50 protein-coding genes, 4 pseudogenes and 1 riboswitch (1 of these 55 cut by a window edge) are annotated in these 57,671 nt (G+C 39.0%); of the genes and pseudogenes, 9 read left to right on the top strand and 45 right to left on the bottom strand.

Annotated elements, in window-relative coordinates; all coding sequences use genetic code 11:
- The 7 genes from ACQKFG_RS08830 to ACQKFG_RS08800 all read right to left on the bottom strand — a co-directional run.
- Positions 1–847: the 5' portion of a LacI family DNA-binding transcriptional regulator gene (locus ACQKFG_RS08830; protein WP_349728316.1), read on the bottom strand. It extends 155 nt beyond the left edge of the window; 847 of the gene's 1,002 nt are visible here — the first part of the coding sequence; the start codon lies at positions 845–847; the stop codon falls past the left edge of the window.
- A 185-nt stretch (positions 848–1,032) separates the two neighbouring features.
- Complete coding sequence (locus ACQKFG_RS08825; RefSeq protein WP_427557961.1) at positions 1,033–1,869, bottom strand: SDR family oxidoreductase; 837 nt, start codon at positions 1,867–1,869, stop codon at positions 1,033–1,035.
- Entirely contained in the window at positions 1,866–2,942 is a 1,077-nt protein-coding gene (gene uxuA / locus ACQKFG_RS08820) for a mannonate dehydratase (RefSeq protein ID WP_427557959.1), read from the bottom strand. The genes ACQKFG_RS08825 and uxuA overlap by 4 nt, the downstream gene beginning before the upstream one ends.
- Positions 2,943–2,954: 12 nt before the next feature.
- Complete coding sequence (locus ACQKFG_RS08815; RefSeq protein WP_342613951.1) at positions 2,955–3,575, bottom strand: bifunctional 2-keto-4-hydroxyglutarate aldolase/2-keto-3-deoxy-6-phosphogluconate aldolase; 621 nt, start codon at positions 3,573–3,575, stop codon at positions 2,955–2,957.
- Positions 3,576–3,588: 13 nt separating this feature from the next.
- Positions 3,589–4,608, bottom strand: coding sequence for a zinc-binding alcohol dehydrogenase family protein (locus ACQKFG_RS08810; protein ID WP_192205002.1), 1,020 nt, complete (start codon positions 4,606–4,608; stop codon positions 3,589–3,591).
- An 8-nt stretch (positions 4,609–4,616) separates the two neighbouring features.
- Entirely contained in the window at positions 4,617–5,627 is a 1,011-nt protein-coding gene (gene allD, locus ACQKFG_RS08805; protein WP_427557954.1) for an ureidoglycolate dehydrogenase, read from the bottom strand.
- Between the two features lie 26 nt (positions 5,628–5,653).
- Positions 5,654–6,610 carry a sugar kinase gene (locus ACQKFG_RS08800; protein ID WP_427557951.1) on the bottom strand — a complete coding sequence of 319 codons (957 nt, stop codon included), beginning with the start codon at positions 6,608–6,610 and terminating at the stop codon, positions 5,654–5,656.
- Between the two features lie 379 nt (positions 6,611–6,989).
- Here ACQKFG_RS08800 and ACQKFG_RS08795 point away from each other — a divergent pair, with 379 nt between their 5' ends.
- Positions 6,990–7,907, top strand: coding sequence for a DMT family transporter (locus ACQKFG_RS08795; protein WP_387599073.1), 918 nt, complete (start codon positions 6,990–6,992; stop codon positions 7,905–7,907).
- A 386-nt stretch (positions 7,908–8,293) separates the two neighbouring features.
- Here the strand turns inward: ACQKFG_RS08795 and ACQKFG_RS08790 are convergent, their stop codons facing one another.
- The 23 genes from ACQKFG_RS08790 to ACQKFG_RS08680 all read right to left on the bottom strand — a co-directional run bounded on the left by ACQKFG_RS08790 (position 8,294) and on the right by ACQKFG_RS08680 (position 30,879).
- On the bottom strand, positions 8,294–8,932 hold the full coding sequence (locus ACQKFG_RS08790) for an urease accessory protein UreH (RefSeq protein WP_427557948.1): 639 nt from the start codon (positions 8,930–8,932) through the stop codon (positions 8,294–8,296).
- Positions 8,929–9,405: a nickel insertion protein gene (gene larC / locus ACQKFG_RS08785; RefSeq protein ID WP_286182195.1), complete on the bottom strand. Its 477-nt coding sequence runs from the start codon at positions 9,403–9,405 to the stop codon at positions 8,929–8,931. The genes ACQKFG_RS08790 and larC overlap by 4 nt, the downstream gene beginning before the upstream one ends.
- Positions 9,402–10,238, bottom strand: a complete 837-nt coding sequence (locus tag ACQKFG_RS08780) for a LarC family nickel insertion protein (protein WP_427557945.1) — start codon at positions 10,236–10,238, stop codon at positions 9,402–9,404. The genes larC and ACQKFG_RS08780 overlap by 4 nt, the downstream gene beginning before the upstream one ends.
- A gap of 16 nt (positions 10,239–10,254) precedes the next feature.
- A complete protein-coding gene (gene larB, locus ACQKFG_RS08775) occupies positions 10,255–10,989 on the bottom strand; it encodes a nickel pincer cofactor biosynthesis protein LarB (RefSeq protein ID WP_260287563.1) in 735 nt (244 codons plus the stop codon).
- Entirely contained in the window at positions 10,986–11,801 is an 816-nt protein-coding gene (larE, locus tag ACQKFG_RS08770) for an ATP-dependent sacrificial sulfur transferase LarE (protein ID WP_192205009.1), read from the bottom strand. The genes larB and larE overlap by 4 nt, the downstream gene beginning before the upstream one ends.
- Before the next feature lie 183 nt (positions 11,802–11,984).
- Positions 11,985–12,617 (bottom strand): bifunctional 4-hydroxy-2-oxoglutarate aldolase/2-dehydro-3-deoxy-phosphogluconate aldolase, encoded by a 633-nt coding sequence (locus tag ACQKFG_RS08765; RefSeq protein WP_427557941.1) that lies wholly within the window; start codon positions 12,615–12,617, stop codon positions 11,985–11,987.
- 13 nt (positions 12,618–12,630) lie between these two features.
- A complete protein-coding gene (locus ACQKFG_RS08760; RefSeq protein ID WP_192205011.1) occupies positions 12,631–13,587 on the bottom strand; it encodes a sugar kinase in 957 nt (318 codons plus the stop codon).
- Positions 13,588–13,608: 21 nt separating this feature from the next.
- Positions 13,609–14,472, bottom strand: a complete 864-nt coding sequence (locus ACQKFG_RS08755; RefSeq protein WP_427557937.1) for a fumarylacetoacetate hydrolase family protein — start codon at positions 14,470–14,472, stop codon at positions 13,609–13,611.
- A 15-nt stretch (positions 14,473–14,487) separates the two neighbouring features.
- Positions 14,488–15,447, bottom strand: coding sequence for a C-terminal binding protein (locus ACQKFG_RS08750; RefSeq protein ID WP_427557934.1), 960 nt, complete (start codon positions 15,445–15,447; stop codon positions 14,488–14,490).
- 66 nt (positions 15,448–15,513) lie between these two features.
- A complete protein-coding gene (locus tag ACQKFG_RS08745; RefSeq protein WP_427557931.1) occupies positions 15,514–16,461 on the bottom strand; it encodes a U32 family peptidase in 948 nt (315 codons plus the stop codon).
- Positions 16,458–17,369, bottom strand: a complete 912-nt coding sequence (locus tag ACQKFG_RS08740; protein ID WP_427557928.1) for a dihydrodipicolinate synthase family protein — start codon at positions 17,367–17,369, stop codon at positions 16,458–16,460. Before ACQKFG_RS08740 ends, ACQKFG_RS08745 begins: the two co-directional genes overlap by 4 nt.
- Positions 17,370–17,386: 17 nt before the next feature.
- Positions 17,387–18,535 carry a galactonate dehydratase gene (gene dgoD, locus ACQKFG_RS08735; RefSeq protein ID WP_349728309.1) on the bottom strand — a complete coding sequence of 383 codons (1,149 nt, stop codon included), beginning with the start codon at positions 18,533–18,535 and terminating at the stop codon, positions 17,387–17,389.
- A gap of 68 nt (positions 18,536–18,603) precedes the next feature.
- Positions 18,604–20,070: an alpha-ketoglutaric semialdehyde dehydrogenase GucD gene (gene gucD, locus ACQKFG_RS08730; RefSeq protein ID WP_427558245.1), complete on the bottom strand. Its 1,467-nt coding sequence runs from the start codon at positions 20,068–20,070 to the stop codon at positions 18,604–18,606.
- A 25-nt stretch (positions 20,071–20,095) separates the two neighbouring features.
- Entirely contained in the window at positions 20,096–21,253 is a 1,158-nt protein-coding gene (locus tag ACQKFG_RS08725; protein ID WP_342615840.1) for a UxaA family hydrolase, read from the bottom strand.
- 4 nt (positions 21,254–21,257) lie between these two features.
- The gene (locus ACQKFG_RS08720) at positions 21,258–21,557 is read right to left on the bottom strand and encodes a UxaA family hydrolase (RefSeq protein WP_342613960.1); all 300 of its coding nucleotides are present in this window, start codon (positions 21,555–21,557) and stop codon (positions 21,258–21,260) included.
- Between the two features lie 10 nt (positions 21,558–21,567).
- Positions 21,568–22,455 carry a fumarylacetoacetate hydrolase family protein gene (locus ACQKFG_RS08715; RefSeq protein ID WP_427557925.1) on the bottom strand — a complete coding sequence of 296 codons (888 nt, stop codon included), beginning with the start codon at positions 22,453–22,455 and terminating at the stop codon, positions 21,568–21,570.
- Between the two features lie 31 nt (positions 22,456–22,486).
- Complete coding sequence (locus tag ACQKFG_RS08710; RefSeq protein WP_427557922.1) at positions 22,487–23,254, bottom strand: IclR family transcriptional regulator; 768 nt, start codon at positions 23,252–23,254, stop codon at positions 22,487–22,489.
- A 63-nt stretch (positions 23,255–23,317) separates the two neighbouring features.
- Positions 23,318–25,522, bottom strand: a complete 2,205-nt coding sequence (locus ACQKFG_RS08705) for a dihydroxy-acid dehydratase (protein ID WP_427557920.1) — start codon at positions 25,520–25,522, stop codon at positions 23,318–23,320.
- Between the two features lie 64 nt (positions 25,523–25,586).
- The gene (locus ACQKFG_RS08700; protein WP_427557917.1) at positions 25,587–26,837 is read right to left on the bottom strand and encodes a lactate racemase domain-containing protein; all 1,251 of its coding nucleotides are present in this window, start codon (positions 26,835–26,837) and stop codon (positions 25,587–25,589) included.
- Positions 26,838–26,861: 24 nt separating this feature from the next.
- The gene (locus ACQKFG_RS08695; protein WP_427557914.1) at positions 26,862–27,908 is read right to left on the bottom strand and encodes a TRAP transporter substrate-binding protein; all 1,047 of its coding nucleotides are present in this window, start codon (positions 27,906–27,908) and stop codon (positions 26,862–26,864) included.
- Positions 27,909–27,967: 59 nt separating this feature from the next.
- Positions 27,968–29,245, bottom strand: a complete 1,278-nt coding sequence (locus ACQKFG_RS08690) for a TRAP transporter large permease (protein WP_427557911.1) — start codon at positions 29,243–29,245, stop codon at positions 27,968–27,970.
- The gene (locus tag ACQKFG_RS08685) at positions 29,242–29,814 is read right to left on the bottom strand and encodes a TRAP transporter small permease (RefSeq protein WP_427557908.1); all 573 of its coding nucleotides are present in this window, start codon (positions 29,812–29,814) and stop codon (positions 29,242–29,244) included. The genes ACQKFG_RS08690 and ACQKFG_RS08685 overlap by 4 nt, the downstream gene beginning before the upstream one ends.
- A gap of 36 nt (positions 29,815–29,850) precedes the next feature.
- Positions 29,851–30,879, bottom strand: coding sequence for a DctP family TRAP transporter solute-binding subunit (locus tag ACQKFG_RS08680; RefSeq protein ID WP_427557905.1), 1,029 nt, complete (start codon positions 30,877–30,879; stop codon positions 29,851–29,853).
- Between the two features lie 726 nt (positions 30,880–31,605).
- Here ACQKFG_RS08680 and ACQKFG_RS08675 point away from each other — a divergent pair.
- On the top strand, positions 31,606–33,342 hold the full coding sequence (locus tag ACQKFG_RS08675) for a methyl-accepting chemotaxis protein (protein ID WP_427557902.1): 1,737 nt from the start codon (positions 31,606–31,608) through the stop codon (positions 33,340–33,342).
- Between the two features lie 71 nt (positions 33,343–33,413).
- Here the strand turns inward: ACQKFG_RS08675 and ACQKFG_RS08670 are convergent.
- The 7 genes and pseudogenes from ACQKFG_RS08670 to ACQKFG_RS08640 form a co-directional block, all read right to left on the bottom strand.
- Positions 33,414–34,373 (bottom strand): annotated as a pseudogene (locus ACQKFG_RS08670) (DUF4822 domain-containing protein).
- A gap of 81 nt (positions 34,374–34,454) precedes the next feature.
- Positions 34,455–35,120 carry an ankyrin repeat domain-containing protein gene (locus tag ACQKFG_RS08665; RefSeq protein WP_427557899.1) on the bottom strand — a complete coding sequence of 222 codons (666 nt, stop codon included), beginning with the start codon at positions 35,118–35,120 and terminating at the stop codon, positions 34,455–34,457.
- Positions 35,121–35,298: 178 nt separating this feature from the next.
- Entirely contained in the window at positions 35,299–35,985 is a 687-nt protein-coding gene (locus ACQKFG_RS08660; protein WP_349728298.1) for a response regulator transcription factor, read from the bottom strand.
- A complete protein-coding gene (locus ACQKFG_RS08655) occupies positions 35,982–37,430 on the bottom strand; it encodes an ATP-binding protein (RefSeq protein WP_427557896.1) in 1,449 nt (482 codons plus the stop codon). Before ACQKFG_RS08655 ends, ACQKFG_RS08660 begins: the two co-directional genes overlap by 4 nt.
- A 564-nt stretch (positions 37,431–37,994) precedes the next feature.
- The gene (locus tag ACQKFG_RS08650; RefSeq protein ID WP_349728296.1) at positions 37,995–38,870 is read right to left on the bottom strand and encodes an alpha/beta hydrolase; all 876 of its coding nucleotides are present in this window, start codon (positions 38,868–38,870) and stop codon (positions 37,995–37,997) included.
- 51 nt (positions 38,871–38,921) lie between these two features.
- Positions 38,922–39,545 (bottom strand): annotated as a pseudogene (locus tag ACQKFG_RS08645) (IS1595 family transposase); the annotation flags it as partial.
- 124 nt (positions 39,546–39,669) lie between these two features.
- A complete protein-coding gene (locus ACQKFG_RS08640; RefSeq protein ID WP_427557892.1) occupies positions 39,670–41,931 on the bottom strand; it encodes a metallophosphoesterase in 2,262 nt (753 codons plus the stop codon).
- A 305-nt stretch (positions 41,932–42,236) separates the two neighbouring features.
- Between ACQKFG_RS08640 and ACQKFG_RS08635 the strand changes: the two are divergent.
- Positions 42,237–42,552: pseudogene (locus ACQKFG_RS08635) on the top strand (MFS transporter); the annotation flags it as partial.
- Between the two features lie 391 nt (positions 42,553–42,943).
- Positions 42,944–43,122: riboswitch (Lysine riboswitch) on the top strand.
- A gap of 134 nt (positions 43,123–43,256) precedes the next feature.
- On the top strand, positions 43,257–44,153 hold the full coding sequence (gene dapA / locus ACQKFG_RS08630; protein ID WP_427557889.1) for a 4-hydroxy-tetrahydrodipicolinate synthase: 897 nt from the start codon (positions 43,257–43,259) through the stop codon (positions 44,151–44,153).
- Between the two features lie 626 nt (positions 44,154–44,779).
- Here the strand turns inward: dapA and ACQKFG_RS08625 are convergent.
- Positions 44,780–45,250, bottom strand: coding sequence for an Lrp/AsnC family transcriptional regulator (locus ACQKFG_RS08625; protein ID WP_192205029.1), 471 nt, complete (start codon positions 45,248–45,250; stop codon positions 44,780–44,782).
- A 253-nt stretch (positions 45,251–45,503) separates the two neighbouring features.
- On the opposite strand from ACQKFG_RS08625, the gene ACQKFG_RS08620 reads away from it, so the two are divergent.
- Entirely contained in the window at positions 45,504–46,418 is a 915-nt protein-coding gene (locus ACQKFG_RS08620) for a DMT family transporter (protein WP_427557885.1), read from the top strand.
- Positions 46,419–46,591: 173 nt separating this feature from the next.
- Here the strand turns inward: ACQKFG_RS08620 and ACQKFG_RS08615 are convergent, their stop codons facing one another.
- From ACQKFG_RS08615 to ACQKFG_RS08595, 5 genes and pseudogenes are all read right to left on the bottom strand, one after another.
- Positions 46,592–46,816 (bottom strand): hypothetical protein, encoded by a 225-nt coding sequence (locus tag ACQKFG_RS08615; RefSeq protein ID WP_427557882.1) that lies wholly within the window; start codon positions 46,814–46,816, stop codon positions 46,592–46,594.
- Positions 46,817–47,103: 287 nt separating this feature from the next.
- Positions 47,104–47,667: an HPP family protein gene (locus tag ACQKFG_RS08610; RefSeq protein ID WP_228467425.1), complete on the bottom strand. Its 564-nt coding sequence runs from the start codon at positions 47,665–47,667 to the stop codon at positions 47,104–47,106.
- A gap of 167 nt (positions 47,668–47,834) precedes the next feature.
- Positions 47,835–48,371: a GNAT family N-acetyltransferase gene (locus ACQKFG_RS08605; protein ID WP_427557879.1), complete on the bottom strand. Its 537-nt coding sequence runs from the start codon at positions 48,369–48,371 to the stop codon at positions 47,835–47,837.
- Between the two features lie 33 nt (positions 48,372–48,404).
- A pseudogene (locus ACQKFG_RS08600) lies at positions 48,405–48,717 on the bottom strand (NAD(P)-dependent alcohol dehydrogenase); the annotation flags it as partial.
- 250 nt (positions 48,718–48,967) lie between these two features.
- Positions 48,968–49,306 carry a DUF1360 domain-containing protein gene (locus ACQKFG_RS08595; protein WP_427557876.1) on the bottom strand — a complete coding sequence of 113 codons (339 nt, stop codon included), beginning with the start codon at positions 49,304–49,306 and terminating at the stop codon, positions 48,968–48,970.
- A 178-nt stretch (positions 49,307–49,484) separates the two neighbouring features.
- Here ACQKFG_RS08595 and ACQKFG_RS08590 point away from each other — a divergent pair, with 178 nt between their 5' ends.
- From ACQKFG_RS08590 to ACQKFG_RS08580, 3 genes are all read left to right on the top strand, one after another.
- On the top strand, positions 49,485–50,627 hold the full coding sequence (locus tag ACQKFG_RS08590; RefSeq protein ID WP_427557873.1) for a hypothetical protein: 1,143 nt from the start codon (positions 49,485–49,487) through the stop codon (positions 50,625–50,627).
- A 188-nt stretch (positions 50,628–50,815) separates the two neighbouring features.
- Positions 50,816–50,965, top strand: coding sequence for a hypothetical protein (locus ACQKFG_RS08585; protein WP_427557871.1), 150 nt, complete (start codon positions 50,816–50,818; stop codon positions 50,963–50,965).
- Positions 50,949–51,383, top strand: coding sequence for a Mov34/MPN/PAD-1 family protein (locus tag ACQKFG_RS08580; RefSeq protein ID WP_427557868.1), 435 nt, complete (start codon positions 50,949–50,951; stop codon positions 51,381–51,383). Before ACQKFG_RS08585 ends, ACQKFG_RS08580 begins: the two co-directional genes overlap by 17 nt.
- 123 nt (positions 51,384–51,506) lie before the next feature.
- Here the strand turns inward: ACQKFG_RS08580 and ACQKFG_RS08575 are convergent, their stop codons facing one another.
- Together ACQKFG_RS08575 and ACQKFG_RS08570 are read right to left on the bottom strand one after the other, a co-directional pair.
- Positions 51,507–52,235: a GT-D fold domain-containing glycosyltransferase gene (locus ACQKFG_RS08575; protein ID WP_427557865.1), complete on the bottom strand. Its 729-nt coding sequence runs from the start codon at positions 52,233–52,235 to the stop codon at positions 51,507–51,509.
- A 43-nt stretch (positions 52,236–52,278) separates the two neighbouring features.
- The gene (locus ACQKFG_RS08570) at positions 52,279–53,520 is read right to left on the bottom strand and encodes a hypothetical protein (protein ID WP_427557862.1); all 1,242 of its coding nucleotides are present in this window, start codon (positions 53,518–53,520) and stop codon (positions 52,279–52,281) included.
- Between the two features lie 596 nt (positions 53,521–54,116).
- Here ACQKFG_RS08570 and ACQKFG_RS08565 point away from each other — a divergent pair.
- Positions 54,117–57,671: hypothetical protein (locus ACQKFG_RS08565; RefSeq protein WP_427557859.1), on the top strand; the 3,555-nt coding region annotated here is incomplete at its 3' end.

The following is a 57,671-nucleotide window of genomic DNA, read 5'->3' as shown; positions in this document are numbered from 1 at the left end:
AACTGGCATAGGGTACATCATCGATCCCTATGACCGCCATGTCATCAGGTATTTTTATTTCGTGCTGTTTCATATAACGCAACACTTCATTAAGTACGATATCATTTCCTGCCAATATGGCTTGAGGCGGCTTTTCCAATTCAAAAAATTCTGAAAGTGCAACCGGAATTTCATCTGCGTTCACTGTTTTAATATAGTCTGAATTGAATGGAATCCCATGTGACGCGAGGGAATCCTTGTACCCTTGGATCCGTTCGATACGAGGACTGATATCGCGTATGATTGAAGTGGTTATGATTGCAATGGTTTCATAACCCTTTTCAATAAACCTGTCGATCGCTAACTTGGAAGCAAGATGATTATCGAGCATGACAGTTGCAATATCCAATTCTTCGATCGTCCTATCCATGAAAACAATCGGGAAATGATCACTCTTCATACGTTGATATAAATCCAGATTGTCCCCTGTGGGGAAAATGATGATCCCATCCACTTGTTTAGCTCTTAGCATTTCAATATAATTCTTTTCCTTTTCAGGATTGTCATCTGCATTGCATACGATAATATGGAACCCTTGTTCATAAAAGTAGTTTTCAATAGCTCTAATAACTTGCGTTGAAAACGTATGAAGGATATTGGCAACCACTACCCCGACGGTAAAAGTGGATTTTTGTTTTAAACTGCGTGCTATTATATTAGGCTGATAGTTTAACTCTTCTATTGTTGCTTCAATCTTTTTCCTGGTTTTTTCACTCATATATTCGTAACGTTTGTTAAGGTATTGGGAAACTGTGCTTTTTGATACTTTAGCGTGATTGGCGACATCAGTAATTGTAATGGTTTTCATTTCATTCATTCCTGTCGTATGGTTTCAAATCTCTAATACCAAAATGGCTTAGATATATAAGGAATATTCTATTATAATTAGGAACGCTTTACAATCACCTTCTGATGCAGTAAAAAAGTCAATTTCCCATACCGTGGAACTAATTTAATCACGGTCACTTGTTTGCCTTTTTATTGGACCTGCATTCAGACACCTGAGTATGCCATGAAGCCGCCATCAACTGGTACCGTAATTCCTGTGACAAAGCCCGAATAGGATTCATCAACGAGCCAAAGCAATGTACCAAGTAAATCTTCGGGCTGCCCAAAGCGCTTCATGGGTGTTGATGTAATGATTTTATTAGATCTTGCCGTCAGGCTGCCATCTACATTAAGCAGAAGATCCCGATTTTGCTTCGTCAAAAAGAATCCTGGAGCAATGGCATTCACCCGTAAACCTTCCTCGGCAAAATGAACAGCCATCCACATCGTAAAATTATTTATCGATGCTTTGGCAGCACTATATGCTGGTACTTTAGTCATTGGAGCGTAGGCGCTCATGGATGATACATTTACGATAACAGGTGCTTCCACTTGCAATAACTCTTTCCCAAAAACCTGACTCGCCAAAAATGTACCGGTGAAATTACTGGCAAAAACCTGGGAGAAACCATTTTCATCCAAATCAAAGAAGGATTTTCCTTCTGCTTCTTCCCCATATTTCTCTGGAGCGGTAATGGCATCAGGATGATTGCCTCCCGCTCCATTTATTAATAGATCCACTCTTCCGAACGATTCTATTATTTTCCCTTTTGCATTTTCCAATGAGGCCCTATCCAAAACGTCTGCCGCGATGGATATCGCAGTCCCCCCAGTTTGTTCAATGAGTTCGACCACTTCTTGCCCTTTTTCCGCCGTTCTGTTCAATATAGCTATCTTGACACCATGGCGGGCCAATTCCACCGCCATTTTGGAACATAAAACACCGCTGCCTCCAGTGATCACTGCCACCCTGTTGGATAAGTTTTCATGAATGGGAATCATGATTTTTCACCTAATTTAGTAGCTTCATATGCATCCCATAATCCGAGCAAATACATGATTCCCAATGCTCGGTCATATAAACCGTAACCTGGGCGGCAAACTTCACCCCATATATGGCGGCCATGATCCGGTCTGACATAACCAGTATAATTTTGCTTATTCAATTCTTCCACAACGCCCTGTATATTGATCGATCCATCCTGAGTATGATGGGATGTTTCCACAAAGTCACCGTTTTCATAGATCTTCACATTGCGTATATGGGAGAAAGGGGAACGGTTAGCATACTTTTTAGCCACCTGGACCATATCATTTTCAGGGTTTGCCCCCATCGATCCTGTACACAAGGTAAACGCATTCGCTGGTGAATCTGAAATCGAAATCAGTTTTTCATAGCTCGACTCTCCGGTGATGATTCTTGGCAGGCCAAAAATGGACCATGGCGGATCATCCGGGTGTATTGCCATTTTTATACCGCAAGCCTCGGCAACAGGTAATATTTCTTTTAGGAATATTTCAAGATTCGCCCATAGCTGCTCTTCGTCCACAGTTTTGTAAGATTCGAACAATTCAGAAATTCGATCCATCTTTTCTGGTTCCCAACCGGGTAAAGTTAAATCTGAAGCTTCCGTTACAGTACGTATTAAATCTTGCGGATCTAACGTATCCACTTTCGCCTTTTCATAAAACAGGGCAGTTGAGCCATCTTCCAAAGGATGGAACATTTCCGTCCGAGTCCAATCAAAGATCGGCATGAAGTTATAACAAATGACTTTCACTCCAGCTTCCGAAAGATTCCGGATCGTCTCTTTGTATTTCTCTATATAAATCATGCGGTATTCGTTACCCAATTTAATCGATTCATGGACATTTACACTTTCTACGACATCTGTGTGAAAACCAAATGATTGGATAAACTCAATTTCTGCTTGGATTTCTTCCTTTTCCCAAACCTCACCAACAGGTTTTTGGTGAAGTGCCCAAACAATCCCTTTCACTCCAGGAATTTGTTTAATGTGCTCCAACGTAACCGTATCATTGTCTTTCCCGTACCATCTAAATGTAATGTTCATCATGCACCTCCATTATTCTGCAATTTTTTGCATGTATTTTCGGCTTAATTCCACTGCGGCTTCATAGCCGCCATTTTGATAGGCTTTGTTCAAGTCACTGCCGATTCCGATTGCTACCGCGCCTGCATTCAGCCAGTCCTTCATGTTATCCAAATTAATTCCGCCGGTTGGCATGATCCTTACTTTGGGCAATGGACCATTAACCGACTTGATGAAAGAAGGTTCAAAATGGTTTGCCGGAAATAACTTCAAAACATCACAACCGGCTTCCAATGATGTAGCCATTTCTCTAATTGTCATGCATCCAGGCATATAGGGAATACCGTATCGATTACAAAGTTCGGCTACGCCATTGACAAAATAGGGGCTGACGATAAAATTGGCGCCAGCTAAAATCGCATGCCGAGCCGTTTCAGAATCTAGTACAGAGCCTGCTCCTAATAGTGCATCCGTATTTTGCAATTCTTTGAAAGCTTCTTCAATTCCCGGTGTTGTATAAGTCAATTCAATTGCCTGAATACCGCCTTCCACAGCTGCTTTAGAAAGTTGTGCCGCCTCCTTTGCATCCTGTCCCCGGATAACAGCTACAACTTTCGTTTCCGTTATTCGATGTATGATTGAATGTTTATCCATATCTCCTACCCCCTTAATTAAAAACGATGATCGCTTTTCGAACTTGTTCGGGATGATTTTCAACAAAATTAAATGCTTCCTGGATATCATCGAGCGAAAATGTATGGGTAACTAAACCTTCATGTCTGAGTTTTCCTTCATTCAAAAGTTTTACCACTTTTGGGAACTGATCGGTTTGCAATCTAGACCCCTTCACCGATACTTCCTTTTTTGTGATCGGTAGCTGGGAAACCGATGAAGGACGTTCATCAAAACCGAGTACGACAATCCGCCCCGCCGTTGACACGGCATCGAAGGACAATTCAAATGTCATCGGCAAGCATACTGCATCAATGACGACGTTGGCCCCTTCGCCATTCGTCCATTCTTCCACTCGTTTTTGAACATCTTCTTTACCAGCATGGACGGTGATATCGGCGCCGCTTTCTTTAGCGAATTCCAAACGCTCATCACTTAAATCCGTGATCATCACTGATGCTCCTTGAAGCTTTGCCATCTTTAATATGCAAATGCCAATAGGCCCAGCTCCCTGGATAAGCACTGTTTCCCCTTCCTCCACTTCGCCTCTCCATACGGCCTGTGCGCCGATAGTGTATGGCTCAGCCAATACTATTTCTTCCCACGCTAAAGCGGGATCCACGACATGTAATTGTTTCTCCGGAAGGACGAACCATTCCCTCATTCCACCGTCTTCATGCACGCCAAAAACGGACAGTTTTTCACAAACATTTTGGCGGCCTTTGCGGCAGGCATAACATTCCCCGCAATAACTGATGGGCTCAATAACAACGTGGTCCCCCACTTTTATGCCCGCGACATCTTGACCTATCTCCACAACTTCTCCCGCTACTTCATGTCCAACGACTCGCGGCAGTGTAGCAAGTGGATTCGTACCATGATAAATATGCATATCCGATCCGCAAATCCCGACTCTTTTTACTTTCACAAGGACATCCGTCGAGTTTGAAATCCGAGGTTTTTCCACTTCTTGAATGATCAGTTCATGAGCTTTCCGTACTTGAACCGCTTTCATTTCCCCACCTACTTTGTAAGAAATTCATAAACACTTGATGCTATCGTAATACCTTGTTTCAGGTTTTTTTCCTCATTGATTTGTTCAAGCTCACCCGGTACATATACGCGATCGAATCCTGGAGCAGGTTCAACCTGTCGAAGCTCTTCGATCATTTGATCCATTTGCTCTAAAAATATATCAGTATCCGTAAAGAACGAAGGATTAATTACACAAAAATAATGTCCCAGCTTCCGTTTCTTATCAAGGTCGCCATACATTTTCCCAATGTGCGGGCCAAATGCCGCACCGGCCAATAATCCAGAAAACACATCCACAATTACGGATAGGCCATAGCCTTTCGGACCTCCGAAAGTGGAAAGGGAAACGACTTTATTCGGGTCTGTCACATTAGCTCCATTTTCATCCACTCCCCATCCTTCAGGGATTTCCTTTCCTTCTTCGCGTGCCTGGAGGATTTTACCCAGCGCAACATTGGATGTTGCCATATCAAGAATAAATGGTTTCTTCGTTTTGGCAGGAACTCCGTAAGCGATTGGATTGGTACCAAGAAATGATGTTTTTCCTCCGAACGGGACCACAATCTTATCGGTATGTGACATCGCGATGCCAATCAACTTTGCCTCAGCGGCTTTTTGAACGAAATAGCTTAGTGCTCCGCAATGACTGCTATTAAAAACTGTCACCATGCCAACGCCATTTTCTCTAGCCATATCGATTGCATGGTCCATGGCCACGTCGCTAATCACATGCCCAAAACCATCATCTCCATCAACCACACCGGTAACTGGCCCTGTCTTTTGGAAGGAAATCCGGGCATCGGGATTTATGCCTCCTGCCTGTAAACGGTTCACATAATGCTCTGTTCGCAAAACACCATGGGAATTGACGTTTCTGAGATCGGCATGAACCAATACTTCCGCGATTTTTCCGGCATTTTCTTCATTTAAACCCACTTTGGTCAGCTGTTGTATGACTAATCGTTTTGCTTCCTCTGCTTGTATAGTTACTGTTGCCATTTTCTCCCCCCATTTTTTTCATTCATCTATCTTTCTATAACAGCCTCATTCTGTATGAAAGGCATCACTTCATCCAAATAAGGTAAGCCTTCATTGTCGCCTGCAACAGTTGTGACAAGAGCTCCTACACCATTTGCGAATGTCAACCTTTCATCAATTGGTAAGCCATGAAGATATCCGTAAATATAACCTGCATCATAACCATCTCCCGCACCAACAGTATCAACAGGTATCACCGGGAATGCTTCTTTTGCATGCCATTCACTTTTGGTATATAGTTTTGAACCATGTTTCCCGTCCTTAATGACAAGCTGATCAATATCATTCACCATTGCGAATTCCGCCAAAGATTCTTTAGAGTCCGTTCCGATGATCAATCTTATTTCATCCAAACCTGTAAGCAAAATATCAACATATGGAAAAATATCACTATATACGGATCTTGCTTCCTCGATGGACCATAGCTTTAAGCGGATATTCGGATCAAAAGAAACAGGTATATTTTTTTGTTTTGCAATATCCATTACCCTCTTGGCAATATCCACATTTTTGGGATCTATGGCCAAAAACACGCCAGTAAGGTGGACTATATCAATCTCTTCAAACATCTTCTCTGTTATATCTCCCGGATTTAAAGTTAAAATGGGAGATTGATGGCGGTAATAAAATGTCTTTCCGGAACCATCTTCCCGGATTTCTTTAAAGTTAAGAGATGTTGGATATCCATTTACATAGGCAACATCACTCATGTCCACGCCTTCCCCACGAGCGAAATTATAGATAACTTTTCCGAATTCATCTTTGCCCAATCGGCTTATCCATTTTGCCCGCATTCCAAGCCTTGCACAGCCAATCGCAAAATTCAGTTCAGCGCCTCCTACTTTTCGCTCAAAACGGTTTACGAATCTTAGAGGTCCTGTCTCTTCCGGATTTAGCGTAATCATGGCGTCGCCAAGCGTTAAAACACCATATTTTGATGACAATACAGTACCTCCTTCTTTCGAACAATCACAAATGAAAACAAAAAACATTTGATCTTATAACTTTTAGCTAAATCGATTTAGTAAAGTACTAAACCGGTTTGGTAAATCATAAGGAAATTGTAAATGAAAACCCTATCAAAAACAATAGAAAAGTTTGATAATTTTTAATTTTATTTTTATTCGCAGTTTTCCCATTTTATTTTTTGGTAAAATTTATTATTGCGGTAAAGTGGAAGGAATTATTCCTTCCCTCTTTTTAATGATTAAGAGTTTCTGACTTTTCATCCTCGGGCTTTCCATTAAATTTACTCTTTGCTATTAATTTGGAGAAAGTTGTATAATATATCAATTGTTAAATAAGTTTGAAAGGTTGTTTGGAATGAGTCTTTTGAGAATATACATCTTACTTACCGGAATAATGATTACATGGGGGTTAAATGTCTCGGTTATTAAAATTTTAGTTGCGAATACACAGCCCGTAACAATAACCTCTTTGAGAATTTTTACTGCTTCTCTTATAGTCATTCTTATCCTTTTCTTCTTTGGACTAATACGCCTTCCTAAAAAAAGTGAACTTTTTTACGTTTTTGGAGGAGCACTTTTGAGTGTCGTTTTTCATCATTATTTTTTAGCTGAGGGATTGACGAAGACTTCTGCATCGAATGCTGGACTGATTTTGGGCATGGGGCCAATTTTGACAGTCATCTTGACCATGATATTCTTTCGTAAAAAGCCCACTTTAATCAGGCTTTTTGGCTTTATATGCGGTGCCATGGGTGTGAGTTTTACCGTTATGGCAGGAAGTGGAGGACTTCATTCTATTAATCTGGGGGATGTGGATATTTTACTTTCCATACTTTCACAGGCATTAAGTTTCATACTTATCAATAAAGCCTCAAAAACAATGGACCCACGATTACTAACCGGCTACATGATGCTGATTGGATCTTTTATTCTTTTTGCCATCAGCTTATGGAAGGAACCAGAGGGCTTATCTTCACTGGCAACTGCACCGTCCTCCATCTGGGGAGCTTTCATTTTCTCCGCCATTTTCGCCACTGCCCTCGGGCACATGAGCTATAATTATGCCATTGGTAAGGTAGGCGCAGCCGAATCATCCATTTTTCTTAACTTAAACACCTTATTCTCTTTGTTAGGGGCAGCTTTTTTCCTTAATGAAGCCATTGTACCTGCACATTTCATTGGACTTATCTTCATTGTTTCGGGGGTATTGCTTGGCTCAGGTGCAATTGAAATATGGATTCTTCAAAGGAAAAATAAACGTATTTCTGCCTAGCGGCAACGGCAGCCCCTAGATTCAGGTACCTTTCTTCATACCAGAATAGTAGACCCTATGACACTACCATCCCAATGGCTTAGCAGTGTCATAGGGTCTTATTATATATTGTCCATCCTCTCCTCCATCTACAGATGATTATAAGCCCTTGAAACATACTTTCAGTATAATAATTGGAGATTCATATCAGTTACAATATATCCCTATATTCACATGGACATATCCATTGAAGTATGCCCATTATGACAAGCTTTTTTGTCAGCCATGGCCCTTTTCTTTCTGAGAAACCATGTTGAAGACATATTGTTTGTTAAATTAATGAATATAAAAGAGACTGTCTACGGATTACAGACAGCCTGAGATTCCAGTCACGCTTATAAAATAAATCAATTAGCCCAGATTGCAAACAAGCCTTCTGTTACACCCAATTTGTATATATAGTAAAGTCCGAATGCAAAACTTAAAGCTCCCGCCATTTTGATGAAGATTCGGTTTAAAACGATGTCCTTACCATTCAAAGCAAACGGTATGCCTAGTAAAGTTGTAAAGCACAGCATGCCAATAATCGTCCCTGCGCCAAATATAATGATATAGATGGATCCTTCACCTATTCCGCTTACGGTCGACATCGTTAGAATGACCATTGCGGCACTGCCCGCGAGACCATGGACGAACCCAATCAAAGCAGACACCAAAAAAGGGCGAAATCTATCTTTGTCGTTCGTGATATTAGGGCAAGCTTTAAATAAACTTTTCGCCCCTAGCATAACAAGCATGATACCAACGCCGAATTCCAGCGTCATGCTTAACGACTCTGGAATTTCCCCTTTCATCCAAATGAATAGCATACCTATAAAAAACAGCGTACATGTATGGCCTATTCCCCAATACACCCCCGTTAGAGTGGACCGCGATAATTTTTTCGTTTTTCCTGCAGTGGTTGCTACGGCAATAACATGATCCGGCTCTAACGAATGCTTTATCCCCAATAGGAATCCTAATGAAAGAATCGACACCAAGCTCATTTCTCTATCACTTCCCCGAGACACTTCCATACTTCTTCATAAACCCTTTTAAGGGGTATATTGTACAGAACGGCAATTTTACGGCAATCTTCATATTCAGGTGCCTGCTGTATGGGTTGGCCCTCATGGAAACCTCTCTTTATCGTCACTTGCCCCCATTGCGTGTCTACATATAATAAAGATCGTTCGAGTCTGTGCACGGTAAGAGGATAGTAGCGTATACCGAGAGTCGTCGTTTCAGCAAATAATATCTTCTTGATTTTCGAAATCACCTGCTGTGAACAGAGAAGTTGCAATAACACCCCTGGTCTATTTTTTTTCATGAAGATAGGCGTATAAAATACATCATTTGCTCCTGATTCAAACAACAAATCCATTACATGACCAAGCCATTCACCGGAAATATCATCTAGATTCACTTCCATTTTTACCATTTGTCCATCAAGATGCTCATGATCAGGTGGGCGCTTCATTGGATCTCCCCTATAATAATGCGAAGGACGTTCGGATGATTTTCAAATGTTTTTGTCCCCGCACCATAGCCAATCGATTCGACAGTCATGGCTGGAAGCGAACCAAATTTTTCAGCTAAAACCGCAGCGATGGCAGTACCGGTTGGCGTTGCTAATTCAGAACGAATAGCGTTTGAGGCAATCGGTACCCCCTTTAATATTTCAAGTGTGGCAGGTGCAGGAACCGGGTATATGCCGTGATCAATATGTATATGTCCAGATCCCGTTGGAATGGCTGATGACTGAACTGATTCAATACCTAGCTGCTCGATTAAAATTGCAGCCCCGATTATATCTATTATCGAATCTACAGCTCCTACCTCATGAAAGTGAACTTTATCAAGCGGAAGCCCGTGTATGTGCCCTTCCGCTTCACCAATCTTCTTAAATATGGCGAGTGACATGTTTGTTACCGATTCATTAAGGTTCGCCTCATTGATAGCTTCTACAATTTGTTTGTAGGTGCGGTTGCCATGATGATTGTGAAGTGCATGGCTATGGTTGTGTTCATTTTCATGACTGTTGCTGTGATCACCATTATGGCTGTGCTTATGTCCATGACTGTGGCTGTGTTCATGTGGTTGCTCTGATTTACTGGTAAGAATGACATCAAATTTAGTACTCGTAATGCCATTTTTGACGACTTTCCCCCATGACAGAGTATATTCTTCATCTATATTCAGCTTTTTTAACTCTTCTTCCATTTGTAAAGGGTCTGCACCCGCATCGATCAACGCAGCAATAACCATATCTCCGCTTATGCCGGAAAAGCAGTCAAAATATAATGTCCTCATCATCATTGGCCTCCTTTTAATGTACAAGTTTGTATATAATCGCTGCATTGTAGGCTGCACCAAATCCATTATCGATGTTCACCACACTTACACCCGATGCGCATGAATTAAGCATGGATAAAAGGGCCGATAAACCGTTAAAATTGGCACCATAACCGATACTTGTCGGTACAGCAATAATTGGATTCGTGACAAGGCCTCCTAACACACTTGGGAGAGCCCCTTCCATCCCCGCTACACAAACTGATACGGTGGCTCCTCGTATCTCATCTATATTATCAAGGAGGCGGTGCAGCCCAGCAACACCAACATCGTATATACGCCTGACTGGAATACCTAGTGTTTCGGCCGTCACGGCTGCTTCTTCAGCAACGGATAAATCTGATGTCCCGGCGCACACAATTGCAATATATGAACCAACGGATTTGGGTTTTTCTTTAACCCAAGCAAGTGTCCGGGCCATATCGTTATACTCAAATTCACTACATTCTTTTTGTACAAAAACTGCTTTTTCCCGAGAAATTCGAGTCACAAGCACAGAATCATTCCTTGTCCGCAGGGATTGTACAATCGTTAAAATTTGCTCAGCCGTTTTCCCTTCTCCAAATACAATTTCGGGAAAGCCTTGTCTCCTTTTTCGATGATGATCAATTTTTACAAACCCTAAATTCTCATATGATGCAAGTTTTTCCTTTGCTTCCGCTGCTGTCAATGAACCATTTTGAACCTGCTCTAAAATATTGTCGATCATAACATTTCTTCCTTTTTTAGCGCTATATTCATACTTCCGCTTGTATAGCCCGTTAGATCCAATGATACATACTTATAACCAAATTGCTTCAGTCGTTTCGTGATCGCCACATGGTATTGGAGAACTCGCGGCATATCAACGGGTTCAACTTCAATTCGGGCAGTATCCTCATGCGTCCTGACTCTTACCTGATGAATATCCAATGATTTTAAGTAAGCTTCTGATTTATCCACTTTCGTCAACTTTTCCTTCGTAATGATATCGCCATATGCTATGCGTGAAGATAGGCAGGCGAATGATGGTTTATCCCAGGTTGGCAAACCGGCTTGCTTGGACAATTCTCTTATTTCTTCTTTGTATAAACCGGCTTCCAGAAGAGGTCCCCTGATTCCTTTTTCTTTAGCTGCTTTCATGCCTGGACGAAATTCGTTAGCATCATCAGCGATGACACCATAAATTATATTTTTAAATTCATATTCTTCAAGAATAGGAAGCAGGTGGTCAAATAAACTACTTTTACAAAAGTAACAGCGATTCTGATTATTTTCTGAATATCCAGGAATGGCCAACTCCGAAGTTTGAATGACTCGATGGTTGGCACCTATCCATTTTGATAGCATAATGGCTTCTTTCAACTCACTCGACGGATAGGTTTCCGAATCTGCTGTAATGGCTAACACATTATCATAACCCAAAGTCTCAATCGCAACATTTAGCAAAAAAGTGCTGTCCACCCCTCCTGAAAAAGCGACCACTACCGACTCCATTTTTTGGAGAATCCCCTGCAGATTTCTATACTTTTCTAGTAACATAGCACTTTTCCCCTTTCTGGTTTGTCTGAATTTATCCACTCTCCGCCAGCAATAATACTCTTGATGGACTACTATAAGATTGAACGAGATACATCAAATTGGCAGGAAAGGAGGAAATGAACACTGTCATACTATCATTCCCAGTGCCTATTGGACCAAAATTCATATAAGCTACGAATTGCTTTAGCTTTTTTGTACGATGGCTGCGAATTTTTTTGCCATTTCTGTCAATCTGGTATAATCCTCACCCGTAGTCAATTTCACAGGAGTGATCAATGAACCACCAAGTCCTGCCGCGATGGCACCTGCCTTAAAAAAAGATGCAAGGTTGTCAAGGTTGACACCGCCAGTTGGCATAAGGGGAATGTGAGGAAACGGTCCTTTAAGATTTTTAAAGTAGCTAACACCCAGTGTATCTGCCGGGAAAACTTTGACAATGTCAGCTCCATGCTCATAAGCAGTCAATATTTCGGTTGGTGTGAGCGCACCGGGGATACTAATAACGCCATAGCGCTTTGCCATTTTAATCGTTTTGACATTGACGGTTGGAGAAAAGATAAATTCCGCCCCTGCCATGATGACCGCACGGGCCGTTTCAGGATCCAATACCGTGCCGGCACCCGCTATGATATCATCACCGAACTCCTCTTTCACTCTTTCAATTAAATGGCACACTTGGGGAGTTTCCACCGTAATTTCAAGAGTTCTGATGCCACCCTCTTTCAGGGCCCGGGCTATTGGTATAATTTGGTCTGGGCGTGCACCGCGAATGACGGCGACCAGCTTCCCATGTTTAAGCTCTTCAAGTTTAGTCATTTTTTCCACCTTTCTACCTCGTCACATCGTCAGTGCCGCCACTCATGAACAAAGCGAGGTCGGCACGGACCGGTAAACCCTCAACATCACCATTTACCATCGTTGCCATTGCTCCCATGGCATTTCCGCGCCTTGCAGCCTCATATAGAGGCAGTCCATCAAGTAGGCCGGAAAGTACACCGGATGCAAAAGCATCACCAGCACCGATGGGATCCACGACCCGTTCCACATGGAATCCAGGTACGTATGTTTTCGGTACAGACGGGGCTGAAATTAAAGAGCCCTCTTTGCCCAATTTAAGTAAAACTGTTTCAACACCGAGTTCATGAAAATGATCGGCTAACATCTCCGGAGTATGGGAACCGAATAAAAATTCAGCTTCCGCCACCCCAGGCATGACGATATCACTTTTCGAGGCGTACTTTGTTATGATGTGACGTGCTTCATTTTCATCCGACCATATTTTCAAGCGAATATTCGGATCGAAGACGATTTTTGTTCCGTTTTCTTTAGCAATGCGGATCGCTTTATCCAAGAGTGACTGACACGCATTCCCTAGTGCGGGGGTAATTCCGGTAATATGGAGATAAGCTGCGTCTTGGATGGCGAGATCAGTTAGTAATTCCGCCGTCATTTTGCTAGCTGCCGAATCTTTCCGGTAATAATAAACTCTGGTATCATTCAGCCGTCTGTATTCTTTAAAAAAGACTCCGGTAGGCGCATCAGGATCTCTTGTTACATAAGAGATATCAACACCTTCTCCGCGAATGAACGATTGCATGGCATCGCCAAATTCATCCTCGCCGAGACGGCTTATCCAGCGTGTCCTATGACCGAGTCGGCTTAGCCCGATCGCGACATTGGATTCCGCACCGCCGAACTTCATTGAAAAAGATCGGGCGTGGCGAAGTGGACCTTCTTCATTCGGGGTAAACACTGTCATTGTTTCTCCGATGGTTACAACATCCATGTCATCACCTTCTTTCTATTGTCATGCTATTACGTGATTAGAAAGCGTGCCGATCTTCTCAATGCTGACGTTCATCCGGTCACCGTTTTTCAACCAGATTTTCGGATTCCGTCCCATTCCAACGCCAGGTGGCGTACCAGTTGCAATCAAATCACCCGGCATTAGTGTCATGGACTGTGATAAAAATGATATGATTTTCGGAACCGTAAAAATTAGGTTGCTTGTATTTGAATCCTGCATAATTTCACCATTTAATTCAAGAGAAATCGCAAGATTGTGGGGGTCACCCACTTCATCTTGCGTCACGATAAAAGGACCAAATGGCGCAAATGTGTCCGCCGTTTTGCCTCTCGACCACTGGCCATCCTGAAATTGCAAGTCTCGGGCGCTAATATCATTCATAATTGTATAGCCAAAGATGTAATCATTCGCCTCTTCTTTAGATACATGTTTCGCTTCTCTCCCAATGACAAACGCAAGCTCTGCTTCAAAGTCGACCTCGGTTGAATTAATTGGAATTTCAATCGCATCATTATGGCCGGCAATGGCATTTGCATATTTGGTAAAAATGACCGGTGATTCAGGAGGCTCCATCCCCGTTTCCTTGCAATGATCAAAATAGTTAAGTCCTACGCAAATGATTTTATCCGGCTTTGCGATTGGCGGCAGGATTTTTACTTCTGACAGCTTGAATATTGCATCGTCATTAACTCGTTGCTCAATTAACTGTTCAGCACGTATTCTAAATTCTCTGCTGCGTTCTATGAATTTTTTCATGCAAGTTGGAAATTCTTCTGGACCAAGAGCCGTTAAACTAATGATTTGATCATTTTTAACAAGACCGATGTGTTGTTCGGTTTGTACGGAAAAAGTCGCTAATTTCATATTTTTTCCCCTTTCCTAAGTCAAAGCGTATGGTGTTATTTCTCCGTTTAAGACCTGAACGATATTTCTCGCTGCCTTTTGACGAAGTTCAACCATTGCTTCCTCTGAATACCAGGCACTGTGCGGCGTAATGATGACATTGTCCATTGTGAGTAGCGGGCTATCGGTGCTGACCGGCTCTTTCTCTGTCACATCAAGTGCTGCACCTGCAATTACCCCTTTTTCAAGTGCATCAGAAAGTGCTTTTTCATCGATTATCGGTCCCCGTGCCGTGTTAATGATAACCGCATTTCTCTTCATTTGTTTAAGGCGCTCCTCATTGATCAGATGGTATGTATCATCAATTAAGGGCACATGGATCGACAAATAATCAGCTTCCGCTATAATTTCGTCGAGCTCCATTTTTTGAACCCCAATTGCAGCCATGTCTGCCGCCGATACGAAAGGATCGTATGCAGCAGTTTTAAAGCCGAGCGGTTTCACCTTTTCAATGAAACGGCGCGGAATCCGACCAAAGCCTAGAACCCCAACAGTTTGCTCGTTAAATCGATGAATCGGGACACACACCTTAAAATCCCAGTTACCTTTTTTCACTTCATTGTTTAACAGTGTCACTTTCCGCGCAGAAGAAAGTAAAAGTGCCAATGCATGATTCGATACTTCTTCCATGCCATAATCCGGTACATTGGCGACAGTGATCCCCTTTTCCTTAGCCGCATTGAGATCAATTGTATTGACGCCAACACCGTAGCGGGAAATGATTTTGGTGTTTTCAAGCGAATTAATAACTCGGCGTGAGATAGGAGCATATTGATTCAAAATTGCATCCACTTCTTTTGCCTGCCCCATTACTTCTTCTTCAGTTTTGCATTGCGCTTTGATGAATTCGATTTCCAGACCGCTTTCTTGAAAAATCTCTTCTTCATATTTCAAATGTTCAAATTCGTAATCCGTTATTAATATTTTAAAGGACATTTGGGCTCAACTCCCTTTTAGTAATAAATACATGAATATCTGAGGGGATCCCTCACGTTAATATCATTATTTAACTGCTGCCTTTTCAATTTTCGCAATTCCGAGTCCTTTTGCACCGAGTTTTGATGTTTTTGCTTCTGGATAGTATCGTTCGATCATTTGAATACCAATTGCGGCACGGCGTACACGTTCCTTTGTGAGTGAGATGTTCGTACTTTCCCATTGTTTCCCTGATGGATATACATCTGGGTGATTACGAAGACCGAATTTGATGTAGACAGGCGCCAATACACGGATTATTTCCGGTATTTCATAATAGCGAAGAAATCCTCCGAAAGTGTCCGGAACTTCAACGTATAAATCAATTGGAATGTCTATTGATTGTCGGATCGCTGCAAGTTTAGACAGCGTTAATGCAGGTGGCACGTTGTAGGTATCCGCACCGATGTCTTCCATTAATTTGACGGATACTGGATTGGCTGAACCCATTTGAACCGATACTTTAACAACAAATTCTTCCGGAAGCTGTCCGTATTTTTTCATTTCTTTCGTTAAAAGAAGGAGTCCTTCATCCGCAACTAACGCACCGCGAAGACCTAGTGCAGCCCCTCTTTTCAGGTCTTCCATGGCATAAACAAGCTGATCGGAGCCCTCATGGCGAATTCCCTGAGATTTGCCTCCTGTCGTAAGCGGTCCCGCACTGACATCCCATGAACCCCTGGGACCGACAAACAAACTCAGCTCCATGCCACGTTCTGCTGTCATTTTACACATTTCTATAATTTCTTCATCGGTTTGAAGCATGATGCCGCTGCCTTGAGATATTCGGTGAATAGTCAAACCGAGCCGGTCAATTTCTTTCAATGTTTCTTTCAGTGCTATCGGACCTTCTACGCTTGGGAGTTCAATGCGGTATTGAGCACCGTCTGGAAATGTTTTCGTTGATGTAGGAAGTTCTTTTAAATCAGTTGATGGATATCCTAATTGTTCGAGCAAGTCTCGTGATTCTTTCATTTTTGGACGCCTTCTTTCATAATTATATTTTTTAAAAGAACAGCTACTTTGTCACTCAAATCAGCAGGGTATACATCGCAGGGTGCACGGTGTCCAGCCGCAACGTCAAACCAGCGCTGATGAACCGCTTCTTTCATGGCAGTAAAAAATGTCGGACCGTAATTGTATACATCCATCAGTTTTGAAATCACTTGATGATTTTTCTGTGCTTCAGCAAGGTCACCTTTATGATACGATTGATATAAATCAACGGAAATTTCCGGTGCAAAGACAGCGCTTCCATTAATGCTTCCCGCTGCACCAATCATTTGAGCCGGAAGCAAGTGCTCGTCAAAAGCCGAGAAGACTCGGAAATCACTGCGAACTTTCTTCACTTCCGCCAGCACTTGACGAAGGTGCCCGAAATCACTGACCGTCTCTTTAATACCAGCAATGTTTGAATGATCTTCAGCTAATTTTTTAATCAATTCGATTGATAAATTTTGACCTGTCAGAAGCGGGATATTATAAATGAAAACTTGCAGATTAGTATGATTCGCTACACTGGAAAAATGACGGTATAATTGGTCGTCAGACAGCTTCCAGTAATACGGGTTGACTACGAGAACACCGTTCGCTCCATGCTCTTCTGCATAAGAAGTCAGTTCTTGCACCTCTTTTAATGCGGTATGCCCGACTCCAACCATGACAGGCACTCGTCCGTTAATATGCTTGATCATTTCGCGTACATATAATTTTCTTTCTTCCGTTGTAAGCGACGAGAACTCACCTGAACTTCCCATCAATAAAATACCGTCTATATTCCGTGAGATTAATAGGTCGATATAACTTCTGTTCAGCGCAATATCCAAGTTCCCCGATTCATCAAATAAGGTGACTACCGGTGGAATGATGCCATGAAAGTCCATTGTTTTTCCTCCTTTTATTACCATTCAGCGATGCTCCCGTCTTCATTACGCCAAATTGGGTTTTTCCAATCATGTCCGGTTTCTGCTGCCTGCTTCACTTTTTCCTCATCAATTTCCACCCCAAGACCCGGTTTATCCGGAATGTTCACATAACCATTTTCATAGTCGAATAATTCTGGATTTTTCATATAATCGAGAATGTCCATGCCTTCGTTGTAATGAATACCAAGGCTTTGTTCTTGAATTATGAAATTCGGTGTCGTTGCGTCCAGATGAATGGATGAAGCGAGAGTCATCGGACCTAGCGGGCAGTGCGGCGCAATCGCTACATCATACGCTTCTGCCATTGCGGCAATTTTTTTCCCTTCTAAAATACCACCTGTGTGGGACAGATCCGGCTGAATTATATCGACATAACCATCTTGAAGTAGCTGCTTAAAGCCCCAGCGTGTATACATCCTTTCTCCCGTCGCAATCGGACACGTAGTATGCCAGGCAATCTCACGAAGTGCTTCATTGTTTTCCGGCAGCACCGGCTCCTCAATGAACATTGGACGGTATGGTTCGAGTTCTTTCACAATCACCTTTGCCATCGTTTTATGAATCCTCCCGTGAAAATCCACACCAATGCCAAAGTCTTTGCCAACAGCTTCCCTAATTGAAGCAACGCGTTCGATGACCGCCTCTACTTTCGAAAAGCTATCTATGTAATTCATTTCTTCTGATGCGTTCATTTTGACAGCAAGGAAGCCCTCTTTCTGTTTTTCGATGGCAGCTGCAACGACATCCACTGGCCGATCTCCTCCGACCCATGAGTACACTTTAATTTTTTCACGTGCTTTGCCGCCGAGCATTTGGTATACAGGAATATTGAAGTATTTTCCTTTTATATCCCATAGTGCCTGCTCAATGCCGGAAATGGCACTCATTAAAATTGGCCCCCCACGGTAAAATCCACCTCGATAAAGCGTTTGCCAGATATCTTCAATGTCGTTCGGATTTCTCCCGATCAAATAATCATTCAGTTCGTTAACTGCTGCTTTAACCGTTTCCGCACGCCCTTCCACGACAGGCTCACCCCATCCGGAAATGCCTTCATCCGTATCGATTTTTAAAAACAGCCAGCGGGGCGGAACTTTGTATAAAGAAATTTTATTGATTTTCATCAAGCACCTCGCATTGTTTTTTTGGAGGAAAGAGAGGTTTTCAAACATGGAAACCTCTCTTTCTCTTATTAAGAACCTTTAATGAAAACCGTTTTTATGGCTGTATAAAATTCTTTCGCCGCCTCACCTTGCTCTCGCGAACCCGTGCTCGATGCTTTCATGCCTCCAAATGGGGCTTGCAACTCAACGCCTGCGCTTTCTGCGTTAATACGGACAAGCCCTGCCTCAATTTCATCGATGAAATCTAGAATCGAGCTAATATTTGATGTGAAGATTGATGCACTCAATCCGTATTTCGTATTATTTGCCATGTCAATCGCCTCGGCAAGATCGGTTGCTTTCATAAGCGCGATAACCGGTCCAAAAATTTCTTCCTGTGCTATCACCATATCCGTCGTCACGCCTTCAAAAATCGCAGGTGTAATGAAAAAGCCCCCATCATAGTCTCCGCCAGTTAATATCTCCCCGCCATGAATGAGTTTTGCTCCCTCCTGCTTCCCTTTTTCAATGTACTCTTTCACCGTATTGAACTGGCTTTCGCTTGCACATGGGCCCATCCAAATTCCCTCTTGAAGGCCGTTGCCAACCTTTATTTTCGCTGTTGCTTCTACCAGTTTTTGTTTAAATACATCATAGACCGGGGATTCAACAACAACACGGCTTGAAGCTGTGCATTTTTGGCCGGAGGAACGAAATCCACCGCTGATGACTGCCTCGACTGCTTGGTCGATGTTTGCATCTTTCGTCACGATGACTGGATTCTTGCCTCCCATTTCAAGCTGATATTTTATCCCGCGGGCGGAAGCTGATTTTGCGACTCTCTGACCGACACTTTCAGAACCGGTAAATGTGATTGCATTTAAAAGCGGATGATCGATGAGCCCTTGGCCAATGATCGATCCTTTACCGGTAATAAAATTCACAACACCCTCAGGGAAGCCTGCTTTCGTAAAGCATTCCATGACTTTCGCTGCTGTAACGGCGCCTTCCGTAGCGGGTTTCCATACGATTGTATTGCCATATACAAGAGCTGGAGCCATTTTCCAGATGGGAATGGCAACCGGGAAGTTCCATGGCGTAATTATCCCGACAACACCAAGTGGTGAGCGTTTTGTAAACATCAGGGCATCTTTATCAGAAGATGGAATAACATCGCCGTCTTTCCGCATCCCTTCCCCAGCATAGTAACGGAGGATTGCAACGCCTCGTGCAGTTTCGCCTTTTGCTTCAGGTAACGTTTTACCCATTTCGCGAGTCATGGTTTCGGCAATTTCATCTAGATTTTCTTCCAATATATTGGCCGTTTTGAAAAGGATTTGTCCACGTGCAGACTGCCCGATCCTGCGCCAATCCCTCTTTGCATTATGTGCAGATGCCACAGCTTCGTTCAAGTCATCTTCTGTTGAGCTTTGTACGTAGCCAACCGGTTCTTTGTCCGCAGGATTAATGCTTTCGATTGTATTTCCAGAAGATGCATTCACCCACTCATTATTAATGAAATTCTTATATGTTTTCGTTGCGAATGTAGTTGATATCATAATCTTCAGCTCCTTTTTCGTTTTAGAATGTCGGTCCAATTCTCCAAATACCAAAGTCATGCTGCTTTAAGATCTCCGCTTTTGTTAGTTTTCCGTTTGAAACATGCTGAATTTCTTCCATGATGCGCCTTCCCACTTCATCGACGGTTTCTAAACCATCAACAATCGTACCGGCATTTAAATCCATATTTTCATTCATCCTGTCAAACATTGGTGTATTAGTTGAGATTTTTATGACAGGTGTTATAGGAGAACCCGTTGGCGTGCCTCTTCCACTTGTAAAGAGAACGATTTGGGCGCCGCCTGCGACCATTCCCGTCAATTGCTCAATGTCGTGGCCAGGCGTATCCATCCAGACGAGTCCTTTTTTTGTGGGAACCTGGGCATAATCAATGACTTCTTCCAGCCTGGTTGTGCCCGATTTTGTCGCTGCCCCCAATGATTTTTCTTCGAGTGAGCTGAGACCTCCCTCAATATTTCCCGGACTTGGATTTCCGGTGCGGATATCTACACCCATTTGCATCGAGCGGTCTTCCATCATTTTAATAACCGCATAAGCTTTTTTGGCTACCTGGTCGTTTGCCGCCCGGTTTGCGATCAAATGCTCTGCACCGATGAGTTCAGTCGTTTCCGCTAATATTGCGGTTCCCCCCTGCTGAACAACCAAATCGCTTGTACGTCCGACAGCCGGGTTTGCCGATAAGCCGGAGCATGCATCAGACCCACCGCATTCCGTGCCGACAATCAGCTCGCTGAAATCACATAATTCCCGTTGCACCATCGAGGCATCCTGGACCATTTTAACCGCAATTTTAGCTACTTCGGCAATGGTTTGAAGCGTGCCTCCATGTTCCTGAATCGATACAGTTTCCACTGGTTTACCGCATTTAGCAATTTCATCTCCAATACGGTGCGCCTGATGTGTTTCACAGCCAAGGCCGAGTACTATGACACCATATACATTTGGATTCATCCCCATTCCCGCATAGGTTCTGGCCGTCTGATCAAAATCAGAGCCCACTTGCGCACAGCCATGCTGATGAATGAATGTGACGGTTCCGCTCACCAATTCTGTGACGCGCTGTGCAGTTTGGGTTGCGCATGTTATCGTTGGCAAAATCAGTACATGATTCCGGACTCCGACGCGGCCATCCGGACGGCGATAGCCCCAAAACTGCATTTTTTCATTCAGCAATTTTGTCACCCCTTCCTCTTTTACCTTCCAGATTGTGTACATGAACATGTGCACCAGCTGGAATAAAAGCTGAGGCTGCCCCTATGACTTCCCCATATTTAATTATGTCTGCTCCTTGTTCGATGGCTTTGACTGCGAACTTATGTCCAAAACGAATCGGTTCAAGAATGGGTACGACAAGTTCTTCAAGGTCTGCCTTCACAATGACTGATGTGTTTGCAGGGATTTCGGATAAAGCGACAGCTACACTATCTTTCGTACTTAAGTAAAGTGTTTTATACTCGCCCATTTTGTCCCCCCTAAATTGTTTGAACTGCTTTACTTTGGATAACCGGGTTGTTTAATACTCCAATCCCTGGTATTTCGATTTCGATTCGGTCATCGCCCTTCAATGTAAATTCATTTGGCGGAACCACGCATGTCCCTGTAAGTAACACTGATCCGTCAAAAATAGTGTTATCTAAGACTAAATAGTCGACAAGCTCTTCCAATTTTCGTTTCAGTTGGTTTACTTTCGCTTCACCTTCAAATACTTTTTCTTCATTTCGATAAATACGGCACATGATTTTAAGCTCATATGGATCCGGAACAGCCTCTTTTAACAAGATGGCCGGTCCAATGGAGCAAGAGTTTTTCCATACTTTTGCTTGTGGAAGATAAAGCGGATTTTCACCTTCAATATCACGGCAGCTCATGTCATTACCTGCGATATATCCAAGTACCGTTCCCTCTTTATCTATGACAAGACCAAGCTCCGGCTCCGGAATTTGCCATTTTGAATCAGAACGCAAGTATACCGGATCATTCGGGCCCACGGTTCTTGCTGCAGTCGATTTAAAGAAAATCTCAGGACGCACTGCATCATAAACTTTGTCATAGAAAGTTTGGCGGTCCAGCTTTCCTTGTGTCGCTTCGTAGTTACGTGCTTCCTTGCTTTTTTTATATGTAACGCCAGATGCCCATACTTCCGGCGCATCGATTGGCGTTGTTAATTCAAGACCTTCCAATGGTCGCTTTTCCCCTTTGGCGATAATTTGTTTTACAATATCAAACGATGTTCTGTTATCATGACGTGCCGCTGTAATCAACGACATAAAATCCGTAAATGGAAGGTCCACCACATTGTTTTCGTTTGTCACGGCAGCAAGTTGTTTCTTATTGTCTTTTACATAGCGAATAATTCTCATTTTCTAATTCCTCCTAAATGGCAGGCCTCATTTATATTTTTTGATATTCATAACCGAGCTCCTGCGAAATTTTACTGCTGCATTCCTTTAAAAGACGTACATAATACTCATGTGTTTCTTCATTTACTTTCGAAGCAGGCATCGATACACTCATTGCAGCGATTACCTTTCCTGAATAATCTTTTATTGGGACGGCAAGACAGCAAATGCCCGGTTCGTTTTCTTCATTATCCATTGAATAGCCATTAATGCGTGCTTTTTCGATTTCCGCTAAAAACTGCTCCTTGGATCTAATCGATCTTTCGGTCGGTCCCGTATAATCATAGCCGTCCAAGAGCAAATCCAGTTCACTAACCGTTTTCGTCGCAACAAGGGATTTGCCAACTGCACTCGTATGAATCGGAACACGTCGGCCAATACGGGAGTAGAGGACCGTTACCCCAGTGCCCTCCACTTTATCGACATAAACACCTTCCTGCCCGTCTAATATGACAAGGTGCAGAGTTAAATTCGTTGTTGCTGAAAGCCATTCAAGATGTTTTCTTGCTACGTTGCGCAAATCGAGATGGGTCACAACAACGCTTCCCCTCTCCAATAGCTTTAATCCTAACGAGTATTTTCCATTTTCTTCGCCTTGTGAAATATAGTGATGCTCCTGTAAGGTTTTTAATAGTGAATGAACCGTACTTTTGTGTAAATTCATTCGCTTGCTTATCTCTGTGATAGTTAGTTCGCGCTCACGCTCATCAAATAAATCCAATATTTTTAAGGCACGCTCCACCGATTGGATGATAGGCATCTGTTCCTCACTCCTTTTATAATCTGTCTACCTTTATCTTATCGGATTTATGACGAGCATTCCTCACTTTATTTCAACTTTTTTTCCTTGGAGTAAGACATCCTGTTCATAATCAAGGACCGCATCCTCAATGACAGCGATTGGAACAACACCATTTGCAGCATCTGTATGTCCAAACATCCTGTTGCTGGCCGCAACCATTTTTTGTCTAACTTTCATCCGCTGCTTGCGTTCAGTTGCCAATGATTGTCTTTCTTCTATAAAATGATCCGCAAAATCATGAACAACCTTTCCTGAATGAAGTTGAGTAGCATCTACCAAATCAATCCGTCGATCACGAAGCTGAAGGTGAATTACATCCCCTGAATTTAGTAAACCAATGCCTCCGCCTTCATATGATTCCGGTGTCATATGTCCTATAGCAGCACCATATGTAACTCCTGAATAGCGGCCGTCGCTAATGATTGTAGCGATTTTTTTCATAACGCGATTTGCATTGATGTGTTGCATTGGTGTAAACATTTCCGGCATTCCGAATGCTACTGGCCCCTGCCCTGAGATAATGACCGCAATTTTCAATGTGCCTTCTTCAACCATCCTGTCAAATAACTCCCCATAGGAAGCATTTTTTAGAAGAGACCATTCCGACTCATTGTTGTATTTAAGAGACTCGAGCAATAGATTATGTCCGAAAAGCTTTTGCTCTTTTATTTTTGAAAGCAGATTTGAATCAAGCAGGCTTTTATTTGCATCATCCTCATTTTCGTAATAAAGGACAAATGCCAGCTTATCATCGAATTGGTCAAGCTGTGGTGTCGGCATTCCGCTGATTTTTACAACGGCGCTTTCAAAGAAGTTTCCTTTTAATACATCAACACCGCTGAATCCACGGCGTGGATTGGATAAAATGACCTGATTTTTCTTTACATTAACCGCTTTTAGGCTACTTGTAATCGCAAGACGTTCTTTCCAGGTTTTTGCTGCGACAGTCGGCGCATCCTGATCCATTGGTACACCATTCTCGATAAGTTCATAAAAAAGTGTTTCCATACCCCTGCTTGTCCCACTGCAACATTGCATCGCAAGTGAATAAATGTCCCTTCCCTCTGTCAAACTGTAATCAAATAAGTCAGGAATTGGATGGGAATGATGAATGCGGTCAAGGTCCCATAAGCTGAATTTGAATCCTGCATAAAGCATGCCGGCGACAATATGCATCATTAAGTTAGTAGAACCACCCGAAGCGCTGTGAATACGGATTGCATTTTTTATGTTCGCAGCGACAATGTTGGCCACGCCGTAACGCTCTTCGTTTATCATGCCTGCAAAGCTATCAAGCACCGAGTTAATCTGGCGTTGTGTTGGTGGATCGGTTAACAGCTCCACGGCTGGATGAACAAGACCCATGCCTGCCACTAAATGACGTGAACTATTCCCCGTTCCATTGAAGGCACATACACCTCCCTGCCCGTCACATGTTGCGACAGCAAGTCTCATTTCAAAATATTTATGCTGTTCCTTCGTCAATATTCCTCGTTCATACGCCCGTTCAAACACACCCTGGAATGCAGTATTCGATGAACATTGCAATATATATGCCATCGTATCTCGTAAATCAACCGCTACATCAGTAGCTCCTTTACTTTCCGCTTTTTTCGCAAGAGTTTCCAATTCCTCAATCACGTCAGCTGGAATCGAACCGCCTTCTAATACGTGAGCAGGTGCGAATGTTGCGAAAAAGGGAGCTTCACCACGGTTTCGCCGAACACGATCAACATGTGCGAGTGCACTTACAACACCAAGAGGCTGCTTATCACACCCTTGAATGACGAATGCACCATGATAACTGTGAGCTTCTAGCTGGTTGACAACCATTTGCGCAACCGCGTTTCGGCTCTGGAGAGAGTAGCTCATTCCTTGATTGTTTTGCGCAGTTCCATCACACATTACCGGTGTCGAGAAATGAAACGGCACGCCGCCGTTTTGCCAGATGCGGATTGCTGCCCGTGCCGACGTTTGGTAATCCATGATGTGGGCCGGATGATCGGACGAACCACCGATAATTGCGATACGCGGGGCATTCCTCTCTAGCCGCATATAAATTTCCTCAAGCGTCCAATCAGGCTTCCCCCCTTCATATGTGGAGCCAAGCGTCAGCTTCGAACGGTCCAACAGACCCGCAACCGTAATGGGTTCATTTGCTTTTCCCTGTACATTATCGCGGTAAGGGTTAATTTCGTTATCGATTATTGGATATAGGTGTGTCATTTGAGCACTCCTTTTCTGATTTCAAATGAATTCTTCCATTCTCTAAAAATATTAAAGAAGGTTTTTAGTCCAGTGCCAATTCCTCTGGTTCTGAAAGGATCTCTATATTTTTGTTTTTTAAAGCTTCTTCCATCATGCTTTCAGAAATCCAAATTTCACCGATTTCAAGCGTGTTTTGTATTCTTACTACTCTCACTTTATTCAGATCGAAGGCATTGCACGTTTTGATAGCGGCTTTAACAGCCAATTCCTGCGTATCTAAAAACATCGGGAGCTTTACTACATCTGTCACTGTGCTTGTGAGTGCATTGGCGTAGCCTTTTTCCCACTCAATTTCATTCATGACGGCCTTCGTCGTCATATCAGCCATGCCGATGCCGTTTGCATTACCGTGAGTTTTTTCAGTAAGTCCAAGTACAACGGTCCGTTTAACGTCTGGCCCCCCGGTAGCATATGGAGTGGCGAAGTTACCCGTAATATTCGGATCCATTCCATCCCCCGAAATATCCTTTCCGAGTTCATTTACAATAAGTACGTCGATCGAATCGAAATGTAATTTTGGCATCAATGATTTTGCTTCAAGCAATAGTCCGGGTTCCACTTCCTCCAGTTCCTCTGCAGGGACTGCGACGATTTTCGCTGGTTTATCATAGGCATTTTCAATAGTCGCAAGACCAAATATGATAGGAGCTTTTGTTAAGGAAATCTTCGCCATCTCAGGGACATGTTCCGCCATATACTTAAAGCTGTATGCATGTGCAGCTTCGGCTCCCTTTTGCTTGCCTAAGCCGATTGTAATCATTTTCATTAGTCCGCTTTCAACCGGCCCACGAAATGCCGTATGTGGTTTTATCCGATTAATGACTATGATTTTATCCGATTCATATGCAAGCTTATCAATATAGACAGGGAGCCCATTTGGCAATTCACCCAGTTGAATAACTTCCATTGATGAAAGTATTGGCGCTCCAACCGATTCCTCTGAAATACCCAGCTGAAGCAACACATCGATCTGCCCTTCCGCTGTAGCACCCCCATGGCTTCCCATTGCAGGGACGATAAAAGGATTGCCGCCAGCCTCTTTGACGGCCGCTACCGTTTCTCTTACTAATATAGGAAGGTCCGCTACCCCTCTGCTTCCTACTGCAATTGCCACCCTGTCATCTTCATTTATTCTTGATAAGACACCTGCTTCTTTTATCGTCTTCTTCACCTCACCGGCTACATCAGCGATTTGAGGTGTACGAAATTTCTGCCTCACTTTAACCATTTTCGGTAATTGGATTTCACGTAATAGTTCAGAGATAATATCCATTTTCTTTCCTCCAAACAGCCTGGATTATTTACCACGTACTTTTTCAACTTCGCTCATCATTTCCTCTACAAGATCCGGCCCGAATTTTTGGGCATATTCGTCCGTCACTGGCTGGATGGCTTTCTTCATTTTTTCCACTTCTTCCGGCTCTACTTCATTGATTTTCATTCCTTCTTCTTTTAGATACTTAAGTGCTTTTTCATTTTCTTTTTGGTTAACTTCCCGTTGATACTTTCCAGCCTCTTGTGCGGCCTCACTCATGATTTCTTGCTCTTGTTCTGATAAATCATCCCAGAACTTTTTACTTACCAGGAATACAAATGGAGTATAAACATGATTCGTAAGACTTAAGTATTCTTGCACTTCATTATATTTTTGCGTTTGAATTGTTGCGAGTGGGTTCTCCTGCCCATCAACAGTACCAGTTTCCAACGCAGTAAATACTTCAGAGAAGGCCATCGGCGATGGGTTCGCCCCTAACTTTGAAAATGCATCTAAATGCACTTCATTTTGCATGGTACGGAGTTTCAGACCTTTGAAATCATCAGCCGTTTTAATCGGATGTTTACTATTGGTTAAGTTTCGGAAGCCGTTTTCCCAGTATCCCAAACCAACTAAATCATGTTCCGGCAATTTATCCAAAAGTTTTTTGCCTACTGCACCATCAAGTACTGTATAAGCTTCCTCTTCATTATTAAAAACAAATGGGAAGTCATAAATTCCAAATTCCTTAATCATCCCCACAAGTGGTGAGGTTGAAGGTACAGTTACTTCCTGTAAACCGCCTTGAAGTGCTTCTGTCATTTTCTGATCATCTCCGAGGGTGGCATCAAAAAAGTTTTGGACTTTCATTTTCCCCCCGCTTTTTTCTTCAACCAGTTCTTTAAATTTCTCCATTCCTTTTCCTTGTGGATGCATTTTACTATTTCCGATTCCTGCTTTGATTGTTCTTTTCTGAATACCGTCGGCTGAAGCGCTTTCATTTTGTCCGCTTCCGCAAGCACTTAATAGTAGTAATGAAGGCAGTAAAACTCCAACCGCCAAACGCTTGAACAAATTATTCATTTTCATTTTCCTCCTAATAAATAATATGAATATCAGCATACAGACCAATTACTTGATAAATCCCTTTAGGAAGTAAACCATTCTAGAGGAACCAGCACTAAGGAAGGAAACAAAATCAACAAGATCAATACAATCACTTCAATGAGCAAGAAAGGCCAAATCCCCTTCATGATATCTTCCATACTGATCTTACTTATGCCGCACATGACATTTAAAACGGTTCCGACAGGTGGTGTAAGTAAACCGATGGCGTTATTCAGGATAAACAGGACACCAAAGTAAACTGGATCAATACCTGCAGCGACCACCAATGGCATCAAGACAGGTGTTAGAATAAGGATTGTCGGCGTCATATCCATAGCAGTTCCAACTACGATAACCAATAGGTTTATCATGATTAATAGAAGGACTGGATGATCCATAAATGGCTCCAGCAATCCAATTACCTGACCAGGTAAATCGGCTACAGTTATCAGCCAGGATGACACGAGTGCTGCAGCGACCAGAAACATGACAACACTCGTCATTTTTCCTGCATGAACAAAGACCTCAAACAAATCTTTCACTTTCATTTCGCGATAGATTACAAGACCGACAAAAATTGCATAGACTGCAGCCACCACTGCCGCTTCAGTCGGTGTAAATAAACCGAATTTCAATCCACCAATGATTATGACGGGCAGGAATAGAGCCCAGATGCCTTGACGAAGAGATGTAAGTATTTCTTTTGCTGAGGCTCGGGGGTTAACGGCGACTTTATCTTTTCGTGCAACAATGGCCCAGGTAACCGTAAGTCCAACGGCTAGTAAAATACCTGGAACGATTCCTGCCATGAACAACTTTGTAATGGACACACCACTCGCGACACCGAAAATGATAAAGCCAATACTTGGCGGTATGATCGGGGCAATGATGCCACCTGATGCAATCAACCCACTTGACCGCTTCACATCATAACCGGACTTCACCATCATTGGAATTAATATAGCCCCAAGCGCTGCCGTATCGGCAACAGCAGATCCCGATAAACTCGCAAACAACACACTCGCAATGATCGCAACATAGCCAAGGCCTCCCTTGATATGGCCAACGAATTTCATCGCCATCTCAACAATACGCCTTGATAAACCGCCCCGATTCATCGCCTCTCCTGCCAGCATAAAGAACGGTATGGCCATTAGAGGAAAGTTATCCGCGCCACTGATTAGGTTTTGTGCGATAATTTGACTATCAAAAATGCCAAGAAAGTACATAAGCACTACGCTACTAACAAGTAAGGCAAATGCAATAGGTATTCCAAGTCCCATGGCTCCCAGTAAAGATCCGACAAATACACCTATCATCCCTGCTTCTCCTCCTTAATTATCCTAATATCTGATTCAAATTCATCAGCATGGAGGGAAATTAGCTCTTCTGACTCACTTATCATAACTAATTCTTCGTCTTTAATTTTATTGAAGAAAATCCGATACAAGTTGAATATGATCATGCTGCCCATTGAAACACTTACAAGAATACCTGTCCCATATACAAATGCCAGTGGCATTCCAGTGGCCGGTGCAGCACTATCAATGTTTATCATGGTCATTTTCCAGCTTCCATCCAAGATTAAGAGAAGAACGAATAACATCATCAAATCACTAATAACTAGTACCACTTTTTTCATCTTATTCGGGAGCCGTTTAATGACTATGTCGACACCTAAGTGTTCTTTGTTTTTGAAAGCTCCGATGGCGCCGAGGAACGTCAACCAAATAAAGAGATACCTTGACATTTCTTCTGACCAAGTAATCCCTGAATTAAAGAAATAACGAAGAACTACATTACCAAACACGAGTACGACCATTATTGCTAAAGCAGCTGCCATAATAATGTTTAACGAATTTTCCAAGATTCTGGATATTTTATTCACCTATACATCTCCCCCTTCCTATCTGGAGCGCCTGCTTCATTCTGCTTTTATTTTTCCGATGAGCTCCTCCGCCCAGTCATTTTTCTCAAAGACTTCATCATAAACAGGTTGAGATGCTTTTAACATTTTTTCTGAAAAGTCTTCGTCAGGCGTAGTGAATTTGATTCCATTATCTTCAAGATATGCTTTGTCATCTTCATAACTTTTTTCCATCAATTCAAACTCATATGCTGCCGACTCTTTTGCGGCTTTTTGAATGATTTTTTGTTGCTCCTTTGTTAGCCCTTTATAAAATTTGCTATTGATAATGTAAATATTGGGGCTGAACATATGCTTGGATTCCAGTACATCACTTTGAACTTCATTCCACCCCGAGGATCTCAGCGTGGCAATGGGATTATCTTGAGCATCAACTACCTTTTGTTCAAGTGCGGTGAAAACTTCTGAAATAGGTAATGGGCTAACGTTCGCCCCCAATGATTCACCTAGTTTTATGTAATTCGGGATATTCGGCATTCTGAGTCGAAGTCCATCAAAGTCTTTCATACTCTTAATTGGACGATTACTCGAAAACATCCTAAATCCGTTTGCACTCCATGCAAGTGGTGTCACTCCATGTTTTGGATCAAGCTCTTTTGTCAATTCCTCTCCTATAGGTCCATTCAATACCTTCTTTACATGACCGTAATCCCTAAATAGGAAGGGCCATTCAGGAACACCCATTTTAGGAATGTCCGACTGCATAATTAGTCCTGGAACACCCATTTCGATCGTTCCATTTCTGACTCCGTCGTAAAATTCTTTTTCTGCACCTAATGTACTGTTCGCATAAATCCGCACCTCTAGTTCACCATTACTCTCCTTTTCAACGATTTTTTTGAATTTTTCTTTCAAGGCAATGTTTTGAGGATGATTTTCAGCAAAATAATGCGCCACTTTAATCGTTTTCTTTTCAACTCCAGATCCACTGGTTTTTTCTCCCTCTCCTCCGCCACATCCTGATAAAAGGAATGCCACTGCTAGAGTTAAGCTTGTGGAGAATACAAAAAGCTTTCTTTTTTTCAATAAAAACCCTCCCCGAAGTTTTTTTGTAAGCGTTATCATTTATCACTGATCTTATAACTTCTCCTCACCCTTGTATAAGCCAAAATAAAATTGTTTTATATTATAAAACTCCGTTTTTGTTTTATTCGGAGTAAGGAAAACACTTTACCTCTAAATACGTTTTTCAAGTGGATTCGACTTTTTAAATGATTACTTTTAATAAAATGAAGGGTTAATTTGTTCTATAATATAAAACTCTGTTTTTGCATTTGAAATCTTACGTTGATTATAAGCTTCCATTTTTACTAATGTCAAACCATTTTTTTGAATTTTACAACAACTTAACAAATCTCTATTTCACTAATTAATATTTATAGATCCAGAACGTAAAAGTTGAAATGTATTTTTTCTATACTAGGATAGAAAATCATACAATATCAGGTTCTCTTACTCTTTTTAATTGTATTTCCTGCTGAAAAGGCAGTCTTTAAGAGTTTAAGTTTTTTCCTTGTATTAAGTTTATTCCCCCTTCCATTCCTACAAAAGGTATATTCAATTTTTAAAGGTTTATATTTTCTTTTGAAAAATTACAATCCATATTTAATATTGCCTCTCATACAACAGGTTAAAGATGAAAGGTATAAAAACTTCACCCGAAGGTTTTAAAAAGGTCTCATTAAATATATTTAATTATTACCGATATACTAAACATGGTTAATATATAACACGGGGAAGGAATAAACAAAGATGAATAAACTCAGTACGAAAATAGGTTTTGTTCTTTTAACAGGCATGATCATTACATTAATTGGAAGTTTACTATTGATGTATAAAAGTACAAATGATACCGTTGAAAAAACAATCGCTATGAGCAGCTTAGACATAGCTAGCAACATCTCTCAAGGAATAAATCCAACATCTTATGCTGATTTTTTAAGTAATCAATCCGAAACCTCTACATATTGGGAGATACGCGAACAGTTAGACGATTATAGACAAAAAACTGGAGCATTGTATGTATATACATTGGGGATTAACGAAAGTAGCGAAAAAGTCCATATTCTTATAGATGGAACGGGTAAGGGAGATAAAAAAGCAGCTCCCATTTCAACACCCACAACCGCAACTTCATATCAGGATGTAGAAAGCGTCATGAAGGGAAAGGTTTCTACCACTTCCATCGTTCATGATCCTGAATATGGTGACTATTTATCCGTTTTTGTTCCCATCAAGAAAGGGGACGAGGTCATAGGAATACTAGGGGTGGATATTGATGCCAGCAAAGTCGACACTACGGCCAGCAAGGTTTTGGGTGGCATCCTTCCCCTGACCATAATAATCAATGTGATCTTAATGGCGATCGTAGTCGGTGCCTTAATATGGTTCTTGACTAGAAAGTTAAGCCCCCTTCTCAAGGTCAGCTTGGCTGCAAAGGAAATCTCTAATGGAGATTTATTAACAGCCAATAAACTGATAAGCAACATAAAAGTAAACGGGAACGACGAAATCAAGGTTTTAGTGAAATCCTTTGAAGAAATGATTACCAATACAATTATGATTGTCAACTCCATGAAAAGCTCATCTTTCCAGATTTTGGAGTCATCAAGTGATATCGAACACAAAATCAAAGAAATGGATACTTCCACACAATATATAGTTAATGGCATTCAGCAAGTCGCAGGAGCTGCGGAAGTACAATTGCACAGAAGTGAAGAATCATCGAGGGTCATCGAGGAAATGACCATAGGAATACAAAGAATTGCAGAAGCTTCTTCAGAAGTCAGCGAACAGACTAATCATGTTTCAACTAGAATGTCCATAGGAAATAAAGATATAAATGAACTCTCAAGTCAAATTCTGCAAGTAAAAGATGTGATGCTGCAAACAAGTTCAAAGATAAAGAAATTGGATGAACAAGCAAATGAGATTGTGAATATTGTACAATTAATTACCGGAATTGCCGAGCAAACAAACCTGCTATCACTAAATGCGGCAATTGAAGCTGCCAGGGCCGGTGAACAGGGTAAAGGTTTTGCGGTGGTATCGAACGAGGTACGGAAATTGGCAGTGGGTACGAAGGAATCTGCTATCAATATACAAGAGTCCCTCCTACATTTTAAATCCATCATAAATGAGTCAGTCAAAATGATGGAAACTGGAACTAAAGAGGTAGAGGAAGGGACAAAATTTGTCCTGAATACAAGAGAAACTTTTAAACAGACAATAGAATCTTTTGAGCATGTTAGTGATCAGATTCAAGAAATATCAGCCATTACAGAACAAATGGCAGCAAGTTCCCAGGAAATCAATGCTTCGATAGAAGATTTTGCGGGGTTAACAAGGGAAACTGCAGTGGCTTCAAAACAAGTGGCACAATCAACAGATCAACAAGCGAAATCCATGGAGGATATTTCCTTCTCGACCTCCTCGATGGTAAAGCTAGCTAATGACCTGGAAACATCTGTTGAACAGTTTAACGCGTAAACATCTTGAACCACTATTCTATTACTATATTAAGAAAGGGATTTTGCTATTTATGCAAAATCCCTTTCTTTTTATTTAGTTGATTTTAGTTTCAAATTACCTTCATATGGTATATGTTCAACCGTTATCGTTATATCTTTTCCTTCTTTATCTTTACCGATTCGTTTATAAGTGAATTTATTTTCATTAAGCTCTGTAAGTTCAAGAACTGCACCATACTTATTTTCCCCTTGTGAAGCAAGGGCTCTTATCTTATTTCCATGAACAACATCGTAATAGCCGTAATCTCCACGGCTTTCACCGGTTTTAGCATCAAAAAATTCATACTTATTTGTTTTATCATCATATTTTGCCAGTCATAAATAATTCGAGTTATAGCTTGATACATCATTTCCCTTTTCATCCAACGCCACTGTTCCTTGCCATGTGGTGCTGGATAAAATTCTGTCTCCATCAACGTCTGTATCTACTTCCCCAGTGTAAGTTTCCAAAGTTTTATCTGGATCAGTAAAAGAAAGTTCTGTTTCAGTATAAGGAATATGATCAACAAACACTTCTACATCATTACCATTAGCATCTTTACCCATTCTTTTATAGGTAAACATATCCTCATTCAGTTCTGTTATTTCAACAACGGCTTGGTAACCCATTGATTCTGAAATTAACACTCGCATCTTTTCATTTGTGATAAAGAAAGTTCCTTTATCACCACGACTTTTTTTAGTATTTTTATCAAAAAATTCATATCTCGATGATTCATCATCATATTTCGCTAGACCAATAAAGTTTGCATTCTCCTTAGTTAAGTCATTATTATGCTTATCATAAACTTTTGTTCCTTGCCAATTCGTGCCACTAAGAATTTTAGTCATTTCCTGTCCTGCGGTTAACTTTTTTTCTTGTTTACTTTCTTTAGCGGTTTGTTCATGCTTCTGAGCACTTTGATTGTCTTGTGCGTTTGTGTTGCATCCTGTTAAGGCCAATGCTAACCCAAGTAGTATAGATGATGAAATTTTTGCTTTTTTGTTCATTTTTTCGTCTCCTCAATATATTATGGTTGTAATTAATTAGTAGTACAGTGACATTTCAGATTGCAAGTATCGGCGATCTGGTTATTTTGCTTCTGCTGATAGTAAAATTTGTTCAATCTCTATAAACCCTTTCTCGCGGGCATGTTGTAAAGGTGTCATACTACCATTATCAGGGATGCTGACATCTGCCCCATGATCTATTAGCAATTTCACTGTTTCCTGCTGTTTTCCATCACCATTATTCAAAATGATGGCTTCTAGTAAAGCTGTCCAGCCGAGATGATTTACATGATTCACATCAATATCGGTTTTAGTAAGGAGTTCTTTAGTAACCTCGACATATCCATGTTCCGATGCAGGGATTAAAGCCGTTCCTCCAAAACGGTTGGTAATGGACGGGTCGGCACCTGCTTCAATTGCAAGTTTAAGTATATCTATGTAACCTTCAGCACCGGCATATAATAAGGGACTATTTTTCATGTCATCCTGAATGTTGACGTCTGCACCCGCTTCAATAAGGATTTTTGCAGTCTCTACATCATTGTTATAAGTCGCAATCATGGTTGCGGTTCGCCCTTCCGAGTCCTGTGTATTAAGATCAGCACCTTGCTCAATCAAACTTCTTATTCTATCCGTTTCATTTCGTGCTACAGCTTGAATCAGCTGTTCATTCAATCCCTTTCCCCGTTTGTACATCATCTGCACGCACCAAAAGGGCTTGTTCAAAAAGCTTTTTTTAGGCTGCATGAGGATTTTATCTCCTTTTTATTTTTAGTTGCTTACTTATTCCGTCTCCATTATATTAGTGCCTAATCTTAAACTCCCTCTAAACAATTTCTTAAAAAATGATTAATTTATTCATAAAATTTCTTAATATTTATAAAAAAATCCCGCCACCTTCGTGACGGGTTATAAACCATATTATTTAAACATTAAAGCGATACCCTGCTCCCCAAACGGTTTCCAAAAATTTAGGCTGTGCGGGATCCCTTTCAATTTTTTCACGTAGTTTCCTGATATGGACGGTGACAGTCGAAACATCTGCAGCCGATTCCAATCCCCAAATATTTTCATAAAGCTGTTCCTTGCTTAATACTTGATTCGGATGCATGACAAAAAACACTAAAGTATCGAATTCCTTTGTTGTAAACGGGACCATCTCTCCGTTTATGTGAATTCGACGTGCAGACTTATCTATTGAAATGCCATGAACATAGATTGAATTGGATTTGGGGTGACTTCCTGATAAACGTTCATAACGCGCTAAATGCGCTTTCACTCTTGCAACTAGTTCACTTGGACTAAAGGGCTTTGTTATATAATCATCTGCCCCTAAACCAAGCCCGCGAATTTTGTCGATATCTTCCTTTTTGGCGGATACAAACAATATCGGAATATTATGGACAGCACGTATTTGTTTGCATATCTCAAATCCATTCAATCCTGGAAGCATGATGTCCAAAATGATTAAATGATAATTTCCTTGAAGGGCCTGTCGGAGACCTGCATCACCAGTATGTTGAATATCGACACTAAAATCATTAATTTCCAAATAATCCCTTTGTAATTCAGCAATACTGACTTCGTCTTCAATAAGTAATATCTTTTTCACATTACCTCACCTTTCTTTATGGAAAAGAAGACACTTGTACCTTTTCCTATCTCGCTAGTAGCCCAAATATGTCCTCCATGCTCGCCGATAATTTTTTTTGCGATAGCAAGCCCTAAACCACTTCCACCTGTCAGAGAATTTCTAGATTGCTCAGCACGATAAAAACGGTTAAAAATATAAGGCAGAGCAGAAGATTCTATTCCATAGCCATTATCTGTTACTTGTACGACTACATCACATAGTCCTTCATGCAGGGAAATGGAAATATGTTTTTCATCTTTATTCATATACTTTACACAATTACTAATTAGGTTGGCCAATACACGTTTTAGTTTCTCTCTATCCGCTGTCACGTATATCGGTTTATGAAGCTGTTGAAGTTCAATCTGGATTCCTTGTTGGACTAAATCCAGCTGAAGTTCCTCAACGTAGTCTTTTAAATATTTATCTAGTCTGACCGATTCAAATGTGAATGGTTCTTTTTTTAAATCCAGCTTGGAAAATAAAAACAATTCATCTATCAATGAATCCATATCTCTTGCTTTTAGGTATATAGTCGATAAATACTTGTCCATTTTCTGTGGGGTGTTTGCTACTCCGTCTTTTATCCCCTCAACATATCCCATAATCGAAGTGATCGGTGTCTTCAAATCATGAGAAATATTTGAAAGAAGTTCTTTACGATTTTCCTCATACTGAATCTGAAGGTTTACGGACTCTTTTAACTTCCTTCTCATTTCCTCAAACTCCCTATTCAATTGTCCGATTTCATCATTCGAAGTTGCTTTGATTTCAAAGTTTAAATCTCCTGATTTTATACGCTCTGCGCCTTCTTTAAGTATTGAGATAGGTTTGATGATGCTTCTTGAAACTAAATAATTTAAAAGTCCAATAATCATTACAAGCAGCAATAACAATAGCGCGAATAAAATGGGAAATGACTCGCGGGTCAGCTCAGCATAGGAACTTGCCTTTCTCAATACAAAAATACTTCCTTCACTTTTATCCGAAAAATAAAAATCAAACTTCACATATGTGAAAAAAGAGTCTTTCAATCTGATTGTGTCCCGCGTATTGATGTTCGTTTCCTCGAATACGGGAAGTGATTGAACCAAGTCTAGCTTATCAAGTGTGGGGGACGAATACTCAATGTTATTTCCTTTTCTAACAACAATCTTAATATCTCTATGGTCAATCTTCTCCAGCTGTTCTTCGTCCAGAAGCTGCTCTGGATTATTTTTTGCCAAAAGTTTTAAATCGAGAAACACACTTTCTTCTACTGCAGTCAAAGGTTTTTGGAGATAAGATTTTTTGTATAAATGCTCTATCGATTTTACATCACCTGTTATTGCAAAAATAAGTAAAAATCCAGCTGCTAAAAATAAGGTGATGGAAATAAGAATTACGCCAACGTAAGACAATAGAAATCTCATTTTTATTGACAAATATTTTCACCCCATATCGTTTATAGAAAAGTTCACCATTCATCTGCTGTTCTTGCCTGAAGAAAGTTTCCTACGGTAATCTTTCTTAGAACTTAAAAAACATATCACACAAATCTTAAAATTTTCTAAAATACATAGAAAAAAATCCTGTTCAATTGTCGGACAACAGTTAAAAACGTTCCTGTTGTTTTCAGAAATCCGCTCCCTTTCCGCGGTCTGTCTGCCAAGCCTCCTCGACGCAAGCTTCTCTGGGGTCTCGGCTAGCTAGTTTTTTGTTAAAATATTGGCTTTTCATCCTACCTTTTATAATAATGGAATGGTTTATAAATTATCCAAGAGTTAAATAAAGCTGCATTTCAATGCTATTTAAATTAATAACTATACCTTCATTTTGATGTATTATCTTGACAAAGATACGAAATAAATGAGTGATAAACCATTATAAATAAAGCTATATTAAATAATAGTGTTGATTTTTCAAAAAAGTAAAGGGAACTCCATATTGGTTTGGAGTTCCCTTGTTGCATTAGCTCCCATAAGTTTAATAAAGATACAGGAACAGGGTTAGTAATAATCATTTAAAAACTCTACAATATCATTGTTAATTTTTATTAGATGTTCTTCAGATGGGAAATGTCCCATATCATAGGTTTTAAATGAAATTAAATTTGGAATGATTTCACTAGCAACTTTATTTAATCTACTTTCAGGAAAAAAGATATCTTTTTTCCCTGCTATGATTAAAGTAGGCGAGCTATAATGTAACAATTCTTCCTTCGTAGTTAATTTGGGCATTTCTTGCTCAAGCCTAATATATTTAAATACATCTCCAATGATTTTCTTATCAATTTCTCTCATACTATTATCTGACATAGTATTAGTAATTTTATTGAGATATTTTTGTGATGAAGTACCATTAAATAAGAATAAAGGGAGTAAGATATCTTTAATCATTCTAATCTTAGAACCTAATTTTATTCCTGCTGGTGATACTAATACAGAACAGTCAATTTTATCTGGCATAAATGTGGCTAATCTCAAAATAATACCTGCACCGTAGGACGGACCAACAAATGCACTACTATCTATATTAAAGTAATCCATTAGTTCCTTTATCCACTGGGCAAAACTATTATCCTTCGCCGAAATTCTACTTTCACTACTGTATCCTGGATGACCAATTGTATCTGGTGCATAAACTCTGTATTTATCTACGAGTGGTAAAAACCAAGATAAAGTCATTGGATTTATACAATTACCACCCTGAAATATAAAAATAGGTTTCCCATCTGGTGGTCCTGCTACAAGAATATGTGTTTTGCCATAACTTGTATCAACATATATCTGCTCAACATCAAAATCAAACGACTTTAGATAATTATCGTAATGTTGAGTAATAAGCGTTTTCCCTTCACTTTTATAAATGGTTCCTTTCCCCAAAAAATATCCCTCCCCTATGCTTATAGATATAAACGTTTATAGGTTTAATGTTCATTTGGGAAATTCTGATAACCTGAGTTTATCATAGGTCACATCCGTTGAGAACAGGCAGCTTTCAACAATCATCTGGCTAACCGTTGTGTCGTTATTGCGGTGTCTGATTTGGTCTAAAAATTGAAACCAACTCAAATAATGGTCGAGGTATTTTGTCGCCACTCCATTAAAACGATTTATCCAGCTCTTCAAGCGACTGTGATAACTATTCACATTTTGAATATGGTACACACCTCGGACACGTTCCTTACCATCTGATTTAAACCTGTAATGCTCAATTCCTTTTTCTTTTGCGTAAGTCATAAATGCCCGCCAAGCGTCGGTACAAAGAACGTTGGAAGGAGACAACTTTAGAGCCAATAGCATCCTCCAATCGAGTCTTTACAATCCGAACCTGACCAACCAATTTTGAATATGTTACTTTCTGACGGTCTCTTGCGACAAGGACACAGACATGTTCTTTGCTGATGCCTCGTTGTGAAGACGAACCACCGCGTTTACGAGCTTTTCGACCTCCCACTTTGCGTTTTCCCTTTTCTGAGAATAGGAAATAAGTCTCGTCCATTTCCCAATACCTTCGAATTGGTCAAAGTCAATCTCTTTGATGGCTGAAAGGAGTTTTGTTTTTATTCAATTATCAACAGAGTTATTTTACATAGCCATAAATAAAAAAAAGCGAACTTACCCCTTAAGGAAAGTCCGCTTTTTACTAATACAAGTTTAAAGAAAAGTTCACCTCTTCTTCTCATTCATTTGGTGAAACGATCATTTGGTCATCCAATCTAATATCGTCAATCGACCAAAACCAATTATTTTTCGCATTATGCATTCTCCATTGTACTTTCATCGAAGAAGCATCTTCAGGAACCTTAATCGATTTAACCTCATACTTATTCAAAACATGTCCATTTTTATTATCGGAAGCATCTTTATTGTCATAAACGAGAACTTGTTGTTTTTCACCATTATCAAAGACAGCAGTTACTTCTGCTGTTTGCGTTCCTTCTTGTTTATAATGGGATGCAAATCCTAAGTAGAGATCTTTTGCACCATCGACTTTTACAGAAGGTGAAGTTAATGTACTATCAAAAAAGCCTTTTGATGATGGTGAACCGGTATCATCCCATTCATCAGGATCCGCTACAGCTATTACACCTTGACCCAGCTCAAATTTGCTACGATCTTGGTCTTCTGCTTTTGTCCAAAAGTCCTTTGTTGTGAAACTCCAACCTTGCCACTCCATTGTACCAGCTGGCATATTTGAGCTATTAGTAACCGACCAGCCGTTAGGAGCTGCATGGCTCCAACCGAGAATAGAACTTGGAATGTTTTCATTCACTGCCGGCTTTAATGCAGACTCTAATTGGTCAAAACTTTCTCCAAGCAACATGTTTACGAATACATTTATATTTTTGGAGCCAATTTTTTGGCCGCCCTCGTAAGCAGTAATCGTGAATTTTGATGAACCGGAACTTTCCTTACTAGGTGTAGCTTTTATTGGCAACGTTTTTTCTTCAGTTCCTGAAAGCTCATACTCAAGTTCATTGTGCTCCACACTCCAACCTTCAGGTGCATCAACTTTAATTTTCCCTTTCACATTACCATTTCCATAATTTTTCATCTTTACTTGTAGTGTAGTCGATTCACCTACCGCTACTAAAGAAGGGGAAGCTTGTGCTGAGACCATTTCCAGGGCTTTTGTCTGACCTTCAGCCAGTAACGCCTTTTTACTGCTATTGTTAAATGAATCTAGTGCTTGTACCTTAATTTCATAATCCGTACCTGGCTTAAGACCAGCTACAGGGAATTCTAAATTCTTTGGAACAGGATCAATATAGAATTCAGAAAATGCGATGAAGTCTGCGTCCAGCTCCCCTGTTTCCTTATTTTTCGCTGTAATGTGATAAGAATGTACGAGCGTGTTATCTTTTGCCTGTGGAAATGTAATATTCAAACTTTTTAGTGTCGATTTTTCTTTTACAATCGAAGCCTTGTCTTTAACTGCAAAAACCGGTGGTAACCGATCTCGATCGTCTGTATATGTAAAGTTATTTTTTTTAGAAGGGTGTTTGATTACCCATGGTTTTCCTGCCCAATCGTCTTTATGAAAATCACGTTTTTTAAGGACCACTTCATTATTATAAACTTCTACAATCATACCTTGACTAATATCCCGATATCCTTCAGGATGAAACCCTTGAAGTTTACCCGGCTCTAATTCCAAATAACTTACAGAAGACGTGCCAACAGATGTAAAGTCTTTTTGATGAATCGTTCTAGGGTCTTCGAGTGGATAATGAGAATGGCCTGAAAATGTAATAACCTGTGGATGTTTCTTTAATGTATCATATAAAAGTTCTTTATTTTCCTGAGTTCCCCATAAGTCACTTCCATACACAGTGTCTTTAATGTGTTGATGAAGAAAAACAAAGATTGGTTGGCCCGGATTCTCTTTTTCTGCTGCAGCTAACTTTTCGCCTAGCCAGTTAATTTGATGAACAGAATATAAACCATGCGTATTACCATTTTCCGGACTTAACGTAATAAAATCATATCCATTTACTTTTTTATGATAGTAAAGAGAATCCATTCCTGTTTTCTCGAGAAAACGATCTTGTGCTTTTTCTACTGAAAGTCCATTCCAATAATCATGGTTTCCCATAGTGAACATGGATTGAACATCGCCTTGTTTCTTCTCATTATAAATGGAGAAGAACTTATCATATTCAGTAGCGTAGCCATAGTCCGTTAAATCCCCAACGACAACAAAAGCATCCTGTTTAGGCGCAGCTTTGTTTAATTGATCCATCGCTGTTCTAAACTTGTCCATATCAGCAGTTGATCCATCATCTATATGTACATCACTGATAACAGGAAAAACGAGCTCGGGCTTACGTTTATTATCTGAATTTGAAGATTCCGAGGATGCTTGTACATTTGATAAAGAAGTTGTTAATCCCACCGTTACAATTGTCAACATTGCAGCAAATTTATTTTTCGCTTTCAAAATCATTTTCCTCCTATATATCGTTTAGTCGCTATAATTATGTAAGTATTTCCCAAGAAATAAAATATCCTCCTCATTTTTTAATTTTTATGTGGTTTACCAATTAAAATAGTAACTTTACATTATTAATAAAATATAGGTTCAGTGTAATTTAAATATTAATAAATCAAATAATACCTATGGGCAATAGTCATTCGGTTCACTTAAATTGTTTCTGGAGGAAAACTCAAGATAATTTTTCGCTTGTAGTAATGATTTGCCTTTGCTTGATGTAAAGGGGGAACTACCCCTAAACTACGTAGTTATCCCCACGAATCTTAATGGCTTTTATCATTCCATCTCATGGATTTGTAGATAGGTATGCTGTTATACGTATCTCGTTCCAATACTGAAAGGAATGAAAGCACCAAGAGTTCAATCCGTTTGATCTTGTTTGGCTGTGGATTTATATCCATTTTCAGCAACATACTCGCTGGTAAAATTGCCAGCTATAATGCTATCGAACATCTTCGGTTTGTTTTCCTTTTGCATGCAATTGTTCTGACCAGTTTTTATCGGACCACAGATAATTTTGTCATTGGTTTGGTTAACATTAGCTTGATGTTATCAATGGCCATCCTTTTCAATTTTTTGATAGTGTAATTGAATCAATGGAGTCCTACTTACATGGAAGCGATCCGTTTTCTCGCTTCCTAAACGACACTGATTTTCATATCTTTTCTGCCCTTTGTTAAATTTGTATCATGTCGTCCTCCCCACCTTGATCATCATTCTAAGTATTCATAAGATACATATCAATTTTCATAAGCTCTATCAATTGTAAAACTGACTATAAAAGATTGAAACTTTTCATACAGTTTATTTAATAAAACTATAAATGTTGAGATTACATAATATTAAAAAAGGTGAATCCATGTATTCTAAAAAAACATTTCTAAATTGTCCTTGCAATAAAGAGGATTCCTTGTTATATTACAGTCAATTAAATATTTTCTTACTTCATACTTTTTGAAGTGAGGATAGAGGAGCAAAGACCATTAGTACACATTTTGAGGAGAATGAGATCCCATGACTATTGTGGAAAGGGGAATTTGCCGAAGCGGAAAGAATCTCATGTTCTTGAAGCTGGTTCTGCTATTGAATAAATGCAGGACTGTCATATAGGAAACTATATGGAGGGCTATCTTATGCGCGGAAACATTTTTTTGATAAATATTGTTTCTACTGCAGCAGCGAATCCTCGTTGTTGCTTTTTTGCGTTTATTCCTGAATGGCCCTAACCACCTCTGAATTTTTATAAAAATTATACAAAAGGGTGTGAAGTTATGAATTTTGGCCAAGTTTTAACCGCAATGGTTACCACGTTTAATCATAATGATGAGGTTGATTTTAATGCTACGAAAACTTTAGTAAATTATTTAATTACTAATGGTTCTGATGGATTAGTAATAGCTGGTACAACTGGAGAGTCTCCTACATTAACTGCAGAAGAGAAAGTGGATTTATTCAAAATGGTTGTAGAAGTTGTTGATGGAAGAGTTCCAGTCATAGCTGGAACTGGCTCAAATAACACGAAGGCCTCCATCAGCTTAACCAAACAAGCAGAGGCAGCAGGAGTCGACGGAATCATGCTCGTTACCCCATACTATAACAAGCCGTCTCAAGAAGGATTATTCCAGCACTTTAGTGCTATTGCCCATTCAACATCATTACCGGTAATGCTTTATAATATCCCAGGACGAAGTGTCGTGAACATGTCCGTTGAGACGATTGTTAGCCTCTCAAAAATCAACAATATTGTGGCAGTAAAAGAAGCAAGTGGTGACTTAGATGCCATGGCACAAATCATCAGCAAAACAACTAGCGATTTTACATTGTACAGCGGCGATGATGGGTTAACATTACCGGTTTTTGCCATCGGAGGAACAGGCATTGTTTCGGTTGCTTCCCACATAATTGGCAATGAAATGCAAGAAATGATCAATAGCTTTAAAAGTGGGGATGTCCAAGGTGCTGCCACTGCACATCGCAACCTTCTTCCAATTATGAAAGCATTATTTGCTGCACCAAGCCCAGCACCGGTAAAATCAGCATTAAATATGCGGGGGTTAAATGTTGGAGGTGTCCGCTTACCATTGGTCTCTTTAAACGATGAAGAAAAAAGAGCACTACAAATAGCTCTACAACCGAGTAACGCAGAAGGAATTTTGTTAAGTAAATAAACTTAATGATTCATTATTCGAGTCTTCAATACCGATTTTCTGATTAAAACCCATAATAACCGGGCGAAATTAAAAAAAGCAGTACAAACTTTGAATGAAGTGTACTGCTTTTTAATCGCTGCATGGCTCAATGCTTAAACTAGTTGAGCAATATAATGATTTTATAGGATTAAGGGCAAAAGGAGAATTTACATTTTCAAGAAAAATATATGGTGTATCCAGTAGGAATTGTAAATGTCGAATTTTCTATAGCAATGATTACGGGGATTGATCATAAGCTTATTATTTCTAGTGATGTTGATATGTAATTATTAAGACAGAGTCGTTCCTTCAATCTATAATGGCTCCTTAACAAATTCAAAAGAAATAAAGTAATTATAGCTTTGACGTTCAAAATTTTGAACGAACATTATTATAGTTCAACTTAGAAATGGATTGATATCAACTTATATAACTTGATAATGAATAATAGCCTATTTTCTCTTTTATAAAGGCTATTTTTTTGACGAGTTTTTTTATCCAACCCCTTTTATCTCATGGCCTGAAGTCGCTTTCTACTACTTTTCTCTCTCTTGTTCTATCAAAAACCGTTCGTAAAAGTGACTTTTACGAACGGAACTTTTTTTCTATATGGGTAAAACTGTTGAATATTTAATTTCTCTGAGAGCTAGGCTAGTTTGAATTCTTGTTATACCTAGTTTATTTAACTTCCTAATAAATATTTCCAATTCCTTCCGATCTTTGTTAGCCACTTTTAAAAGATAATCATACTCACCTGTTAAACAATGGCACTCTAATACTTCTGACATAGAAGCTAATGCCTTCTCCAAAACTTCCAGTTTTTCAGCTTGATGTATATTCGTACTCATAAAAATAAAACATAATAAATCAAAACCTAGCTTCTCCTGGTTTAAAATTGCTACTTGTCCATTAATAAATCCTTCATTTTCCAAACGTTTTATCCTTGAATGTATAGCTGGTGGAGATAACTTGACACGCTTTGCAAGCTCAGTATTGCTTATTTGTGCATCCTTTTGCAGTAAATCTAAAATTTGAATATCAACATTATCAAGAACCTTGCTTACGATAGATTCCACTTATAGTCACTCCTTTTACAATTGTTCCAAAAACGGTATCATCCCAATAGCAAAACTTAATTTAATTCTGCATATCAGTATTTTTTTTAAATAATATTTTAAGTTTCTTCTATTATACAAAATAATATATAAAGAACTGAACTATAATGTTAAAATTAGTAGTAATTAATTATGAAAATTGAAATGTCATTGTGCACAATGGCTTCGATCTTTTTTCACTTAAACTGTGAAAGATGAAAAGGAGCAAAAAGATATGCAATATTATTATTTTTCGTTATTACTTTTAACAAGTTTATTATGGGGTGGAAACTTTGTCGTAGGAAAATCGCTTGTCGGTCATGCTTCTCCGATGACGTTGACGAGTTTAAGGTGGATCATTGCCATTAGTTGTCTTTTGCCAATTGTATGGTGGAAAGAGAGAAAAATATTTCCCCCTCGAAGTGCAATCATTCCTTTATTTTTGATGGGAATTACTGGTGTGGTTCTATTTAATCTATTACAATTTGCAGCATTAGAGAAAACTACCGCCACTAATGTTGGATTAATATCAACATTAAACATGATTTCAATTGCTATTTTTTCATTTTTCTTTTTAAAAGAAAGAATTAATATTCTCCAAATGTTTTCGATGTTTCTTTCGCTTATTGGCGTAATACTGGTACTTTCAAAAGGAAATATTGATCTATTCCTTTCATTACGATTTAATTCAGGTGATTTATATATGATGGCTGCTGTATGCGTTTGGGGAATATATTCCGTTTGTAGCAAATGGGCAATGATAACAACAACACCCATGATGGCTACATTATATTCTGGTATATTTGGACTTATAGTTCTTCTTCCGTTTAATTTTTCTAATTTTACAGTGTCTAATATAAATACTTCTTTTATACAATCTATTTTATATACAGGCGTTATCTCAACTGTAGCATGTATGGTACTTTGGAATATTGGTGTACAAAAATTAGGTACAACAACATCAGGTATTTTCTTGAATTTTAATCCTATTTTCACTGCGATTTTAGCCTTTCTATTATTAGGTGAAAAAATGACGTGGGTACAAGGAATTGGTAGTGGCATTGTGATTATAGGCTGTTATTTGTTCTCACATTTTAAAGCGAAAATGATTTTTAAAAAGAATCCTAGACAATCGCAGATTCAAGCATGATTTTTTTCAAAGTCTATAAACGTAATTTCCCTTGTGATTAATTTTCTATATATACATAAAAGCCTGTTCCAAGGTGGATACAGGCTCTTGCGTTTAAACCCAAGCCTTTCTTAATTGATTTCTTTTTGGATCTTTTCGTAAACATTTAGAAAACTGCTTTTTTCTTGTCCCTTCTAAAATCCTAATTGCCTTTGCAGTCCCGACACCTTTTCTTGGTGTGGCAAATATGTAATCCCCACTGTGAATAGAAAATTACTCATAGCGGATTTCGTTCGTTCCGGCGAATCGTGAATCGTATTTTTCACACTATCAAGCATATTGGAAATTTCGCTTTCTGAAAATTCAACGTCAAGCCGATTCCCTAAAAGCCGGCAGTAGTAAATCCAGCCCGCTGACATTCGTCCTTTCACCCAGGCTAATAACACAACTGATGAACATAATGGAAAAACCATTATGTAAAATAAACACCCTTTCTCAAAATTGGCTTCAGTTTAGACAAAAGGCATTCGGAACGAATTAATTCCGAATGCCTTTTATGAATTTAATCGCATACATGCTTTTTTGCATTCTGCGAAAATATGGTCGCGAGATTAATGGATAATTTTCAGGAAACTAAATCTCGTCAATAACCTGAATCTCTCTTTTTAATAATGAGTCACATATAAAAGTTTATGAAATAGTTTTTTCATAACCAGTGTTTTGGATACTGTCTTGTTTGAAATAAATTATTATAAATCATCGATACAAAAACTAATAATAAGGTACCTATTACAATCGGAATCAGGAATCCCCAACCAACTTGAGAATTGATCGAAACAAGGGCACTTGCTGCTGCGGGAGGGTGAACGGTTTTTGTAAAAGTCATTATAATTAATACAATAGCCAGTACCAGACCAATAATGAATAGGCTCTTACCAAAAATGCTCCAAATGATAAGGGCTGATGTTGTAGAGATTATATGTCCACCAACAACATTACGGGGTTGTGACAAGAGACTTTTATGCGCACCAAAAACAATAACGCAGCTCGCCCCAAGAGGAGCTAATGCCATAGGATATCCTAAATAGACAGCTATAAAACTAATAATGATAATGGCAATGAGTCCACCTATGGCTGAAACAAAGGAATCCATATAATCAATTCTGTCTTTTTCTCTAGCTTCGCCCTTCATTTTCTTTAAATATGCTGTTAAACCTGCATTTTGTTGATTGCTCAAACTTTTCTCAAGACTTTTTTCGAATTCCATCATTTATGTTTTCCTCACGTTTTCTAAGTAAGCCGACAAGTCGACAAGGTTTTTACATATTGATATCTTACAGGAAAACAATGAATTTTTAAATATATAGATTTGAATATTCATTGTTTGTTTCCCATAAAACAGTTAACAATCCCCCCCTATGTCTGTAGTTTGTTATTTTATTGAGGATTTGCCGTTATTAAAGAGTATAGATTAGTATCAAATGAAACATCATTTTGGTACATATAATTTCTCAATATCCCTTCTTTTTTGAACCCTAAATTTGTCAACAACTTATTGGATGCTTTATTTTCAATAAAAACAATTGCTCCGATACGAGTTAGGTCAAGCTCTTTAAAGCCATAAGAAATCACCTTACTGACAGCTTCCGTTGCATAACCGTTTCCCCATTCATTTGGGAAAAGTGCATAGCTCAGTTCTGCTCTCTTATGTTCATGAGACCATTCTTGTAATCCAATTGTCCCAATGATGCCATCCTTCCCTTTCAATTCAATTCCCCATTTAATACCGCGTTTTTCATCGAAATTCTTTGAAAACTTCCTAATGATTTGCTTCACCTGAACTGTATTTGTTAATGGAGTTTGCCCATAATATCGTAATACCTCTGGATTGGAAAAGCATTTTAATATATCCACTGCATCATCTTCCACCAATTCCCTCAAGATCAACCGTTCAGTTTCTAATATAGCAAACATTATTTCACTCCCTTTGCTTAAAACTTTTTACCGCTTCAAAATAACGTCATAGGTCTCACCATCTTTGGAAAAATCCTCAGAAGTGTAATATGACCTTATCGGTGCTAGAGATTTTACCAATTCTACATTCGCGGTACGGCAAAACTCTGTAACTTTTGCTCCGATATACTTGGCAATTTGTACTGCATAACTTCCGAAACTTCCTGAAGCACCATAGACAAGAATCTTTTGACCACTCTGAATGTTAGCTTTTCTCAGATAAAATAAGCTGTACGTGCCCCGATTGGAACGGCTGGGCTTCCTCAAAAGGTAAATTATTTGGTTTAATGGAAACTGGCCCGCCTTCAATTCCTATTATTATAAGAAAAAAATCCATTCGTATCGAATGGATTTTAATCAATCGTTTGCTTCCCTGATGCTCAATAATAAAATTTAATGCCCCTTTTGTACTTGCTATCAATCTACAACAGCGTTTTAGTTTGATTTTAATCTAAAACCTAGCCTATCTGTCTGTGAAGCAATTTTATGATGTTCAACATATAATTTTAGTCTGGATATCAAATTACATAAAATTCTCCTCCTACACGATTATACTTTCATGATTTAGATTCAATAAAGGCGGCAGCTCCCGCAACAGCAAAGACCAATATGATTGGAAAAGCAGCAGGAAAATAATAATAAATAAGTACAGTAATAAGGGAGCACCAAAACCCTACACACCAATAACAACTTAAAAGCGAACCTATGAAATAACGAAGTCCTGATCCCTTTATTTCAATGATTTCCTCCAGTTGTCCAGAGGCATTTTCTTGGATGGTGGCAGTCAAGAAAGGTTTTCTGATGAATGAAGTAATATCGTCAAATACAATTAAATGAGTTAACCGGAAGGTAGCCAATATTAAAATAAGAAAATCAAGCCATTCAATAGTAAACACATATTCACCTCCTAATCTTCTTTAATATTTTATGATTTGAGTTTAGATTATATAAATATCCATTTATAAATTCATAAAATATTATTAGCCCATTTTCTAAGAAAAATGTACCCATAAAATGATATCCCCATAGTATGTTAATGTGTTCAAAACCTGATACTGAAGGGAAAGATGTTTGATGAAAAAAAGGAACGTCAAATCTATTCAGGGCCGACAAGTGGTACCGAACCCCATCGGACCTGAATGTATTCGAGTTACTAAAGTATATGACTGGGTTGTTCTAACAAATCGTGACCGCAATAAAGTTCAAATACCTGAGGAATGCTTTGCGGCAATTGAAGATGCACGTCATGATGGTAACACAATAACCGCTACTTGTTCGGAAGTAGTTGGTACACGAAGCTGTGATTTTATCGGAGCCATTCCAGCTAACATTCCTAGTGTTCCAGGGGCCCAAATTGTTTCCCTTGCCTTCCATGTCCATATCCGCGTTCAATTCTTTTGCAATGGAGAACCACTACCAGGTTGTAATTTCGTAGTACCTGTTAGTTTCATGGATGAAGTAATCCTATGTTTCCCTGAGGGAACAGAAATCAACTGTAATATTTTCGATGTTCAATGTACAGTTGTTTTAAATCAAATGCTTGGTGATATGGTTGTACTTGATGTGACCATGTGTAAAGATGTTCAAGTAGAGGCTGAGGTTAAGCTGGAGGTCGAGGCTAAGTTCTGTGGACCACGTCCTGTCATTCCAATTCAAGAAGAAGGGGTCGTGTGCCCAACACTACGATTCCCGCAACAATGCCCGACCTTCTTCCCGACATTGAACTGTGACTGCCAAGGTGCAGCAGAATTCAATGGCGAAGCGTCCATCCTTGTATTTGAGGACGGTCTAGGTGGTCCAACAACAGGAAACTTAGATTTGACTGCCCTAGTTTGTGACCAATGTACGCTTTCTGGTAGCAGAATTCAAGTTACCTTCATCGATACATTAGGACCTACTCCAATTGGAACCCCAGATGCTGATATTGACCAAAGCTTCACGTTTACAGCCAATGACTTTAATCAGCCTACATGTGCTACAGATGCTGCTGGAGTAGTAACTGGGCTTACTGCAACTGGCACTGGTGTTATAACACCAGCCGGAGGTGTACCAGAAAACGCGACATTCACACTTGTTCTAAATGATACTGATCCTGTTGGAGATACTGCTACACTGACTATATTGAGTCCATCTTTATCCGTCACTATTGCTCTTACAGAAGTAGCTAATCCAGGATTAGAGGTTGAAGTAGGAGATTGCGATCGTTTTCCAGTATAAAAATAAAAACCCGAGGGATATTAATCTCTCGGTTTTTTTTGTAAAGAAACTTGGATAAGTCTAATTCCATTATTTACTTCAACACAAATGTTTCCCGGATTTTAGGCGACCCATTTATTAATTATTAGGTTACATAAGGATTCATGTTTTCATATTTATAGAGCATACCTATAAAAGGAGAGAAAAAAATGGCATCTGATAAGCTAAGACGTAAAGTAAGAAGAAAATTGGGAATTTCCAACCTGCAGCCCGCTCAACAACAACAACAACCAAGCACTCCCTCTACCCTTCAGGTTCGGCCAGTACGAGCAAAAGGTTGCTGTGGTAAAAACAAATGATTTAGGTTTAACATCCGGTACTTTTTACATCACAAATCATGTTAGGCAAAAATTGATTTCTCATTGCAAAAGCGAACTTCCTTATGAAGCCTGTGGACTGCTTTCAGGTAGAAATGGGGTTGCAGAAACAATTTGGCCTATGGAAAATGTCAATAGGAGCTCCTTTTCCTACTCAATGGATTTAGATCAAATTCGTCACGTATTTGAACTTATCGATAGGAGTAATGAAGAATTGATTGGCATCTACCATTCCCACCCAACAGATGATGCTTATCCGTCAGAGGGGGATATTAAATTAAATAACTACCCAGAGGTAGGACACCTAATTATTTCGTTTGCAAACTCGACCCCTGAATTAAAATGTTTCAAACTAACAGAAAAAAAAGCATTTCCGATTCAATTAAAATTCATAAACTGAATTTAGTGTAACTAAGATACTCGCACCTCTTCCTTATGCATTCAAGGTTGAATCTGCGAGTATTATTTTATATCCTTTTATTTCTTTTCTTTCCACACAATGATTATATTTGTTTTTTTCCTTTTAGGAAAACTGATCATTCCACTTTTTTACTAGGTCGGAATGTTTGTATTCTTTTCCATCAAGAATCATATCAAGGGCATGGCCGAAATCGATGGCAACCTTCTGGGTGAATTTTGCAATTCTTGGAGCTAAAATGGTTGCCGGAATCCCGGCAGAAATTAACGCCATTTCCCATTTCTGATTAGACTGTAGTTCATTTTGTACATTATTTAATTCTTCATAACCATTAAAATCTATACTGCCAGTAATTTGTACACCATGTTCTTTAAAAACGATTTCTGCTTCTTTTGAACGACGTCCAACAAGAAATACCTTCTTATTACGCAGCCACGGCCATAATGTTCCCTCGCCTAAGAGGCTCTGCATGATCCAAGCACAACAAACTTTCGAAGGCATGAACTTCAGTTGTTTAAGTACAGTTCGGGTTTGTTTTGCCCAAGGATTCAGTCGCCAAGGAGCTATCAAACCAGCAATGTCTGTATCCCGCAATGAGCTGACCAATTCCCTCCTAATTATCTCTGGTGAATTGGATACCCCCGCATAAGATTCATATCGTTTAAACTCCTGAACCAATAATCCATTGGCTGGCCAGCTTAAATAGCTTATTTCACCTATTCCAAAACGGGCAAGAGAAAAGCCTTTTTTCTGTTTTATCGCTTGGTCCAATAATTTTATCACCTTCATATTATCTAATAAGTATTTCTCAAAGTGATAATTTCCTTCAACCAACCCACTTCCACCCCCGATATGCTCTGCCATTTACCCTTTTATATTATTTTTTCTTCGTTAATAATAAGGAAATTTGATTACTTGAACTGATTTCCAGATCTTGTTCTTTAAAAAACACAAAAGCTTCTACACGAATATTGCTGGTTTCTACAGGTTGAAGGACGCTTATTTGTAAGTTAGTTAAAGATTCTGTTTGCCTAGGGTTAATATTTTTAGTTTGAATTGGACATATCCAGGTTTCTCCATTCTCCATTTCTTCAAACCATTCATCATTCATATATTTCCACCCTTTTGTTTCTTCATTTTTCATGACCCCCAACGTTTCGGCAACATTCGGCGGCAATATTTGCCCGGATATTTTTATACTTTCTGAAGGGGTGGAACGCAGACAGATAACTGGATTCCGCAAAACTTCCGTACCTATATTTTTAATATGAAGATTTCCAATAAGCTTGATTTTGTTACGCTCTTCAAGTTCTTCTATAAAGATATGATAATCTAAAAATACTTCAGCTTCTTTTCTTTTAGTAATAGCTGGTTTCTTTAATAAAAACTTTTTCTTTTCTGGTAACCTTTTTTCTTTTTGTATGGCCGGCTCTAAATTTAGCCCAGTATTTCCAGAATGAACAAACATGTTTGATAAAATTCCCATTGGAACTAATGATAAAACAGATAAAGGCGAACTTTCGTGAAATCTAGCTAATATTCCTATTGTTATGGACATCGCATATTTTTCACCAAGTTTTTCCCAAAAATCTTCATCCGCAATAACTGGATACATAATCTGTATGTTAATAAAAGGGTTATTTGCGCCTCTAACAACCTCATTAGTTTTAAATTTTGTTCCAGTTCTTGTACATTCATGATGAAAAATATCCAATAACTTTTTATTAGTTGATTTTGAATTATGAATCAATTCAAGAATGGGCTCTTTTATTACTGGAATTTCAAAGAGTGAAAAGTATACATGAAAATCAGCCCTTTCTGATTCCTTCTTTTCATCTATAAGTATCACCTTTGCCCCACATGCAGAAAGGAATGTTCGAATATACTCCAGCACCTTCCTTTCTTGAAGGTGCTTTCTAAAGGTGTTATGTGTAACATCATAATTGGAAGAAAGTACAATTTCTTTACCATGCAAGGCAGAACTTAATTGTACTTTTTGATTTTCAGTATCTGACTGCACATCAAAACCCAGTTCCCTAAAAAGATAAGTAAATGCCGGGAGAGACTCATAAGGTATGGTTCCTGCCTCCTTATCTCCAACTTCTACTCTAAAATCCATTTATGGATCCCCCCTTTATGTTAATCCAGGTACAGATTTGATTTTCAAAAGGATAAAATAATACCGTGCGGCTTGTTTCATCACAACCCTTTATCACTCAATATTAATGATATGTAAGAGTAATGAAGAAATGATAAAGAATAAACATAGCAGTCTTTAATTGTTTGTGAAATTGTGAGGGAATTAAAAAGTAACTAAATATAATCACCATTTGAAATACGGTACATATAACTATTATGGAATCATTTATAAAGGGATCGGTGTTTGATTAAAACACGTCAAATGAATATTGAAAAAAATCAAGATTTTCGGTCAAGTTGATAATTTATGAGGAGGAATTTACTTTTGTCTACTAAGCACCTGCAATGATTCCGGTGTCGCTGTGTTCCTTAACACGAACAAACACCTATACTCTCACGAACGAGTGCTCCATATAAAGTTACCACACCCATAAAAATCTTGATAAACATCTCCGCATAGGAACTTCTTGGTCATTTACAGTAGCTGAATCTCATCCTGTCTAATTGATTCCTTATTGGTAATGGCAGGAGATTGCAGACTGTTAACACGTGATCAAAAATAAGGAGTGGTTATTTTTGTATATAGATGATGAAAAAGCTAATGAAATACAAAAAAGTAAATTGAATAAAATAACTCCAATACAACTTCAGCAAATGATCATTCACCTTAGATCTGAACTTTCCCTATACAAATCAAAAGTTAATGAATACGAAGTGGATTATAGTAGAAAGAAAATAAGAAAAATAATAAAACACAATGAAGAAATGATAAATGAACAAAGAACATATCAAGAACTAATCAATCGGAAGGAACATGAAAGGAAGAGTGCAGAAACCAAGGTTCATAAATTAGAAGAAGAAATAAAGAAATATAAGACCGAACTACAGTACGTTAAAGGAACCAAAACAAACGACGAAAAGAACAAAAATGAAATAAAAACACTTGTAGATAAGAATAAAATATTACAAAGGGAAATAGCTTCTCTTCAAAAGAAAATTCAAGATTATGAGTCCGCCCAAAAACAAAATGTAAACGATGAGGAATTCAAAAAGTTCGGCGATGAAGATTTTAAAAAAATGGCGGATGGGCTTTCAGAGGTGAAATCACTTCTCGCTCCAGTAAATAAAAAAATAACTAAATTAGATATACAAAGCATTAATTTAGAAATTGAGAAATTAATTGAAAAAGTCATGTTTTATTTTCAAGAGCAAAATACTTTCAAAAACGAAATTCAAGAGTTAAAAGGAACCATTATTTCTCTCAACGAAAAAGAAATGAATTATAAAAATGAATTGAATCAACTTACTAAAACCATTGATCTTTTATACGATCAAGAAAAGCAATATAAAATGGAGATTAATAATTTAGAAAAAACTCTTTCAGATAAGGAAAAGCATCATAAACAAGATATTAAAAAATATAAACATGAAATTGAAAATTATACTCAAACGATTGGCCACCTATCTGAACAGGAAAATCAATATAAGGTGGACATTGAAAATTTAGAAAAAGCCATAATCGATTTTTCCGAAAAGGAAGAGCAGCAGAAACAAGTTATCGATAACTTTAAACATGAAATTGAAAATTATGTTCAGACAATCGGCCACTTATCCGAACAGGAAAGTCAATATAAGATGGACATTGAAAATTTAGAAAAAGCCATAATCGATTTTTCCGAAAAGGAAGAGCAGCAGAAACAAGTTATCGATAACTTTAAACATGAAATGGAAAATTATGTTCAGACAATCGACACCCTATCAGAACAGCAAAGTCAATATAAGGCCGACATTGAAAATTTAAAACAGATGATTTTGGATCAAAAGGAAAATGAAAACCTTCATCAACAAGAAATCGATCAGTTAAATCAAACGATTAGCATTGTATCTGAACAAGAAAATAGATATATACTGAAGATTGAAAATTTAGAAAAATCCACGATCGAACTTTCAGAGAAGGAAGAGCAGCAGAAACAAGTTATCGAAGACTTTAAACATGAAATGGAAAATTATGTTCAGACAATCAACCACTTATCCGAACAGGAAAGTCAATATAAAGCGGAGATTGAAAATTTAAAACAGATGATTATGGATCAAAAGGAAAATGAAAACTTTAAACAACAAGAAATCGATCAGTTAAATCACACGATTAGCATTGTATCTGAACAAGAAAATAAATATATATTAGAGATTGAAAGTTTAGAAAAAGCCATGATTGAACTTTCCCAAAAGGAAGAGCAGCAGAAACAAGTTATCGAAAACTTCAAACATGAAATGGAAAATTATGTTCAGAAAATCGATCACCTATCCGAACAAGAAAGACAATATAAGATGGAAATTAGTAACTTAGAAGAAGCTATTAGCCAACTTACCGAAAAAGAAGACCAATACAAGCTAGAAATTGATCATTTACATCAATCCAACGTACTTGTTTCGGAGCAAGAAAATAAATATAAAGTGGAGATTGAAAGTTTAGAAAAAGCCTTGATCGAACTTTCCGAAAAGGAAGAGCAGCAGAAACAAGTTATCGAAAACTTTAAACATGAAATGGAAAATTATGTTCAGACAATTGACCAGCTATCGGAACAGGAAGGTCAATATAAGGCGGACATTGCAAATTTGGAACAGACGATTAACAATTTAAAAGAAGATAAAAACTACCATCAGCAAGAAATCGATCAGTTAAGTCAATCGATTAGAGTTGTATCTGAACAAGAAAATAAATATCAAGCGGAGATTGAAAATTTAGAAAAAGCCATGATTGAACTTTCCGAAAAGGAAAATTATCATAAACAAGTTATCGAAAACTTTAAACATGAAATGGAAAATTATACTGAAACGATCGATAACCTATCGAAACAGGAAAGTCAATATAAAGTGAACATTGAGAATTTGGAACAGATGATTACCGATCTAAAGGAAAAAGAGAACCTCCATCAGCAAGAAATCGATCAGTTAAATCAAACGATTACCGTTGTATCTGAACAAGAAAATAAATATAAAGCCGAGATTTTAAGTTTAGAAAAAGCCATGATCGAACTTTCCGAAAAGGAAGAGCATCATAAACATGTTATCGAAAACTTTGAACATGAAATTAAAAATTATACTCAAATGATCGGACACCTATCGGAACAGGAAAGTCAATATAAGGTGGACATTGCAGATTTAGAACAGATGATTTTGGATTTAAAGGAAAAAGAGACCTACCATCAGCAAGAAATCGATCAGTTGAATCAATCGATTACCGTTGTATCTGAACAAGAAAATAAATACAAAGTGGAGATTGATAATTTAGAAAGAGCCAAGATTGAACTTTCCGAAAAGGAAAATCATCATAAACAAATTATCGAAAACTTTAACCATGAAATGGAACAATATACTCAAACAATCGACCAACTATCGAAACAGGAAAATCAATATAAAGTGAACATTGAGAATTTGGAACAGATGATTACCGATCTAAAGGAAAAAGAGAACTATCATCAACAAGAAATCGATCAGTTAAATCACACGATTACCATTGTATCTGAACAAGAAAATAAATATAAAGTGGAGATCGATAATTTAGAAAAAGCCATGATCGAACTTTCCAAAAAAGAAGAGCAACAGAAACAAGTTATCAAAAACTTTAATCATGAAATTGAAAATTTCAATGATATGATCGGCCACTTATCGGAACGGGATAGTCAATATAAGGTGGACATTGCAAATTTAGAACAGATGATTTTAGAATTAAAGGAAAAAGAGACTTACCATCAGCAAGAAATCGATCAGTTAAATCACACGATTAGCGTTGTATCTGAACAAGAAAATAAATATAAAGTGGAGATTGAAGGTTTAGAAAAAGCCATGACTGAACTTTCCGAAAAGGAAAATCATCATATACAAGTTATCGAAAGCTTTAAACATGAAATTAAAAATTATGTTCAGACAATCGATCACCTATCGGAAAAGGAAAGTCAATATAAAGTGGGCATTGGTAACTTAGAAAAAGCTAATAAACGACTTTCCGAAAAAGAAGACAACTATAAGCAAGAAATTGATAATCTACGTCAATCCATCGGTCTTGTTTCGGAGCAAGAAAATCAATATAAAGCTAAGATTGATAACCTGGAGCAAATGATTATTACTTTT

Origin of the sequence: Peribacillus sp. NPDC076916, from assembly GCF_050269675.1 — a bacterium.
In the GTDB taxonomy this organism is placed as follows: domain Bacteria; phylum Bacillota; class Bacilli; order Bacillales; family DSM-1321; genus Peribacillus; species Peribacillus aracenensis.
Note: the sequence above shows the minus strand (reverse complement) of the source record. Positions and strands in the feature narration are given on the sequence as shown.

Coding starts and splice junctions, on each gene's coding strand:
- ACQKFG_RS08605 (WP_427557879.1), bottom strand. CDS start 48,371: ATGTTTGCTATATTAGAAACTGAACGGTTGATCTTGAGGGAATTGGTG.
- ACQKFG_RS08740 (WP_427557928.1), bottom strand. CDS start 17,369: ATGGACTTTCATGGCATCATTCCACCGGTAGTCACCTTATTTGATGAA.
- ACQKFG_RS08765 (WP_427557941.1), bottom strand. CDS start 12,617: ATGACTAAACTTGAAGAGCTTAAACATGGGAAGCTGGTCGCCGTCATT.
- allD (WP_427557954.1), bottom strand. CDS start 5,627: ATGGCAACAGTAACTATACAAGCAGAGGAAGCAAAACGATTAGTCATA.
- dgoD (WP_349728309.1), bottom strand. CDS start 18,535: ATGAAAATCAATAAAATTTCTTTATACAAAGTTCCGCCCCGCTGGCTG.
- ACQKFG_RS08790 (WP_427557948.1), bottom strand. CDS start 8,932: ATGAGCTTGGTGTCGATTCTTTCATTAGGATTCCTATTGGGGATAAAG.
- ACQKFG_RS08710 (WP_427557922.1), bottom strand. CDS start 23,254: ATGCCTATCATCCAATCGGTGGAGCGTGCCTTAAAAATATTGGATTTA.
- ACQKFG_RS08585 (WP_427557871.1), top strand. CDS start 50,816: ATGGCATCTGATAAGCTAAGACGTAAAGTAAGAAGAAAATTGGGAATT.
- ACQKFG_RS08760 (WP_192205011.1), bottom strand. CDS start 13,587: ATGGATGTTGTAACCATCGGAGAAACAATGACAGTGTTTACCCCGAAT.
- ACQKFG_RS08590 (WP_427557873.1), top strand. CDS start 49,485: ATGAAAAAAAGGAACGTCAAATCTATTCAGGGCCGACAAGTGGTACCG.
- ACQKFG_RS08815 (WP_342613951.1), bottom strand. CDS start 3,575: ATGGATAAACATTCAATCATACATCGAATAACGGAAACGAAAGTTGTA.
- ACQKFG_RS08620 (WP_427557885.1), top strand. CDS start 45,504: ATGCAATATTATTATTTTTCGTTATTACTTTTAACAAGTTTATTATGG.
- ACQKFG_RS08675 (WP_427557902.1), top strand. CDS start 31,606: ATGAATAAACTCAGTACGAAAATAGGTTTTGTTCTTTTAACAGGCATG.
- ACQKFG_RS08725 (WP_342615840.1), bottom strand. CDS start 21,253: ATGCAGTTTTGGGGCTATCGCCGTCCGGATGGCCGCGTCGGAGTCCGG.
- ACQKFG_RS08825 (WP_427557961.1), bottom strand. CDS start 1,869: ATGATTCCCATTCATGAAAACTTATCCAACAGGGTGGCAGTGATCACT.
- ACQKFG_RS08700 (WP_427557917.1), bottom strand. CDS start 26,837: ATGGATATTATCTCTGAACTATTACGTGAAATCCAATTACCGAAAATG.
- ACQKFG_RS08690 (WP_427557911.1), bottom strand. CDS start 29,245: ATGATAGGTGTATTTGTCGGATCTTTACTGGGAGCCATGGGACTTGGA.
- ACQKFG_RS08695 (WP_427557914.1), bottom strand. CDS start 27,908: ATGAAAATGAATAATTTGTTCAAGCGTTTGGCGGTTGGAGTTTTACTG.
- ACQKFG_RS08665 (WP_427557899.1), bottom strand. CDS start 35,120: ATGCAGCCTAAAAAAAGCTTTTTGAACAAGCCCTTTTGGTGCGTGCAG.
- ACQKFG_RS08615 (WP_427557882.1), bottom strand. CDS start 46,816: ATGTCAGCGGGCTGGATTTACTACTGCCGGCTTTTAGGGAATCGGCTT.
- ACQKFG_RS08780 (WP_427557945.1), bottom strand. CDS start 10,238: ATGAGGACATTATATTTTGACTGCTTTTCCGGCATAAGCGGAGATATG.
- ACQKFG_RS08715 (WP_427557925.1), bottom strand. CDS start 22,455: ATGAGAATTATTCGCTATGTAAAAGACAATAAGAAACAACTTGCTGCC.
- larE (WP_192205009.1), bottom strand. CDS start 11,801: ATGTTACTAGAAAAGTATAGAAATCTGCAGGGGATTCTCCAAAAAATG.
- ACQKFG_RS08570 (WP_427557862.1), bottom strand. CDS start 53,520: ATGGATTTTAGAGTAGAAGTTGGAGATAAGGAGGCAGGAACCATACCT.
- ACQKFG_RS08750 (WP_427557934.1), bottom strand. CDS start 15,447: ATGTCCTTTAAAATATTAATAACGGATTACGAATTTGAACATTTGAAA.
- ACQKFG_RS08610 (WP_228467425.1), bottom strand. CDS start 47,667: ATGATGGAATTCGAAAAAAGTCTTGAGAAAAGTTTGAGCAATCAACAA.
- ACQKFG_RS08795 (WP_387599073.1), top strand. CDS start 6,990: ATGAGTCTTTTGAGAATATACATCTTACTTACCGGAATAATGATTACA.
- ACQKFG_RS08745 (WP_427557931.1), bottom strand. CDS start 16,461: ATGAAAGAATCACGAGACTTGCTCGAACAATTAGGATATCCATCAACT.
- dapA (WP_427557889.1), top strand. CDS start 43,257: ATGAATTTTGGCCAAGTTTTAACCGCAATGGTTACCACGTTTAATCAT.
- ACQKFG_RS08720 (WP_342613960.1), bottom strand. CDS start 21,557: ATGGGCGAGTATAAAACACTTTACTTAAGTACGAAAGATAGTGTAGCT.
- ACQKFG_RS08810 (WP_192205002.1), bottom strand. CDS start 4,608: ATGAAAGCGGTTCAAGTACGGAAAGCTCATGAACTGATCATTCAAGAA.
- uxuA (WP_427557959.1), bottom strand. CDS start 2,942: ATGAACATTACATTTAGATGGTACGGGAAAGACAATGATACGGTTACG.
- ACQKFG_RS08755 (WP_427557937.1), bottom strand. CDS start 14,472: ATGAAATTAGCGACTTTTTCCGTACAAACCGAACAACACATCGGTCTT.
- ACQKFG_RS08705 (WP_427557920.1), bottom strand. CDS start 25,522: ATGACACACCTATATCCAATAATCGATAACGAAATTAACCCTTACCGC.
- larB (WP_260287563.1), bottom strand. CDS start 10,989: ATGATCGACAATATTTTAGAGCAGGTTCAAAATGGTTCATTGACAGCA.
- larC (WP_286182195.1), bottom strand. CDS start 9,405: ATGAAGCGCCCACCTGATCATGAGCATCTTGATGGACAAATGGTAAAA.